This is a genomic window from Larkinella ripae, from assembly GCF_054780775.1.
The window spans coordinates 115,343-173,013 of record NZ_BAAGVR010000024.1; the positions used below are offsets into that span (position 1 = coordinate 115,343).

Below are 57,671 nucleotides of genomic sequence, written 5' to 3' on the forward strand. Positions count from 1 at the left end.
CTCGGCAGGCGGTTTTTGCATTTTTCCTCGATATATCGGCCTTATCGTTCCATCGAAGAGCAGAATACCTACCTGGCCCAGACCGCTGATTCGGCCATCAGTTCCTACGTGGCGGAATCGGTCGATCATCAGCACTACCGGCCTTACATCCACAATCCTTACGGCGGACTCGAAGTGACCGGGGCGGGCTGGGTCGATGTACCGGTTTTTTTAGCGGCCATTCGATCATTTTTTCAGCATCGAAACCAGTACGTCGAAGCTGATTTTGCGTACGAGCAGCTGGAAGTCAAGGCGGAAGGCATTCAGTGGCAGGGAAACACGTACCGGAAGTTGATTTGCTGCGAAGGTCCGCACGCCCGGCAGAATCCGTATTTTGACTGGTTGCCCTATAATCCCGTGAAAGGGCAGATTCTGGATGTCGAAATAGACAATTATCCCATCACTCAGATCGTTAATCAAGGGATCTTCATCCTGCCCGTTGCCGCAAATCTTTACCGGGTTGGGGCCACCTACACCTGGCACGACCTCGACTGGCAAACAACTGAAGATGGAAAAGCGTTTTTAGAACAGAAATTAAACGGCTTGCTGAAAGCGCCCTACCGGGTAATCGGCCAGCGGGTTGGGATTCGGCCAGCCACCAAAGACCGGCGGCCTTTGATCGGTTTGCACCCGGCTTATCCGGCGGTTGGGATTTTCAACGGATTGGGTACCAAGGGCGTATCGCTGGCTCCATTTTTCGCCGGCCAGTTTGCCGACTTTCTGAAAGGTCGGAAAGAATTAGACCCGGAGGTGAATATTGAGCGTACCTTTTCGTTATATTACAGTGGAAAAAAAGTGGATTGAGGTTCAACGGCCAGCATTCACCACAGCGACTGCCGTTAGACCGAAATCAGATCTATAAAGTTGCGTTTTTATGAGTAATCGATTTATACTGTACATTGCCGGAATGTTGCTGGTCCTGAACGGAGCGATGGCGCAGAACTATCCTTCGCAGGAGCAGTTTGGCCGAAACCGCATTCAATACCGCAAGTTCGATTGGAAGGTAATCAAGACCTCCAATTTTGAAATTTACTTTTACCAGGAAGGGAACCAGATTGCGAATCTGACGGCGCAATACGCTGAAACCGATTTTGACCGGATCACCGAAATTCTGGGCTACACCCCGTATAACCGCATCAAGGTTTTTATCTACAATTCTCCGCAGGAGCTGGCCCAAAGCAACATTGGCCTGAGTGCGCCCAGCGGAACGAATTACAAAGAACTTAGTCTGGCCAAGTCGCGGCTGGAACTGGCTTTCACGGGCGATCAGATTAGTTTCCGCAAACAATTGATCCGGGAAGTGTCGCTGCTGTTTGTGTACGATATGTTGTACGGCGGCAGTTTGAAAGACGCCCTGCAAAGTTCGCTTTTGCTGTCGCTGCCCGAATGGTATATGCCCGGCATTGCCTCCTACATTTCGGAAGGCTGGAGCATGGAAATGGACGATTATCTGCGCGATGTGGCCTTGACGCGTCCCGTGCGAAAACCGTCGATGCTGGTGGGCGAAGAAGCCCGGTACGTAGGTCATTCCATCTGGAATTACATTGCCGAACGCTACGGAAAAGACAATATTTCCAATATCCTGAACCTAACGCGGATCATTCGAAACGAGCAGAACAGCATTGCCAGTACGCTGGGGGTTCCGTATTCCCGGTTTTTGCGGGAATGGCGCGAATACTACGCGTCGATGGCAAAACCGGTGGTTGATGCCTACAAACCGGGTGACGATACGTTTCAGCTGACGGTTTCGACGCTGAAAGAACCGGCCCAGCTTACCAGCCTGAAGCTGAGTCCGGATCAAAGCCATTACGCCTACGGAACGGTTTGGCGGGGGAAATTTGAAGTAACCCTGGTCAACACGCAGACGCAGAAAAAGCAGGTAATCCAAAAAGGTGGCTATAAACAGGATGAGTCGCCGGTCAGGCAGGCTACTCCGCTGGTCACGTTTCAACGCGATAACCTGTTGGTGTTGACCGAAGAGCGGGGACAAATTTATTTATATATATATAGTGAGCTGGATAAAAAACCGAAGCTCAAGCAGCGGATAATCGTCCGCGGTGTTGGTCAGGTGGTCGATATGGACGCTTCCGATGACGGGGCAAGCGTGGTGTTCAGCGCCGATCGGCGGGGGCAGAACGATTTGTACCTGTTTAGTATTGGCCGGGGAACCGCTCAGCAGATTACGAACGATCTTTACGACGATCTGTATCCGCAGTTTGTGGGTCGGACGCGCCAGATCGTGTTTTCTTCCAATCGTCATATCGATTCACTGGGTACCGATAAAGGAACGTATAAAACCATTCGCAACCAGCTTAGCCTGTTTCTGCACGATGGAACACCGCGCGCCGAAGCCGTAACCCGGCTGACGGACTCGCTGAACACCGCCACGCGTCCGGTGGCCTCGAGCGAGAACACGGTTTATTTCCTCGACGACGCAACAGGCGTCCGGAACCTGGCCCGGCTGGACCTTGAAAACAAAACCAAGGAATTTGTGACCGGTTTAAGCCAGAACATTCGTCGCTACGATCTGAATCCTACGTCGGGGGCCATGGTGTACAGCCAGTTGAAAAACGGGGGTGAGGTCATTGGATTTCGGTCGAGGCTGAACCTGAGCCAGACGCTGCAATTACCACTCACCCGCCGGGCGACCATCCTGGAAGTGCCAAAAGCCGAAGTGGCCAGCAAACAGACGAGCCCGGCGGCCAATGCAGCAGCTCCGGGAAAAACCGCCGATTCGACCGCGGCTACTTCGGCTCTGCGGCTGGCACCCGGCGAAGTCGATACTGACAATTACCAGTTCGACAGCGACATTGCCAAATCCATTGAATACCGGCAACGGCGGAGTGCAAGCACATCGGCTTCCGTATCCATTCCGCGGACCCGCCGACGGGAAAACGTGACGATTCGCGGACCTTTCAAATACCAGGGCTTATTTGTTGCCAGCGATGCCAGCTCCGACTGGCGGATCGATCCCATCCGGGGATTTGGGTATTTCCAGTCCCTGACCATGAATGACCTGCTGGAGAACCACATCATTCGGGCCGGTTTGTTCATCACCACCAACCTGCGGAACAGCGACCTGTTTACCGAATACCACAAGCTGGTCAACCGAATCGATTACAGCGCCCGTTTCGACCGGAAAACCATTTTTTCCGATGGCGGACAATACCAGAAATACCGGTTTAATAAAGTAACCCTGTCGGCTTCTTATCCCGTTTCGGTCAATAGCCGGTTTACCGTTGCGCCGTTTTACGTGGTTACCCGGTACCTCGATTTATTGCAACCCGGCGGAAGTTCGTCCGATTACACCGGTGCGCGCGCGGAATACGTTTTCGACAACACCAGTCTGAACGGGATGAACATGATTGAAGGAACCCGCTTCAAGCTGAAGTATGAAAATTATGTCGGTCTGACCGAGCGGGTCGAAGGCGGGGTTCGCCGGGGCGCGGGTAGTTTCGACCGCATCACCCTTGATCTGCGCCATTATCAGCGGATCCACCGCGATTTTGTGCTGGCCGTCCGCTTATCGGGCAGTCATTCGGCGGGTCGGGCTCCCAAGAAAAGCACCCTGGGGGGCATGGAAAACTGGATCGGTATTTCGGAAGGCATCAAAGATCCCAAAGCAAACAATCCGCTGGCGATGCCGGTCGATCGTGATAACCGGGATGTCTTCTTTCTGGATCTGGCCGCTCCTCTGCGCGGTTTCAAGCTGGGCAAGCTGACCGGAACCAGCCATATGCTGGCCAATGCCGAATTCCGCCTGCCGGTAATCCGGTATTTACACCGGGGACCGGTTACGTCGAACTTCCTGCGCAACTTCCAGCTGGTGGCCTTCAGTGATATTGGCACGGCCTGGGCGGGCAAAGGACCTTTCAGCCGCCAGAACAGCCTGAACACGGAAGTGGTGGGCGGGGCCGGTGATCCTTTTCAGGCGACAGTTACCAATTTCAAAAATCCTTTCCTGATCGGTTACGGGGCCGGTGCCCGAACGATGCTCTTTGGCTATTATGTTAAATTCGATTATGCCTGGGGTATCGAGAACGATGTAGTCGGAAAACCAATTGCCTATCTGACCTTGGGGTACGATTTCTGATCCTCTCTGACGAACGCAAAAAACCGCCCCCGGCGGTTTTTTGCGTTTACAGCCGTATAGTTTCTGTTGCGGTATGGCGATGGCATAACTTTGGCTTTAAATTTGTATACACAATCAAGTCTGTGTCCTGTTGCGTGCCACTCGTGAAGACGAATAGTTTGGCAAGGTATCCATGATTTTTGGTGGGTTCCTGCCAAAACAAAGTGACTTTTATCGCCCTGGGAAGTCTGAAATAGAGGTATACTCCGTTTGCTGGCAATACGGTTAGAAACAGGTATAAAAAGTTATCAGATGGAAAGAACATCTACGTTGATTACAGCCAATTTTCGGGAAACAATTGTTCAGAATAACGGCAGTCTCAAAGGCCCGGCCCGTCGTCAGTTGATGCAGGCCGGTACGCCAGGTGTGTCTCCTCGTCAAGATGATCATCTTCATTCGAATCCTCACCACATCATGTATTCATCGAACGTTCAGGGGAGTGCTGCCTCGCAGGATTCAGGAACTCCGAAAGAGCCAATTTTTATTGGTTTGGCAGTTTTTAATTGTTTGTCAAAGCAATATAAAAAACCGTTCGTCTCACTAGTGGCTTCGATCAACCGGCGGCTATGGCAAACGCTGCTGGTGCTGGTGTGCAGTGTGGGAATGGTGGTAGCTCAAAATCCAAATCTATACATTCACAAAAAGATCAATACTTCCAATCCGGCCCTGAATGACCTGGTTTCGTATACCGTCGTGGTGGGGAACGATGGTAACGCTGCCGCAACCGGGGTGGTTGTAAAAAATGAATTGTCGGTTGGAGCGCAGTACAACGCCCATACGGTATTAAGAGGAATTAATTCCTTCACACCGGCAACTGGTAACTGGAATATCGGCTCGATTGCCGCGGGTGATTCGGTGGTGCTGGAGTTGAAAGCAAAAGTTGTAGCCAGGGGCGTGTGGTTCAGTACGGCCGAAGTAACCGCCAGCCAGGGCACAGATCCCAATTCGGTACCCAACAATCATGATCTCTCGGAGGACGACATGGCGCTGGCGTGTTTTTCGGTACCACTCGAATGGTATGACGGCGATGAATTTACGGTTACGATTCCACTCGCCTTGACCACTGTTCAGTGGACCCGAAACGGCCAGAACTCCTTTCCCGCCGAACAGGCCGTGGCTTCGGGTAGTACCCTGGTTATAAAATCGCCGGGTCTTTATTCATTTACGGGAATGCTCGGAAGCTGCCCAGTGGGTGGCTGTTGTGCAATTGAGGTAATTCCCGGACCGCCATGCCAGATTATTCCGCTGGCTACGGCAAATCCTACCTGCGAAGCCAGCCCATTGGTCTTAAATGCAACTGCTCAGGGCGGTGCTGCGCCATACCAATATGCATGGACCGGGCCCAACGGTTTCAATCAAACCGGCCAGAGCCCGACCATTCCGGTGGCAACAACGGCAAACGCCGGCGTTTATACGGTTAAAATAACGGACGCCAACGGTTGTACGGCACTGACCAGCGCCACGGCTGTGGTCGGTACCTTACCAACCGCGGTATGCAACTCCCCGGTCTGCGAGGGAGGCACCATTCTTTTGTCGGCAACCGGTGGGGCCGCGAGCTACCAATGGTTCGGGCCTAACGGATTTACAAGCACTTTGCAGAGCCCTACCATTCCAAACGCAACGTCTGCCAATGCGGGCAGTTACACCGTTGTGATTACGGGAACTTCAACTTGTTCCGGTACGGCCATAACCAGCCTGATTGTGCTGCCCAAGCCAAGCGTTCAGACTTTTGCCAGCGCCAGTGCCTGCATTGGTGGAAGTTTCAGTTTATCAGCTACCGCCAGTGGCGGCACCGCACCCTATCAATACGTCTGGACCGGTCCGAACGGTTTTTATGAAACGGGGCAGACGGTTATCGTCACTAACGCTCAGGTGAGTTATGCCGGAAGCTATACCCTTACCGTCTATGGTCAAAATGGTTGCGGGAACACGGTTGTTACAGAACCCGTCCTTATTCAGAACTGTCTCTGCAATCCGGTAGCCGGAGCTTTGCCACCAACCGTTTGTGCGGGCGGAACCGTGAGCCTGACTGCCAATAGCGGATTTACTAGCTATAGCTGGAAAGGCCCGAATAATTTTACATCAAACGCACAGAACCCGGTTATCAATAATGCTCAACAGTCGAATAGTGGCAGTTATACCTTGACTGTGACCGGGCAAGCCTGTACGGGAACCGCATTTGTGAACATAGTAGTCAACCCGCTGCCGGTGGCGGTGGTGAGTTCGGGCACGGCCTGTGTGGGGGGCGTGGCCCGGGTTCAGCTGACGGCCCAGGGGGGCAGCAGCTACAGCTGGCGGGGTCCCAATGGGTACGTAAGTAGTGTGCAGAGTCCGATCATCAGTCCGGCTACGGCCGCCAATAGTGGCAGTTACACTGTGGTGGTGAGTACCGCCAGTGGGTGCACGGCAGTGCAGCAGACCCCGGTGAGTGTGGGCAGTTGTGTGCCAGGCTGTAGCCTGACGGCCAGTGTGAGTGCTCCCTCGCCAATCTGTGCGGGGGGCAGTGCGGTGCTGACGGCCAGCGGGTCGGGGGCTGTGGGCAGTGTGAGTTATCAATGGAGTGGTCCCAATTTGTCTTCCAGCAGTGGCAGCAGTGTAACGGTTTCAAACCTAACGGCGACTAGCACATTCACCGTAGTCATCACCGACAGCGGTGCTCCGAACTGTAGTGTAACCAAGACGGTAACCGTTCAGGTCGTCTCAAAACCGGCTGTGACAGTTGTATCCTCAACAAATCCAACGTCGTGCACAGGAAGTACAGACGGCTCGATTACACTCGGGAACTTAACGGCTAATCAAAATTATGAAATTAGTTATCGCCGTAATAATGGTGCCCTGGTAACGAATACCCTGAATGCGAATAATAACGGACAACTATATTTAAATACACTACCCGCTGGCGCTTACAGCGTTACGGTAACAAATGGATCTTGTAGCAGCGATCCGGTGACGGCAACCCTGGTGAATCCCGGTAGTCCGGCGAAACCCCAAATAACGGTTTCGCCATCGGTAACCAGCTGTCTGGGGGAAACCGTAACGTTGACCGCGACCGGTTCGGCAGGTGCCACTTTCCAATGGACTGGTTCCGGTTTATCCGCATCGACCGGCTCGGTCGTAACCGCTACGCCCACGGTAGTGGGGAATCAGTTGTACAGGGTTACGCAAACCGTTAACGGCTGTACCAGTGCAGCGTCAGAAAGCGTGACAATAACGGGTGTTCAATGCACAACCTGTACGGTAGAACCGCCGGTTATTACTTGCCTAACAACTGATGTGTGCCCCGGCGATGCGGTGGTGTTACACGCTTCGAACTGTACCGGAACTGTTATCTGGTCTACCAACGAAACCGGTGAAAGCATTGTGGTTTCACCCACGGTTTCGACCACCTTTACGGCTCAGTGTAAAGTAGCTGGCTGTATCAGTGAGCGGTCAAAACCGGTTAGTATCAACGTATCTAATCCGCAACCGCCCGTCATTAGCGCCACCGCAGTTGAGGTGTGCGTCGGTGGTTCCGTGACCTTAACGGCTACCGGCTGTGAGGGTAAGATCATCTGGTCAACGGGCGCAACGGGTTCTGCGATTTCAGTTACACCGGAAGGAGCAACGACGTATTATGCCAATTGCCGGGTGCGGAATTGCATCAGCGGACCGTCGCAAAGCCTAACGATTCAGACGGGCCCCATGCCAAAACCGGTCATTACAAGCACGGCCGCCACCGTATGTCCGGGCGAAAACAGCGTACTTACAATTGGAAACTGCACCGGTATTCCGCAGTGGTCAACGGGTGAGTCGACGGCCAGCATCACGGTTTCGCCCGCTGCAACGACCTCTTATACCGTTGTCTGTAAACGCAATACGTGCATCAGCCCGGTTTCGGACGTTCACACGATTACCGTAGTAAAACCGCAGGCACCATTGGTTGATATCAGCGCAGATGCGGTTTGCCTCGGCAGTTCGGTGAACCTGACGGCCATGAACTGTTCCGGAACCGTTGTCTGGTCTCATGGTGCCACGGGCGCTGCGATCAGTGTTTCGCCAACCAGCAACACCACCTATCGTGCTTCCTGTAAAGTGGGTACCTGCACGAGCGAGGCATCAAAGCCGCTTTCGGTAACCGTAGTTAATCCGGTAGCGCCCATCATCAAATCCGACAAAACGTTGATATGTGCGGGTGATATGGTCACCCTGACCGCGGAAGGTTGTCAGGGCGGACAGGTCGTTTGGTCCGATCACTCAACCGGTAACAGCATTTCGGTCCGGCCCGGTTTAACGACCGGCTACACGGCCCAGTGCAAAGAGCACAATTGCACCAGTGGCGTTTCCAATGCGATTACCGTCAACGTCACCAACAGCAACGCACCGACCCCGACGATCACGGTTTCGTCGACCGAAATTTGTAGCGGCCAGTCCGTAACGCTGACAGCCGCCGGTTGCGGTGCCGGAACGGTGGTTTGGTCAACGAACGCGACCGGCAACACGCTGGTTGTAAATCCAACCCACACAACGGAGTATCATGCGGCCTGTAAAATGAGCGAACAGTGTAACGGAGCACCGGCCAAGGTGACCGTGCGCGTCAATACGCCCGAAAAACCCGCGATCCGGGTGTGCAAATGTACGGACGGACACATCTGCCTGGGCGATGAAATTCAACTCACGGTAACCGGTTGTTCGGGCGTCCCACTGTGGTCCAACGGGGCAACCTCAACCAGCATTCTGGTTTCACCGGCGGAAACAACCGTGTATACCGTCGCTTGCCAGAAACAACCCTGCACCAGTGCTCCTTCGGAAGCTTATACCGTGGTGGTAAGCACCCCAACGGCTCCGGTGGTTACGGCTTCGAAATCGGAGATCGAACCGGGTGAAACCGTTACGCTGTCGGCAACCGGTTGTGCGGGTGGACAAATTATCTGGTCAACCGGGGCAACCGGTAGCAGTATTAATGTGCATCCGACGACAACCACGAGCTATTACGCCCATTGTAAAATCAAGGGCTGCCTCAGCGATCCGACCCCGATCATCATCAAAATCAAAGGCGAGTGCGACGTGCCCGTGCCAACGGTTTCGGCGTCAACAACCGTGGTGTGCTACGGAGGTTCGGCTGTCCTGACGGCTTCAGGATGTACAACCGGAACCATCGTCTGGTCGAATGGAGAAACGGGGGCGAGCCTTTCCCTCAGCGCTCTCACCGCCAATCGTCCCTACACGGCAATCTGTAGAATCAGTGATGACTGTGAAAGTGCCCCATCAGCTCCCATCAGCATCTCGGTGACAACCCTCAATCCGCCGACTGTAGCGGCCGATAAACAGATTCTGTGTCCGGGTGAAACCGCTAAACTGATGGCAGTGGGCTGTCCGGGTGTCGTTACCTGGTCCACCGGCGCAACCGGAATCAGCATCGACGTACAGCCAACGGCCACCACCGATTATTGGGCCACCTGCTCGTTAGGAAATTGCATCAGTGAGAAATCGCCCCTGAATACGGTAAAGATCGGAACCCCGGTTTCGCCAACCATTACCGCCAGCGCCCCGACGGTCTGCTTCGGGCAGGCTGTAACGCTACGGGCGCAGGGATGCGATGGTGGCAATATCATCTGGTCCAACAATCAGGTTGGCGCCGAAATCATCATAACGCCGGCTTTGTCGGCAACGTATTCGGCAATTTGTTGTACTTCAGACGCTTGCAAAAGTGGTAAATCAAATGATGTGGTTGTCACGGTTTATTCAAAAGTGAAAAAACCGGTTGCGGTAAATCTGACCAACGATTGTCCGTTTGCAACGGCCGATCTGACCAAAGCGGTCAGCGGATCGGTTTCGCAGACGGGTAGTGTTTTCGAGTTCTACACGGGCGCTGCGCTAAAACCGGATCAAAAAGTGGCGAATGCCAAATCGGTCGGCGCCGGAACGTATTACGTCGTGGAAAAAACCGCCAGTGGTTGCTACAGCCTGGCGAGTCAGATTCTGGTCACCATCATTAACTGCAACGACGTCGTGCTGTGTACGACCAATCCGGCCACGGCTTCGGCGGGTCCGAATGCTACGATCTGTTCCGCCAAAGAATACAAGCTGAACGGAACCATTGGCGGAGCCGCAACCAGTTCGGTCTGGACCAGCAGTGGCACCGGAACCTTCGATAACGCGGCCTTGCTGGATGCCACCTATAAACCCTCGCTGGCCGACGTCAGTGCCGGATTTGTGATTCTGACGTTCACGACGAACGACCCCGACGGCAATGGTTCGTGCCAGGCGGCTCAATCGTCTATGAAACTGACGATTGAAGGACTCAAAATCCAGCCAACCATTGGGCAGGTCAATACGGTTTTGTGCCACGGCGATTCGGTCATCCTGAGTGCGTTGCCGGATGGGTACAAATACCGCTGGAATACGATGGCGACGACCCAAAGTATCCTCGTCAAGGCCGGTGGAACGTATTCGGTGCAGTTGATCGACAACAACGGGTGTTCGTCCGTCGCTTCCGAAGGAATGACGATAACGGTGAAAGACCCGGTCGAATCGCCAATCGCATCGATGATGGTCCGGAATACGTGTCCGAACTTCACCGTTGACCTGACCAAGGTGGTGGAGAACGAGCCCTTTACGGCAGGTGGTGTTTTTGAATACCACATTGGCGAAAAACCGTCTTCGGCCATTGTCATGCGGCCTGATTCGGTAGGACGGGGCGTGTTCTACGCCTTTGAGCGGACGAGTTCGGGATGTTACAGCCCGGCAACGATGATCGACGTGGCCATCTTCGATTGTCAGTCGGATACCTGCCGTTCGGATCTGTACGTCACTCATACCGTGGATAAACCGAATCCGAAAGTTGGAGAGATCGTTACCTTCAATGTCAAACTGGGGAACAGGGGGCATTGTACGGCCACGCACAGCGACATCCGGATTATTCTGCCGGCCGGCCTGGAGCTGGTATCGCCGGGTAATTTGATCGTGGATGCGCACGGTCACCTGGGGGCCTGGATCTCGGTGCTTCCCGCCAATGATGAAATTTCGTACCATTATACGGCGCGGGTGCTGACCAAGGGTGCCATTGCCAATCTGGTTGAGATTATTTATCTCGATCAGGTCGATCCGAACCTGGCCGACAACAAGGCCACCGTTACGGTTCAGGATACCACGCTGGCGCAATCGATGATGCTGGGTGTCGCCAAAGCCCTGAAGGGCGTTGAGCAGAAAGAGGAAACGCTGTTTGAGTTTACCTACGACATCGCGGTGACCAACTACAGTAATCAGGATGCCACCCAGGTGCAGGTTTCGGACGATGTGCAGTCGGTTTTCGACCCCCACGTCATTGAATCCGTTTCGGCTAAAGTAGACAATGGATCGATGCTGAAGCTGAATCCCGGTTATTCAGGCTGGGTTGGGAACACGCAGCTGCTTATTCCGGAAAGCGTCGTGAAAGCCGGAAAAACTGAACATATCCTGTTAAAAGTCAACGTTCGAACGCATCCGGATGGTAGCCTGACAAAAACGTTCTTTAACCAGGCGTATTTGCTGGCAAAACTAGAAGGACAAACCGTCGATGATGCTTCCAGCAATGGGAACAAGGCGGACCCGGATAACGACGGCAATCCGAATAATAACAGCGAACCGACTCCGGCTACATTCAACTCGGCACCCCCTTCGCAATTGGGCGTTGCGCTGGCAATAACGGATGTGAAACCGCAAACCGACAGCAGTTACAACGTAACCTATCAAGTGATCATCAAAAACTACGGTAGTTCGGATCTGACGAAAGTCCAGTTAGCGGATAGCCTTGTGGCGGGTTTTGATGCCCCGGTTTCGTACAGCGTCGTGGGGGCTCCGGTGGTGGGAACGGCCAGCACGTTGATCCCGAACACTCAATTTGATGGAAAGGGGCTGTCGTCGCTGTTGGACGGTACAAAGAGCAGCCTGGCCGCTGGCGTATCCGACACGGTTTTGGTCACGGTGAACATCAAGCCTAATAACGCCCAGGGACCTTTCTATACGCAGGTCATCGGAACCGGTTTCCACGCCGATTCGCTCGTTACCGATCTGTCAAACAATGGATTCAATCCAGCACCGCTGGGAGCTGCACCAACGGGTGTCCGTTTCGACCTGCCGCCTTCAGTGCTGGGCGTTGCCAAGTCGGTTACCCGGCTGGAAGATCTGGGAGCAGGGGTTTACAACATCACGTACTCCATCAAGGTAAGTAATCTCGGCTCGAACGATCTGAAGAAGGTTCAGGTGGTCGATAACCTGACGAACACGTTTGGCAGTGACGTGCTGATTGGCCCCGGCAAGCCAGTCCTGACGGCCGACGCCGGTCTGACGGTCGATACGACCTATACGGGCCAGGGCCAATTAACGAATCTCCTGGTTGATTCGCTGAGCAATCTGCCGAAAGGAGCTTCCCGAACGATTACCCTGAAAGTTTTCGTCGATGTGAGCCACAGCAAGGAGAGCGGTTATTACAACATCGCGGTGGCCAGCGCAACGACGCTGGATGGCGGCACGATGCTGACCGACACCTCGACGGCCGGTTCGAACGTCGATCCGGATAATGACCTCGATCCCCGGAACAATGGTACACCGACCGGCGTCATCCTGCCCGGCCTGCCGACTCCGTCGAACATTGGGGTTGCGATGGCGGTGAAAGATACGGCGCGTCAGGCCGACGGGACCTACCGGGTAACCTACCAGATTATCGTCAGGAATTACGGATCGCGCGAGTTCACCGAGGTGCAGCTGGTCGACAAGCTAGCAGATGTCTTTAACAGTACGTCGGGGGCGACCTACAGCCTGACGAGCCCACCAACGGTTTCGGCCGGAAGTGGCCTGATCGGCAATCCGGACTACACCGGTGATGCCGACGCCAACCTGCTGGCGTCGGGCAGTAAACTGGCCGCGGGCCGGAGCGATACGCTTTTACTGGCCCTGACTGTAAAAACCAATGGACAGACAAGCCCGTATCTCAATACCGTCTTTGCGCAAGCCGTGGCGGGTTCGGATACCCTCCGCGACGTATCAACCGACGGTTTTGAGCCCGACCTGAATGGGAACAATGATCCGACGGAAAGTGACGAAAGTGTGCCTACTCCGCTGATTTTGAACGCCAATGCGGACGAAGTGATCATTCCGGAAGGGTTCTCACCCAACGGTGATAACATCAACGATCGGTTCGTCATTCAGAATACCGGTGGGGCCACCGTAATGCTGGAAGTATTCAACCGCTGGGGCAGTACGGTTTACCGGAACCACGACTACAAAAACGACTGGGACGGTTCCACCAATACCGGTGTGCGGATCGGGTCGAATTCGAAAGGACTGCCGGAAGGCACTTATTTCTATATCGTTGAATTGAGCGATGGCCGCAAGTTCATACGATTCATGACGATTAATCGCTAAAAACAATGATACGCAGGTTTACCAGAAAATTCGGAAAAGTCGCGCTACTGCTGGCCTGTATGGCGGGCGGTAGTCAGGTTCAGGCGCAGCAGGACCACATGTTTTCGCAGTATATGTTCAACATGATGGCCATGAATCCGGCCTACGCCGGAAGCCGCGATGTGTTGAGTATGACGGCGTTGTACCGCAACCAGTGGGGCGGAATCGAAGGCGCACCGCAGACGACCACGTTCACCATCGACATGCCCCTCAATCGCGAACGAATTGGCCTTGGTCTGCAATTGTTCAACGACCGGATTGGCGAGTACAACACCACGGGGGCCTATGCCTCCTATGCCTTTCGGATCAAGGTAGGGGCCCGCTCGACGCTGGGACTGGGGATTCAGGCCGGAGCCAGTAGCTTCCAGGCCGATCTGACCAAAGTGCGGACGGGACAGGTTGGCGACCCGGCTTTTCTGCAAAATATATCCAAGATTCTGCCCAATTTCGGGACCGGGATTTATTTGAGCAATGACAAATCCTACATCGGCGTTTCGGTGCCGCAATTGATCAAAAACAAACTCACGGATTACGATTCCGGTTTGCAACAAGCCGCTCAACGCCGGCATGCTTACGCCATGGCGGGGTTTGTGATTCGGCTGAGCCCGGTCCTGAAACTGAAACCATCGACCCTGGTGAAATACATAGAAGGTGCTCCGCTGGGCATTGACGGTAACCTGAATCTGTGGATTGCCGACCGGGTTGCGGTGGGCGTATCGTACCGCCGAAACCAGTTCAACAGCTATGAAAGCGCCCTCACGAACGGAAAAATTTACGATCAGGATGCCATTGTCGGCATTGTCGAAGTGCAGCTGTCGGATCAGTTGCGGCTGGGCTATGCCTACGACCAGATGCTGAATAAATTGCAGACCTTCAAATTGCCTTCGCACGAAATCATGCTTCGGTACGAACTCGGTTTCGGTAAAAACAAGATTTTGACGCCCCGGTATTTTTAACGTCTGGTAAACGAAAATCCGCAGCAGCGAACGACAGGGCCGGAAATCCTGCCGGGCGTCTGAACAATTCTCCAAATTTCCACGTATGCGCGGTTTTTACCTGTTGTGTTGTTTTGTCGTCTGCTTAAGCGGGTCGGCGGTGGCGCAATCCTTGCTCAAACAGGCCGATCGCCAGTTCGATCTGCTGGCCTACAGCAACGCCATCGAGCTGTACGAACAGGCCCTGAATCGTACGGAATTGTCGGAAGAGGACCGGCTGGCAACCTTTTCAAAGCTGGGCTATAGTTACCGGCAGATTCGGGATATGCCCAACGCAGAACGGGTTTACCGGACTATGCTGGGGCAACTCAGGGAGCCGAAAGCGAACTATATTCCCTGTTATCTGTATTTCGCCCAGGCGCTGGCCAGCAACGGGAAATACCGGGAGTCGCAGGAAGTTTACGAATTGTACAGCAAATACCAGCAAGACGATCAGCGCGGAAAGCAATTCTCCAAACTCTATAATGACGTCAGTATTCTGTCGCGTAACGTCGGAAATTATAAGATCGAGTTTCTGGAAATCAATACAAACCGGGCGGAATTCAGTCCAATGTATTACAAGGAAGGGCTGGTTTTTGTGACGAACAAACGCCAGGGGAACGCTTTGAAGCGGGTTTTTAGTTGGGATGACTCCTCCTTTCTGGATTTGTACTACATGCCTGACGCTACTGTGATGGGCGAAACCGTTGCCAGTCTGGGCGGAGCCTCCGAAACCCGGAAAAAGAAAAAAGCAAAGCGCTTCCGGACCTTGGGCGAAGACGAATACACCGGACCCACGGCCAACGATACCAAAACGGTGGGCTTTAATGCCGGCGCCAATGGGCAGACCGGTGCGGTTTTGGAAGAAGGCGAGTCCTCGGAAAGCCGGCGGTTTTCCCGAACACTGAACACCAAATACCACGAAGGTCCGGTGGCATTTACGAAGGATGGCGCGAAAGTGTTTTTTACCCGTAATAATTACACCAACGGCAAATACCGCGAAAGCTCCGATGGCATCAACAAACTGAAACTCTATGTTGCCGAAGAACGGAAAGGGACCTGGGGCGAAGCGCAGGAACTGCCATTCAATAGTGATGAATTCTCAACCGGGCACCCGGCGCTGAACCCCAACGACAAACTATTGTACTTTGCCTCCGACCGCCCCGGCGGTTTTGGCGGTACGGATTTGTATGTTTCCCGGTTTGCCAACGGCCAGTGGTCCGAACCGGTCAATCTGGGCAAAGGTATCAATACGAAAGGAAACGAGCTGTTTCCCTTTGTCGATGATCGGGGCAACCTGTATTTTTCGTCGGATGGCCATCCGGGCCTGGGCGATCTGGATATTTTTTACGCCCAGTTAACGGACGGTACGGCGGTGAAGGCTGTGCAGAACATCGGAGAACCGCTCAACTCCTCAAAGGACGATTTCGGGATTGTGACCGATGGGGTACGCATGTTGGGGTACATCAGCAGCAACCGGCTGCGGGGGGGAGCCGACGACGATATTTACCGGTTCCGGCGGGAAGGATCTTTGTATGCCTGTCGCGAGTTGACAATCAACGTTGTTGATGCCCAAACGAAGCAGCCGCTGGGAAATGCCCAGCTCGACATTGATCAGAAAGACGGGGTGAATGGAAAACGGCAGGCGCAGACCGACGGCGAAGGCAACCTCCGGATTTGCCTGGACCCCGACACCGATTTTCGAATTGCGGCAGTCATGACGGGCTACCAGACCAACCGGCTGGGGTTTTCAACCAGAGGATTGTCGGATGATCAGCCGCTGCGGCTGGAAATACCGCTCAATCCGGCCCGATCGCTGACCGCCAAACCCTTGAAAACAACAATCAAAGGGCGGATTCTGACGCATACAGAAAGGCTGCCCATCGACGGCGTGGCGGTTATTTTGCGGAATTTGTGCGACAGTACGGTTTTGGAAATGGTAACCGGACCGGATGGAAGGTATGAGTTTTCGGTCGATCCCGGGTGTGAATACATCGTTGAAGCGCTGAAAGATTGCATGGGCACAACGGGCGCCCGCGTTTCGCCGACGACCAACGCCACGGCGGAATTGACCATGTTCCGCGAAGGGGACATTATCGAAATTGATAACATTTATTACGACCTCGCCAAGTGGAGCATCCGGCCCGATGCGGCCGTCGAAATGAATAAACTGGTCGCGTTGATGAAGAAATACCCGGCGATGCGGATTGAAATGCGGTCGCATACCGATAGCCGGGGGGGCGCTGTTTACAACAAAATGCTATCGACAAAACGGGCCAGGGCCGCCGTTGCCTACCTGAATAAGGGCGGTATTTCGGCCAGACGGATGAAAGCCGCCGGCTACGGGGAAAGCCAGCCGCTCAATAGCTGCAAGGATGGGGTACGATGCACCGAAGCCGAACACCAACGGAATCGCCGGACCGAAATTAAGATTCTTCAGGTTGAATAGCTTTAATTTGTACTTTCGTACATCCAATCCCCCGCGTGAATGATTCTACGGCTTGTCTGGAAAACGGCACTGAGTATTGGCTTACTGACGGCCGGCTGTTCGGCCGGTTGGGCTCAGCGTGAAGTTTTGTATTCACAGTATTTAACCAATCCCTTAACCATCAACCCGGCTTTCTCCGGCAGTCGGGAAAGTTTGACCATGACGGCTATTTTTCGCCGGAAATGGATTGGGCTCCAGGGGCCGGGTTTTAATCGGATCACGCAGGCCTTCGGGGCCGACGGACCCCTGACGGGCGGAAAAGTCGGAATCGGTCTGCAGGCGCTCAACGACCGGATGGGACTTTACTCGGCCACCGGTTTTCACGGCAGTGTGGCGTACCGGATTTCGTTGCCGTCAATGGCGAAATTATCGTTTGGCGCGTCGGGCGGTATCAACGTCCTGCCGATTTATGACGCGGCCAATGTCTCCACGATCAACAAAGCCGTGCCGAGTTTCGGGGCGGGTGTTTATTACGAAGCCGAGCGGTTCTGGGCGGGCGTTTCCATGCCCGAACTGGTCAGTCGGCCGCTGACGCTGGGATCGGGTCAGAGCCTGGCGCTTCGGTACCAGCGGCCGTTGTTCATCAACTTCGGAGGGCGTCTCGACGCGGGGGAAAGCATCGTCTTTCTGCCGTCTATCCTGCTCACCCAACAAACCGGGTATCCCCTCGGGATCGACCTCAACGCCAAAGTCTGGATCGAAGAAAAGCTGGGCCTGGGACTGTCGTACCGCGCGAACAACAGCACCCTGATCAGCACCCTGAATTATTTCGTTATTCTGGCCGCATATGAACTTTCACCTAGCATTCGGGTGGGGTATAACTACAACAGCCAGCAGGTCGAAAATCCATTTTTCGTCCAGAAAGGCGTTCACGAACTGGTGTTCCGCTACACGCCCAGTCCGGTAAAATTCCAGTATCACTAATTTTGGTGTGCGGTTTTCGGTATACGGTTTTCGGACTGGTTTTGGTGAGCGCACGATACCGAAAAAAAGCACTTCCGTACCGAATACTGAAAACCGTATACCGTATACCAAAAACCGTAAACCGTATCCCGCTCCCTTATGAAAGTTTCCGGTTTTAGCTTCATCCGTAATGCCATTCAGTACGATTACCCCATCGTTGAAGCGATTCAGTCCATTCTGCCGCTTTGTGATGAATTCGTCGTTGCCGTTGGCCGGTCTGATGATGCAACGCTGGAACTGATTCAGTCCATCCGGTCGGATAAAATCCGGCTCATCGAAACCGTCTGGGATGATTCGTTGCGGGAAGGCGGGCGAGTTCTTGCCGTAGAAACCGACAAGGCCCTGGCTGCGGTTTCGCCGGATTCGGACTGGGCGTTTTACATCCAGGGCGACGAGGTGCTGCACGAAATGTACTTGCCGGTTATTCGTGAAGCCATGCTGCAGGACAAGGACAATCCGGAAGTTGAGGGGCTGTTGCTCAACTATCTGCATTTCTACGGTTCGTACCGCTACGTGGGCGATTCGCGCCGGTGGTACCGCCGGGAGGTCCGCATTGTTCGCAACAACGGCAATGTGGTGGCCTATCGGGATGCGCAGGGGTTCCGCACCCGCGACCACCGCAAACTAACCGTCAGGCTCGTCGATGCAACCCTTTATCATTACGGCTGGGTAAAACCGCCGGACAAGCAGGCGGACAAACTGGGTAATTTTGGGCGGTATTGGCATACCGACGAGCACATGTCCCGTACCCGCGACGAACTGAAAGGGTTTGACTACCGCGGAGTCGATTCGCTGGCGTTGTTCGAAGGAACGCACCCGGCCGTTATGCTGCCCCGCATCGAGCGCATGAACTGGCAGTTCGACTTCGATATTCGGCAAAAGAAGTTATCGTTCAAAAACCGGTTTTGGAAGGGAATCGAGAACCTGACGGGCTGGCGGGTTGGAGAATACCGGAATTATAAACTGCGTTGAATACGCTAAGCGTGCTTTTTTTTGCGGGGTTTAGCCTTCTGGGTTTCCAGCTTCTCCTGATGGCGTTCTTCCGCTTCTTCCACCGAGTGTGAAGCCGTTATTTTTTCGTCTTTTTTCGACCGTTCAACCAGAATGGTGAAGTAGCGATGCAGCGCCCGAAGTTCTTCCTCCGATAAATCTTCGATATTCAGCAGGCGGTTGCTGGCCCCGTCGTGAGCGGCAATGAGCTCATTCAGTTTGAGTTGAATGGCCATCGAATCCTTGTTCTGCGACTTCTGGATCAGAAAAACCATCAGAAACGTAATGATGGTCGTGCCGGTATTGATGATCAACTGCCAGGTATCGGAATAGTGAAAAACCGGGCCGGTAATCAACCAGACGAGGATGGTAACCAAAGCCAGTAAAAAAGCTGTTGAAGTGCCGGTCGCTTTGGTGACAGCGGTTGAAAAATGTTCAAAAACGGCGGTGAACCCTTTCTTTTTCATGTTGAATGCTGCGATATCGTACCAGCTGCCTGCTGGCGCTGTTAAAACAACAGTTAAAATCAGGATTTAGCTAGTCGTTCTCATTAAGATCTTATTAAACCCTGTTTCGGTCAGACACTGATCCCGATCCGGCAGAGAACCAATTCCGCGGGGCCGGTGTATTAAGGTATGGCAAAATCTCCAGTCCCCGACTTTCCCGGGCGCGTAAACCGTGATGCGGAAAAAACGGAACTTTCGTGGAAAGACCGGTTTTCGGCGCTTCGGAATCTGCCTGCCTTTTTCAGGATGATCTGGCAGGCGTCACCCGGTTTATTTCTGGGGAATGCCGCCGTGCGACTGGTCCGGGCTGCAATGCCGGCCCTGACGCTCTACATTGGCAAACTGATCATTGATGAAGTCATTCGCCTGTCGAACCAGCCCGGAACCGACACCAACTGGCTCTGGACGCTGGTGGCGGCTGAATTCGGGCTCGCCATTCTGGCAACGGCTCTGGGGCGGCTCACCAGCCTGATCGACGGTTTGCTGGGGGATCTGGTTACGAACCGTACGTCCGTCAGGCTGATGGAACACGCAGCCACGCTTGATCTGGAGCAGTTCGAAGACGCCACGTTTTACGACAAACTCGAACGCGCCCGGCGCCAGACCACCGGTCGGTCGTTTCTGCTGTCCGGCGTTTTCGGCCAGGTGCAGGAGTTGATCTCGATTGCGTTTCTGGCCGCTGGTCTGGCGGTTTACAACCCCTGGCTGCTGCTGCTGTTGCTGCTGGCCGTCATTCCGGCGTTTATTGGCGATAATTACTTTAATCAGAAAAGCTATTCGCTGTCGCGAAGCTGGACGCCCGAACGGCGCGAACTCGATTATTTGCGGTTTGTGGGCGCGAGCGATGAAACCGCCAAAGAAGTGAAAATCTTCGGGCTGTCGAATTTTCTGATCGACCGGTTTCGGACCTTATCCTGGGAGTATTACCGGAAAAACCGGTCGCTGGCCATCCGGCGGGCGGGCTGGGGAACGGCGCTCACGATGATTGGAACCGTTGGCTATTACGGGGCGTATGTCTGGATTGTCGCCCGGGCGGTCGGCGGAACCATTTCCATCGGTGACCTGACGTTTCTGGCCGGTTCGTTCCGCCAACTGCGTTCGTCGATGGAAGGGATCCTGCTGCAATTCAGCAGCTTGACGCAGGAAGCGGTTTATTTGCAGGATCTATTCGATTTTTTTGAGATCAAACCGCTCATTCATTCCACGGCAAAACCACTGCCGTTTCCGGCAAAAATTCAGAGCGGTTTCGTGTTTGAGAATGTCGGGTTTAAATACACCAATTCCGAGCGCTGGGCGCTTCGCAACCTGAGTTTTTCGCTAAAACCGGGTGAAAAGCTGGCGCTGGTGGGCGAAAATGGCGCGGGAAAAACAACCCTGGTAAAACTGCTGGCCCGGCTTTACGACCCCGCCGAAGGCCGGATTCTGCTCGATGGGCGCGACCTCCGCGAGTACGACCTGCTCGAACTGCGCCGGAACATCAGCGTCATTTTCCAGGATTACGTCCGCTTTAAGATGTCGGCGGGCGTGAACATTGCCGTGGGCGACATCGACGAACGCACCAACCAGCCCCGGATTGAAAATTCGGCGGAACGCAGCCTGGCCGATACCGTGATTGCCAAATTACCGGGCGGGTACGAACAGCAGCTTGGCCGGAGTTTTGGCAAAGGCGTTGAACTGTCGGGCGGAGAATGGCAGAAAGTGGCGCTGGGCCGGGCGTACATGCGCGATGCGCAGGTGCTGATTCTGGACGAACCGACGGCGGCTCTGGATGCCCGCGCCGAGTACGAGGTTTTTCAGCGGTTTGCCCGACTGACCGAAGGCAAAGCCGCCGTCATCATCTCCCACCGGTTTTCGACCGTTCGCATGGCCGACCGGATTCTGGTCCTGGAAAACGGGCAATTGCTGGAAATCGGCAGCCACAACGAATTGCTCGAAAAAGCCGGCCGCTACGCCGAACTGTTTCAGTTGCAGGCGCGGGGGTATCAGTAAACATCACCCAGACAAATGAAGCCTTTATCTGGGTGATGATTTTCAGCTTTCCTTCGGCATTGGTCCCCGAAAAGCGTCTTTTTTCGTGATTTCGGGGAGTTTCACCGGGCGGTTTTCCTTCGCTGACTGGTAGATGGCCTCCATAATCCGCTGATCCTGCAAGCCTTCTTCGCCGGGCGTAAACGGTTGCTGGTTTTGCCGGATGCAGTCCGAAAAGTGATCCATTTCGGTCGCAAACTGATTCTTTTCCGTCAGCTTCGGTTGTTCCGTATGTTCAATCTTGCCTTCGGCGTACGACGTTTGCATCTGAATTCCTTTGTACGGAAATGCGGGCGACAGTTCCATCCAGCCCCGCTCGCCGTAAACCCGGTAGCGCCGGGCTTCGTGAACACCGTAATGCGTCGCGCAGTTGGCGTGCACACCACTGGGAAATTTCATCTGCCACGACATCAGTTCTTCCACTTCCCGAAACCGGGCGTCGCCGGGCGTACTGTATTGATAGGCAAAGACTTCGGTGGGCTCCTCGCCCAGCAAAAACCGGATGGTATTCAGGCAGTACAAACCAATATCGGGCAGTGCGCCCCCGCCAGCCAGGGCTTTGATGTGCCGCCAGTGCTGCGGATTGGCCGAATTCTGGTTGTTAACGGCTTCAATGAATTTTACCGTTCCGTATTTCTTGTCCTGTACCAGTTGCCGAATCATCCGGTTATTCGGCTCATACTGAATCCGATAGGCCACCATCAGTTTTCGGTCCGCCTTTTTACAGGCGTCGATCATGGCCTGACACTCGCCGACGGAATTCGCCATCGGTTTTTCGCACAGAATGTGTTTGCCCGCCTGCGCTCCGCGAATGGTGTATTCGGCGTGCATGGAGTTGGGCAACACGATATAAATCGCCTGCACCGCCTGGTTATCCTTCAGTTTGTCGTAATCCTGATAGCTGTAGCAGTTCTCGGATTTGATGCCGTATTGTTGGGCCGCTTTTCGCATCTTCTCCGGACTGCCGCTGACCAGCGCCATGACTTTCGATTTCCGGCATTGACCAAAAGCCGGTAAAATTTCGTCGAGCGATAAATGGCCCAGCCCGACAATGGCGTAACCAACGCGCTGGTCGTCCGGCAACGGAGCCGGGGTTTCGGTTTCCCGTTCGGTTTTGGCCTTCCATTCTTCCAGCTGGATGGGTTCTTCCGGTTTTTCGGGTACTTTGGCCGGGGGAGTTTCCCAGGGCGAGGAGGGCACGCGGGCGCCATCCGGTGCGGTATAAACGGTTGACTGGGAACGCGCAGGAGCCTGGCTGTTCCGGCAGGAAGCGGCCATGCCGCCCACTACGCCGGTGGCAAGACCCCGTCCGGCCCACTGTAAAAACTGCTGACGCGACACCTCGCCCGAAACCGGGTGATGCAGCCAGTCCATAAACTGATCCAGTTGTTTCATAACGTTGAGTTCAATGCTCTACGTTGGGCAACCGATCGTTTTAGCGGATTGTTTGTTATCGGCCGGAAAACCCAGATACAGGCCCGGAATGAAAAACAGAAAAGACGGTTTTGGAAACTCCGCCGAAAACCGGTCAGAAACTACATGACTGGCACTAGGCCAGAAAACCGAGGAACAGACCGGCGATGATCAGCAAATAGGGCGGTATTTTTGAAAACTCCAGCAGCAGAATGGTCATCACCACCACGACAACCGACAGCCAGTTTTCGGCCATCGGCTGAAAAAATGAAATTGCGGCTGAGGCTGTCAGGCCGGTGCTGGCGGCATTGATGCCTTCGAGCGACGCCCGAACGGCCCGGTAGCGTTTGAGCTGGTTCCAGAACCGGTAGACGAAGAAGATCAGAAACGTGCCGGGCAGAAAAATACCGGCGGTGGCCGCCAAACCACCAAGAAGCTGACCACTCAGCCCGTCGTTGCGCATCGACAACAGGCCGATGTAGGAAGCAAACGAGAAGTTCGGTCCCGGCGTTACCTGCACAATGGCCAGCCCCGACAAAAACTCCTGCCGACTGAGGTAGTGCTTGAACTCGACGAACTCGTTGTAAAGCATAGGCGTCAGCACCTGTCCTCCGCCGAACACCAGGCTGCCGTTGCGGTAAAAGTTCTCAAACAAACGCAGGGGGAGCCATTTGGTAACCGCCCCGAGGGCAGCCGCCACGATCAGGACGCCAATCCAGAGAAAGAAGTTGGCCCATTGAATGTTGAAGGGCGCTTTGTCCATCATCTCCTGCTTTTTGTAAAAAAAAGCCGTGGCAAAACCGCCCGCGACGAGCACGGCGGGGGTGATGTACGGGGACGGAAAGGAGTAGGCAACCAGCGCCGAAACCGTTGCCAGCGCAACGCCCATTTGATTGTGAACCACCTTGCGGGCAATCCGGTACCCGGCCACGATCAGGAAGCCAACGGCCATCGGCTGGATAAACCGGGTGAAATTCAGCGAAATGGCGTTTTGCTGGACGTAGTAAATGCCAATACCGGCCAGCGTCATGATCAGCACGCTCGGGAACGCCCAGACGATCACCGTCAGGTAAGCCAGGTTCGGGCCACCAACTTTAAAACCCAGGGCCGTAATGGTTTGGGTCGATGTCGGACCCGGCAGCACCTGGCAAAGGGCGTTCAGCTCCATCAGATCCGCTTCGCTCAGGTAGCGTCGTTTGGTCACAAACCGGTCGAGCATCATCGCCAGGTGAACCTGCGGCCCCCCGAACGACGTACAGGCCAGAATCAAGACATCTTTGAGGAAAATAAAATAGCGTATGCGCCTTACCGGAGCGATAGGAGGGAGCGTAGGAAGGTAAGAGGCCATACACGAAATTCTTAGTTCTGCTGCATCGTGATCAGACAGGTACTACCGTACAAACATCGTATCACGATGCAACAAAACGGAACCGGTTAATCGAATTATATCAATCCTTTTTCAAACCGAGTTCGCGCAGCCGTTCGTCCAGAAAAGCCCCGGCCGTCATGTCTTCGTAAATTTTCGGATGGTCGGTCGAAACGCAGCTTTTAAGACACGTCAGATTCATATCGCCCCGGGGGTGCATGAAAAACGGAATCGAATACCGGGGGCTGTTCATCTTTTCACGGGGCGGATTTACCACGCGGTGAATCGTCGATTTCAGTTTGTGGTTCGTCAGCCGGTCGAGCATGTCGCCCACATTGACAATCACCTGATCCGGCAGGGCCGTAATCGGAATCCATTTGCCATCGCGACGCAGCACTTCCAGCCCTTCGGCGCTGGCGCCCATCAGCAGTGTAATCAGGTTGATGTCGCCGTGGGCCGCGGCCCGAACCGCCCCTTCCGGCACCACGTCCGGATTCAGCGGGAAATAATGAATGGCCCGCAGAATGCTGTCGCCGTGCGCCACCTTGTCTTCAAAATAAGCCTCCGGCAGTTCCAGGTACAGCGCAATGGCCCGCAACAGCGTCCGGCCCGCATTTTCCAGGGTTCGGTAGGTGGTCAGGGTGTTTTCTTTAAACGCCGGAAACTCGTCGGGGAAGATATTTTCCGGCATGCCGTTGATGGGTTCCGGCTGGCCAATGTGGTAAAACTCCTTCAGGTCGGCGACTTTGAAGCCTTTGGCCGTTTCTTTGTTTTTGCCGACGTAACCCCGTTGACCGTGCAGTTCCGGAAATTCGTACTGCTGCTTGGTGGCGCTTTCGGCGGAGAAAAAATCTTTGACCGAGTGGTATAAATTGTCCGTCAGCTCATCGGTCAGGCCGTGGTTTTTAATGGCCACAAAACCGATGTTGGTAAACGCCGATCCTAAATCCCGGACAAAATTTGCCTTCCGTTCCGGATCGCTGGACTGGAAATCGGCCAGGTCCAGCGACGGAATTTGGTCATATAAAATCTCACTCATGGTGTTGATGCGCTTTCGTGTCTACGCTAAATTAGTAAAAAAGGCTTTCAGGTATACCGGTTTTTTCGGAAGGCTGCCAAACCGACTGGTGCAAACCCTCCGAAAACCGGTATACCTGAAAGCCTGATTCGCCTGTTTATGCCTTCATGGCACCATTGTATAACTCATTGACCTTGCCCCAATTAACTACGTTCCAGAAAGCCGTTACGTAATCGGGACGGCGGTTTTGGTACTTCAGGTAGTAGGCATGTTCCCATACGTCCAGCCCCAAAACCGGGGTGCCTTTTTTCTCCGCCAGCGCCATCAGCGTGTTGTCCTGATTCGGCGTCGAAACGATCTCGATGTCTTTGCCGCTCACGATCAGCCACGCCCAGCCCGAGCCAAACCGGCTCGCTGCTGCCTTGCCAAATTCTTCCTTGAACTTATCGAAGGAGCCGAATTTCTTGTTGATGGCATCGGCCAGGTTGCCGGTGGGTTGTTTGCCACCGCTGGCCCCCAGTATGTTCCAGAAGAAGGTGTGATTCCAGTGACCGCCACCGTTGTTGCGCACGGCGGCCGGGGTGCTGCCGTCAATTTTCTTCACGAGTTCGTCGATCGACAGCGACGCCATGGCCGAACCGGCCACCGCTTTGTTCAGGTTATCGACATACGCCTTGTGGTGTTTGCCGTGGTGAATTTCCATCGTTTGCTTGTCGATGTGCGGTTCCAGCGCGCCCGCGTCGAACGGCAGGGGGGGCAGCTTGAACGGACCTTCGGCCTGGGTGAGTCCGGCAACTGCTGACGACTGCAAGGACTTCAGGGTGAGGGCGGTGCCAAAAGCCAGTTTTAAAAAATCAGCGCGATTCATATCCAAATGGTTTGAGGTGAGATACTTGGTTTGTTGAAAAACACGCCCGAATCGGCAATGTTTTCGCTCGGCGCAAAGAAAGCGACTTTTTCGTAACAATTGACGCCCAAACCGGTTTCCGTTCGCACAAGAGCCGCCATCGGTTGACGGGCGAATCAACAAAGTTGGCTACTTTTGCGCACCAGTAAACAACGCCGGACATGAACCGTTTTTCCTCTCTGCTAATGGCAACCCTCGCGGTCGTCGTTAGCTGTTGTGTGCATCCCAAAGCCTATTCGCCCGAAACGGGTCGTATCCGGACGGTTTCTTTTTCGGCTTCACCCGCTCTACTGGAACGGGGCCGGTACTTAACCCATCACGTTGCCGTCTGTCTGGACTGCCACTCCAAACGGGATTACAGCCGGCTGGCGGGGCCGGTGGTGCCGGGAACCTGGGGCGCCGGGGGTGAAGAGTTTGGCAAAAATTACGGGCTGCCCGGAACATACTACGCCAGAAACATCACGCCATTTGCCCTGAAAAACTGGAGCGATACCGAGCTGTTGCTGGCGATGACGGCCGGCGTTTCCAAAAATGGAAAACCGTTGTTTCCGTTGATGCCGTACGCGAACTACGGAAAAATGGACGAAAACGATGCCACCGCCATCCTGGCCTATTTACGTACGCTGGAACCGGTCGAAAACGTGGTACCAGCCTCCAAACCCAGTACTCCGCTGAAACTGGCGATGAGAATGATGCCGCACAAAGCACGGTTTCAGCCCAGGCCAACGGAAAAAAATAGCGTCGATTACGGCCGGTATCTGGTCACGATGGCGGGCTGCGCCGATTGCCACACGAAACGGGCGATGGGCGGTCTGGCCAAAAAAGCCGCCTTTGCGGGTGGCACCGAAATCGTGCTGAAAACCGGTACGCTGCGCACGGCCAACATCACCCCCGACCCGGAAACCGGCATTGGGACGTGGACCAAAGCGGACTTCATTCAACGCTTCAAAACCTACGACCCGGCCACGTTTAAAGCCCCCGAAGTGGGGAGCGGTTTCAACACGGTGATGCCCTGGTCGATGTACGCCGGAATGTCGGAGCAGGATTTGGGCGCCATTTATGATTATTTAAAAACCGTGAAGCCCGTGCGGAATACGGTGGCGGTTTTCAGCGCGGGGAAATAATCCGAAGCGATGCCGTATGAATTTCGGGTTTTTCGGAAAAACCGGTCATAAGCGGTTCATAAAAAAACAGACAACCCGGTGGATTGTCTGTTCGGCTGCGGTTTTTTGCCGCATGACTATTCGTACGTAATCCGGCTGAGGATGCTGCGGCCCAGCGTCACCTCGTCGGCGTATTCCAGATCACCGCCGATGGGAACGCCCCGGGCGATGGTCGAAATTTTGACGGGAAACGCCTTTAGTTTTTTCTGAAGGTAAAAAGCCGTGGTGTCGCCCTCCATCGTGGGACTGAGGGCCAGAATGATTTCTTTGATGGCGTCACTGTCCGGGTTCCGGAGCCGTTCGACCAGCGAATCAATTTTCAGGTCGCTGGGGCCCACGCCTTCGATGGGCGAAATGATGCCCCCCAGGACGTGGTACATGCCCTTGTACTGCGCCGTGTTCTCGATGGCCAGTACGTCGCGCGTATCTTCGACGACGCAGATCAGCGAACGGTCGCGCTTGTGACTGGCGCAGATGCTGCACAAGTCGTTGTCCGACAGGTTGTGGCACTTCCGGCAGTGTTTCACCTTCGACCGCATGGCCACCAGCGTGTCGGCCAGACTCTGCGTTTGTTCTTCATCCCGTTTCAACAGGTGCAACACCAGCCGCAGGGCGGTTTTTTTGCCAATGCCCGGCAACTTCGCCACTTCATTGACCGCGTCTTCTATTAATTTGGAAGGGAACTCCATTCAGATAAGGATGAGTTAGGAAGGATGAGGTATGAATGGGCTGACGCAATAACCGCGCGGGCGGCCCCGTCATCCTTCATCATTTATTTTAAGACTTCCGCGGAAATGCCCCGGCGGCAGATTTCGTTGCGTTTCGGAACCAGCTCTTCCCACGAACCATTTTTAACCCGGCATTTGCCTTTGTAATGAATGATGATCGTGCATTGTTCGGCCTGCTCGGGGGTATGCTCACAAACATCGATGAGGGTTTCGATGACGTGATCGAACGAATTTACATCATCATTAAAAACTACCAGATTAAACAGGTCGGTTTCAATGACTTCCTCCAGGACTTCAACGTCGTTTTCTTCGAACGGTTGCATTACACGAAATTTCTTGTTTGATTGCAAATTTACGAAATTTTGGCCGCTTTTGCCACGTTTTATGAAAGTCGTGGACCAACAAAACCTCCCAGAAGAATAACCCATTGTTTACCTAAAAAGTTGCCCCAGGCGGTATGAATCCCAACATCGCGTTAACAATACTGGTAGCCTACTTTGCCATGCTCATTCTGGTTTCCTGGTATACCGCCAGGGGAGCCGATACGAATACGTTTTTTACGGCTAACCGACAGACGCCCTGGTATTTGGTTGCATTCGCCATGATTGGGACCTCCCTGTCGGGCGTTACGTTTATTTCGGTTCCCGGCGCCGTGGGCGGCAAGGCGTTTTCCTATTTTCAGGTCATTCTGGGCAATGTGGTGGGGTACTACGTCATCGCCACGGTTTTGATGCCCCTGTATTACCGGATGAACCTGATTTCGATTTACGGCTACCTCGAAAAACGCTTCGGGTTCTGGTCGTACAAAACCGGGGCCGGTTTTTTTCTGCTGGCCCGTACGGTGGGCTCGGCCATCCGGCTGTACATTGCGGCCGGGGTGCTCCAGATCGCCATTTTCAACAGCTTCAGCATTCCGTTCGAGGTTTCGGTGGCCATTACCATTCTGCTGATCTGGCTCTACACGTTCAAGGGCGGAGTGAAAACCATCATCGTCACCGATACGCTCCAGACAACGTTTCTGGTGACGGCCGTGGTGTTGACGATCATTCTGATTTCGCGGCAATTGGGCCTGGGCTTCGGTGAAATGGTGTCGACGGTGGCCCAGAGCGATTACTCCCAAATCTTTTTCTGGGATGCCAACGATCCGAAAAACTTCTTTAAACAGTTTATCTCCGGCGTGTTCATCGCCATTGTCATGACCGGTCTGGACCAGGATCTGATGCAGAAAAACCTGACCTGCAAGAACATCGGCGAAGCCCAGAAAAATATGCTCTGGTTTACGGTAACGTTCGCCATTGTCGTATTCCTGTTTCTGTCCCTGGGCGCGTTGCTCTACATCTACGCCAATTCGAAGGGGATTGCAACGCCCGCCAAAACCGACGATTTGTACCCCATGCTGGCCCTCGATCACTTTGGCATGGTGGTCGGCATCACGTTTTTGCTGGGCATTACGGCGGCTACCTACGCCAGTTCCGACTCCGCCCTGACGGCCCTGACCACTTCCTTCTGCATCGACTTCATGAACGTGGAAGGGCGGCCCGAAACCGAGCGGGCGACGATCAAGCACTGGGTGCACATCGGTTTTTCGGTCCTGTTTTTCGTCGTCATCATCATCTTCAACCAGCTCAACAGCCAGGATGTGGTCACGGCGGTTTTCGATCTGGCGGGGTACACCTACGGGCCGCTGCTGGGTTTGTATGCGTTCGGGCTGTTTACCCAACGTCCGGTGCGCGATGGCTGGGTTCCGCTGATTTGTCTGGCGTCGCCCTTCCTGACCCTCTACGTCAACAACCATTCGGCCGAGTGGTTCAACGGCTATAAATTTGGTTTTGAACGGCTGGTTCTCAACGGTTTATTTACCTTCCTGGGCCTGTGGGCGGTTTCGCGGAAGAAAGCTAGTGCCGACCCGGTAGCGGTGTAGGGGAATACCCCCGTCTCCTTTTCAAAACCTGACGGTTGTGGGCAGTGTCAGTTCCCACGAAAAGCCGTACCTTCGTGTATAAATGCGTTCGATGATGAAACCCATAGCCTTATTTACCATACTTGCCTTGGTCAGCTCCCTGGCGGCATTCGGTCAAAAAACCGTACCCGTGAAAAGCACCTGGACTGCCGCCGAGCCGGTTAGCATCGGTAGTGGATCACCCAACGAGGTTTACATTGACAATGCTAAAATTCACCTGGTTACTTCCAACAACGCCGACAAACTGTTTCTGACGTTTCAACTGGACAACGATCAGGATCAGTTCAAAGCGCTGCTGTTTGGCAGCACCATCTGGCTCGATCAGAAAAGCAAGAAGAAGTCCCGGCGCGGCATTCAGTTTCCGCTGCCCGAAGAACTCGATCCGGCAACCGGGCGACCGGTGTCGATGGGCCCAAAAACCGGACCCACCGATCGGGGCATGATGATGAAACACCTGCTTGATCGCAAAATTGACATGAAACTGATTCACCTGGTGGCCGAAGACGAAATGCTGGTGTCGGCGAGCAGTGACCCGTCCGGCATCACCGGAAAAATTGAAGACAAAGCCGGGCGGCTGGTGTATCAACTGGCCATTCCGCTGGCGCTGATCGACGGAAAACCGGGTTCGGACACTCCGCTGGCCATCGGTTTTGAAACCGGCGTGCCGGAGCGACCCAAGGCCAAGTCGTCGGATGCCGGCAGCATGAGCGGGATGGGCGGTATGGGAGGTATGTACGGCGGGGGTATGTATGGCCGCCGGGGGATGTACGGTGGAGGAGGGGGCGGTTTTAGCGGTCCGACGATTGCGCCAACCCGGTTTGCCGTGGCCGTGCAACTGGCTGCGCAGTAAATTTTTGGGTATTTACCCCGTCCGCAGAAAACCGCTTGCCTTGAAAATTTCAACAATAAGTAGCAAGATTTTGGGAAAATTGTATCTTTGAATAAATTTTGCCGAACATAAAGGTTGTGAAACGGTTTATCTCCTTCGGTTTATTCGTTATTCTGCTTTACCACATGCTGGGGCACCTGCTGGTGCTGCTCAGTGTGCAGTGGCAGGAACAACACGAACTGTCGGAACGATTGACGGTTTATTCGTCGGTAGATCACCTCGTTGAGTTTCAGATTCCGCTGCAGAAACACCCTAATGAAGCCATTCTGACGCAGCAAAAACAGGAAGGTTTCAAATACCGGGGCAGTTTTTACGAAATTGTCGACCTGGATGTTTCCGGCGACACGCTGCACATCACGGGTTACGTTAACACAACCAAATCGTTTTTTCAGCGGGATCTGCTTTCGCTGGTAAAAGAACAGTTTGCGACCAGTTCTTCCGAAACCGCTAAAAAAGCCAACAACCTTCTTAAACTGCTGCTGAAGGAATACTCGCCCATCAGCCGCGCCCGCACCTGGTTTTTCCTCTACGACTGGGCCGAAAAGTCCGTGCGGATTCCTTCGTTCACGGCGCATCTGTCGAGCCGGAGTCTCCCGGTTTTTTCTCCTCCCCCTGAGCTTTTTGCCTGATGCCGAATACGCCGGTTTGCACCCTTGCAGATCCGCGTATTTATGCCATTCCTTGCCATCCGGGCTGTTGATCCGCTCTGCGGAGCCGACCGTTGCGTCTGCCGTATTCGGCTGGCGTTCCAAAAACCGTATTGAACCGCTCTCAGCGGAAAAACGAACGGTTGAGGGTCGCCAGACGTGACCGATGACCGCCGGTTTGGGATTCCACCAGGCTAAGCTAGATTTCCAGTTACCCATCTCTGCCGGTGGCTAGGCGTTGCCACGGACGGTCGTTTTGCCGTCCGGAGTTGACGCGTCGCCGGTTTTAAAAGCTCATTATGCGGTCTTTCCGACACGTATCCACCTTTTCTATAATGAAAAAATTTACTGCCTCATTCCTGTTTTTATCGTTCTTGATTGCGGGAAAAACCTGGGCGCAAATGCCCCACGACGCCATTTACATGGGCAAAGGCTCGGTTTGTGTCGCGGCCATGTACGGCAAAAGCACCTGGGACGCGTACTGGGAAAACTCCCTCAAGCGCTCCAATTCCAACATCGGCACGCACACCACCCAGAACGTTTCCCTGATGCCGGCCATCGGAATTGCGAAGGGTCTGAATGTTATCCTGAATCTGCCCTACGTCTGGACCGAGACCAGTGCCGGAAACCTGCTGGGCCAAAAAGGCTTCCAGGATCTGTCGGGCTGGCTGAAATACCGGGTGCTATCGACGCACGGTTTTTCGCTGCACGCCGTTGCGGGCGCTTCGCTGCCGGTGGGCAATTATGTGCCGGATTTTCTGCCCATGTCGATCGGTTTGCAGTGCCGGACCGTTTCGGGGCGGCTGATTGCCAACTACAAACACCCGTCTACCGGTATTTACATCAACGCCCACGGAACGTACCTGTGGCGGAGTAACATCAAGATCGATCGGGACGCCTATCAGGCCGATGACCGCGTGTATAACACCCACGAAGTAAGCGTACCGAATGCCTACGACATGGGCCTGCGGCTGGGCATTCTGCGGAAAAAATTCCAGACCGAAATCTGGGCCGAAAAGTCTTCCTGCACCCAGGGCGATTACATCCGCCGGCACGACATGCCATTCCCGACCAACAACATGCAGTCTACAATGGTGGGTTGGTACGGTAAATTTCAGCCGAATAAAGTTGGGCTAAACGCCCGGGTGGGCTACGTGACCGAGGGGCGGAATGTGGGGCAAAGCACGAGCTTCATGGTCGGCGTGTTGTATCAATTCAAGGTGTGGAATAAACCGGCGTGAGTGGACCGGGCCAACATTCAAAGGCGGTTTCAAACTCACCTAAAAAAATAGTCCAATGAAAAAATACGTACAAAACATAAAGTCAATTGCTCTGGTAGTAAGCGCAGTCGCCGTATGGGCGGCCTGTACGAAAACGATTGATGAACCGGTGCGCGACAGTTATGCGCCGGTTTCGACCGACGAAAAAGCCGGGACCTGGAAAACCTATCTGCTAACGTCGGCCAACGACGTGGCCGTAGCGGAGCCGAAGGCGGTTTCTTCCCCCGAGTACATTGCCGAACTGGCCAGTTTGAAGCAAAAGTCGGCTGGCCTGACGAAAGAACAGCGGGAAGCGGTGGAATACTGGGGCAGCGGGGCCGTATACCGCTGGAACGAAATCGCCCGCGAGCTATCGGCCCGGTACAACATTCCGCCGGCCTACAACAAAGATGGCAAATACCCGGTGCCCGATGCGGCCAATCCGCTGGCCGATCCGAAATTTCCCTTTGCCAATCCGCCCTACGTCTCGCGGGCGCTGGCCTACCTGAGCGTGGCGCAGTATGATGCGCTGGTGACGGCCTGGAATTACAAATACAAGTACAAACGGGCCGCTCCTTCCAAAACGGATGCGACCATCGCAACGGCTTTGCCCGTTTCCGACATTCCGACCTATCCGTCGGAAGATGCCGTGGTGGCGGCTGCTTCGGTCACGATTCTGAAAGCCATGTTTCCGGGTGAGGTGCCGTTTCTGGAAGCTAAACTGAAACAACACCGCGAAAGCCGTCAGTGGGCCGGTATGAACGTGGAAAGTGAGCTGGTGGCCGGGGTGGAGCTGGGCAACGCCGTGGCCGCTAAGGTCATGAGCCGGGCCCGGACCGACGGGATGGCGGCTGCCAACAACCAGGCGCTGACGGCCGGAATGATTGAAAAAGCCAAAGCGCGCGGGCTGCGGGAAGCCTGGATCAGTCAGGAAACCCCGCTTCGGCCGCCGATGCTGCCCAATTACGGGGCGGTTTTGCCGTGGAATTTCAACCCGGCAACAGTTGTTACGCTGCGGGCCGTGCCACCCCCGGCGCTCGATAGTCCGGAGTTTAAAAAAGACCTGGACGAGTTGAAGAACATTCAGAAAAACCAGACCCGCGAGCAGGCCCGGGTGGCCAATTACTGGTCCGATGGTGCCGGAAGCTACACGCCCCCCGGTCACTGGCACCGCACGGCGGCCAACGTCAGCCACGACCTCAAACACAGCGAGGTTCGGATGGCGCGCACGCTGGCCCTGCTGGGAACCGCCCAAATGGATGCCGCCATTGTTTGCTGGGATACGAAGTACTACTACTATTATCCCCGTCCTCAGCAGTTTGGCGTGAAAACGTCGGTGGGTTTGCCGAATTTTCCTTCCTATACTTCCGGCCACTCGACGTTCTCGGGCGCTGCGGCAACTATTTTGGGCCATCTTTTTCCGGACCAGGCTGAAACGTTTACCAAACAGGCTCAGGAGGCTTCGGTGTCGCGGATTTACGGGTTGATCCACTACCGCTTTGATTGCGAAGTTGGCATGAAGGCTGGAAACGAAATCGGAAAATATGCCATTACCCGCGCGAAAGCCGATGGGTCGGGCTTATAACCAGACCGGTAATGAGGATCAAATACATTTCTGGTGCGTTTGCCGGTGTCACGTTGCTGGTAACCAGTGGCTTCGCGGGTGTGGCTCAATCCCCAAAACCGGCGGCCGATACGTTGCGGAGCCGGACGCTGGAGGAGGTAAACGTAACGGGCCACCGGGAAGGAACGACCCAAGCGCTGCCCGATGTGCAGGGAACCTACCTGCTGGGCGGGAAGCGGAGTGAAGTGATTCGACTGGGCGAGATCGACGCCAACATCGCCGAGAAAAACGCCCGGCAGGTGTTTGCGCGGCTTCCGGGATTGTTCGTCTACGACATGGACGGTACCGGCAATCAGATGAATGTTGCCACCCGCGGCCTCGACCCGCACCGGTCCTGGGAATACAACATCCGCCAGAACGGGATTCTGACCAATTCGGACATGTACGGCTATCCGGCGAGTCATTATTCGGCCCCAATGGAAAGCATCGATCGCATCGAACTTGTGCGCGGAACGGCTTCCCTGCAATACGGCGCGCAGTTCGGCGGAATGCTGAATTACGTCACCAAATCGGGCGACACCACCCGCCGGTTTGGGTTTGAAACCGTCAATTCAGTGGGTTCCTACGGGTTACGCAGCACCTACAATGCCCTGGGCGGGCGGGTCGGCAAACTAACCTACTACGGGTATTACTACCGGCGGCATTCGGATGGCTACCGGCAGAACGCCACGTCCGATTCGCAGGCGCAGTTTGTCAGCTTGCAGTATCAGGCCAGCAGCCGGTTGCGGCTGAGTGCCGAACTGGGCCGTTCGGAATACGTTTACCGCATTCCGGGGCCGCTGACGGAGGAAATGTTTGCCCAAAATCCGCGCCAGGCCACCCGCAGTCGGAATTATTTCAACCCCGACATCTGGGTGCCGTCGCTGCGCTTGGACTGGCAGCTTACCGACCGGACCCGCCTGATGGGGCTGGCGTCGGCGGTGCTGGGCGCCCGCAGCAGCGTGATGTTCGACGCCCTGGCGAACGTGCCGGACACCTTGATCCGGGCCACGGGACAAGCCCGAAACCGGCAGGTCGATATCGACAACTTCCACAGCTACACCAGCGAACTGCGGTTGCTGCACACGTATTCCATCGGGACTGTGAGGGCGACCGGCGTGGTGGGCGTGCAGGGGATGAACAACGACCTGAACCGGCGGCAGTTGGGAAGGGGGACGAGCGGTTCGGATTTCGATTTGACCCTGGTTGCGCCCTTTGGCCGCGATCTGCACATGTACACCAGCAACGTGGCGGTTTTTGCGGAAAGCCAGTTTCACCTGACCCCAAAACTGACGGTTTCGCCCGGCATTCGGGTGGAAAGTGGCCAGACCAAAGTGCGCGGAACGATTAGTTATTACGATCCGCTCCAGTTGCCCAACACCATTGACCACCGGTTTGCCCTGCTCGGCATCAACGCCCAATACCGGTTTAGTCCGGAACTGAAACTCTACGGCGGCTGGTCGCAGGCGTATCGGCCGGTGATTTTCAAGGACATCATACCAACTTCCGTGTACGAGCAGGTGGATAAAAACCTGAAAGATGCGACCGGTTTTAATGCGGAAATTGGTCTGGACGGCTACTGGCAGGGCCTGCACGTCAACGTCAGTGCGTTTTATCTGCCCTACCGAAACCGGCTCGGAAGCCTGGTGCTGACCACAGCCGCCGGCCAGAACACGGTTTTCCGCACCAACGTGGGCGACAGCGAGACGAAAGGCGTTGAAGCGTTGGTGGAAACGCAGGTCGTCAAAACCCATCACTTTAGGCTGACCGGTTTTACCTCGACGGCCTACGTTGACGCCCACTACACCAACGCCCGCGTTTCGACCGGCACGGACAACCAGACCATCAATGGCAACCAGGTGGAGTCGGCTCCGCGCTGGACCAGCCGCAATGGACTGACGGCCCGCTACCGGACGATTAGCCTGACGGCGCAGTTCAGTTACGTCAGCAAGACCTTTTCCGATGCGCTCAACACGCCCGTTGCGCTGCCAAACGGCGCGAAAGGCCCCGTTCCGGCTTACGGCATCTGGGATCTGAACGGCACCTGGCGAATTAACCGGCATTTCACCCTGCGGGGCAGTATCAATAACGTCCTGAACACCGCCTATTTTACCAAGCGCCCGACATTTTATCCGGGACCGGGCATCTGGCCGTCCGACGGCCGGACCGGGGTGTTGACCGTGGGAATCAAGTTATAAATCGACGACCGGACCGGTTTTGGTCCAGTTTTATTTCATGTTTAGACCGTATTGCGATGCCCCATATTCCGCTTCCTGACCATTTGCCGGGAATCACCGGCCTGCTCGAATAGCGGCTCGACACGGCCTTGCCCATCCGGAAACTGATGCATTAAAAAAACCAGTCTTTAACAGAAATACACTCTTTTCACTCCTACGGTGCGGTTCCCCGCTGGGACTAACGCATTCAATTCCAAATAGCGAATAGTGAATAACGAACAAAAATGCGCCCGTTCCGGCGGCCCAACGAAAACCGTATACCAAAAACTGTAAACCGTATCCCGAAAACCGTCAACCATGAACAGCATGCTTTCTTTCCTCGTCGGGATTCTTCTGCTGGCGGCTCTGGAAATCGCAAAGGTGTATTTCATTATGCCCATGCCGGGGAGTCAGGAAGCGGAGACCATCAGTTTTGCCTACTGGATTCACCAGAACGTCTGGTTTATTCGGGCCATCGGCTGGCTGCTGCTTTTGGCCCCAACCTTCCGGTTGCTGACCGATCCGAAACGCCGGTGGAACAAACTGACGGTGCTGGGCCTGCTGATCGGCTACGGCATGATTTATTACCAGTTCAACTTCCGGCTGCTGGCCGAGAAGATGTTCTACCAGCCGGAAAAAACCGTAATGCTGAATCTGAAAAGCAGTAAAGTGCCGACGGACAAGGTGGTGCTGGGGCTGGTGGTCAACGGTCAGGCGCGGGCGTATCCGATTCAGTTCATCGGGTACCATCACCAGGTTCGGGATACGGTCGGTGGCAAGCCTGTCATGATTACGTATTGCACGGTTTGCCGCACAGGGCGGGTGTTTGAGCCGCTCGTGGAGAACCGGCCGGAAGCGTTTCGGCTGGTGGGCATGGATCATTACAACGCCATGTTTGAAGACCGAACCACCGGAAGCTGGTGGCGGCAGGTCAGCGGAGAAGCCATCATCGGACCGCTGAAAGGGCACATCCTGCCGAGTCTGCCGGTCGAGCAGATGACCCTGCGCGCCTGGGCCGAGCAGCATCCCGAAACGCTGGTGCTCCAACCCGACACGACCTTCAAAAAACCGTATGAGAAGATGGCCACCTACGAACGGGGCAAAAATAAAGGTTCGCTCACCCGGCGCGACAGCCTGGCGTGGCAACCCAAATCGTGGGTGGTGGGCGTGGAGCACAACAAAACCGCCCGGGCCTACGACTGGAATCAGTTGCAGAAACAGAAAATTACCAACGATACCCTGGCCGGAACGCCCCTGATGCTGATGGTTGCGGCCGATAGCGCGTCATTCCACGTCTGGAACCGAACGGTCGATGGAAAAACGCTCTCCTTTGCGGCTGGGGCCCCGGATACCTTCCGGGACCGGGAAACCGGCTCGGTCTGGAGCCGGCAAGGCGTCTGCATCGAAGGCCCGCTGAAAGGCAAACGGCTTGCCGTGATTCCGGCTTCTCAGGAATACCTGCATTCCTGGGAGACATTTCACGCCGGTACATCGCGCTATTTGTAACGAATTTTTGAATAGGTTAACAGCTAGTTGCAAAGGATAGGGGCGATGCCGCTATCCTTTATTTTTTGCGGTTTTGAAACCGAAGGCTTCCTGAAAAACCGGGCCGCAACGCATCCAGCGGGTCTAAATTACGGCCAAACCCGACACGCATTTGAGAAATTAGGTTATGTTTGTTAAAAAAAATCGGCCAGAACCATACCGGTGGCGGACTGGGTTTCAAAACCGGGTAGATGGCAGATCGTAACGTACCGTACTGTCTTGACCCATTAATTTATTGATGAGCTCGAAATCCTCAAAGAAAAACGCCGTAAACCTCCCTTCGCTGCCTAAAACCCCAACCGGTATTGAGGGATTGGACCAAATAACCCAAGGCGGCCTGCCCAAAGGCCGTCCAACGCTGATCTGTGGGAGTGCGGGTTGCGGAAAGACCTTGTTTTCCATTGAATTTATTGTTCATGGGGCCATCTCCTTCGGGGAGCCGGGTGTTTTTGTTTCGTTTGAAGAAAAATCGGAAGAAATTACGCTGAACGTGGCATCGCTGGGCTATGATCTGAACCAGCTGCAAAAGGATAAGCTGATCCGGCTTGATCACGTTCATATCGAGCGGAGCGAAATCGAAGAAACCGGCGAATATGACCTGGAAGGGTTGTTTATCCGGCTTGGGTACGCCATCGACAGCATTGGTGCCAAACGCGTGGTGCTGGACACGATCGAAAACCTGTTTTCCGGTTTGAGCAACGAGAGCATCTTACGGGCCGAACTCCGGCGGCTTTTTGAATGGCTGAAAGAAAAGGGCGTCACGGCGATTATTACCGGCGAAAAGGGCGACGGCACCCTGACCCGAAACGGACTGGAAGAATACATTTCCGATTGCGTGATTCTGCTCGACCACCGGGTGGCCAATCAGATTTCGACCCGGCTGCTGCGCATTGTCAAATACCGGGGATCGGTGCACGGTACAAACGAATATCCTTTTTTAATTGATGAAACCGGTATTTCGGTGTTGCCGGTGACTTCGCTCACGCTGAATCACCAGGCTACGTCCGAACGCATTCCGTCGGGAATTCCGGCGCTGGACAGAATGCTGGAGGGAAAAGGATTTTTTCGGGGAAGCAGCATCCTGGTTTCGGGAACCGCCGGAACCGGAAAAACCAGCATTGCCGCCAGTTTTGTCGATGCCGCCTGCCGGCGGGGAGAGCAGTGCATGTATTTTGCGTTCGAAGAATCTCCGCAGCAGATTGCCCGCAACATGCGTTCGATTGGCCTTGATTTGCAGAAACACATCGATCAGGGGTTGTTGAAATTTCACGCGGCCCGCCCAACGCTCAACGGCCTGGAAATGCACCTGGTATCGATTCATCAGTTAATCGAAGAGTTTGAACCAAAGGTGGTGGTGGTGGATCCGATCACGAACCTGATCACGGTTGGCTCGGTCAGCGAAGTGAAGTCGATGCTGATTCGGCTCATCGATTTTCTCCAGGCAAAGGAAATTACGGTCCTGTTTACGGCCCTGGCCCTCTCCACCATTGTCAATGAGCAAACCGACGAGGGCGTTTCGTCGCTGGTGGATGCCTGGATGCTGGTGCGGGACATCGAACTGAACGGGGAGCGGAATCGGGGTTTGTACATCATGAAGTCGCGCGGCATGAAGCATTCCAACCAGGTGCGCGAGTTTGTGATGACCGACGAAGGCGTGGATCTGGTGGATGTGTATCTGGGTCCGGAAGGCGTCCTGACCGGATCGGCCCGGGAGGCCCAGCAGTTGCAGGAAAAAACCGGGGTGGCGCTGCGCCAGTACGCCGTCGATCGGAAAGACCGGGAAATTGAACGGAAACGACTCGTGCTCGAATCCAAGATTACCAGCTTGAAAGAAGAGTTCGAATCGGTGCAGGATGAATTGAATAAAACCTACGTGGAAGAAGACCTGCGGAAGGATGTACTGGAGCAAAACCGGGAACAACTAATCAAGAATCGCCACAACGAACAATAGCGACTTTCGGACGACCAATAAGGGCATGGAAACAAAAGAACAAATTTGGGAGTTAAGGCTATACGTTGCCGGAAAAACCGTCAAATCCGTAACCGCCCTGAACAACCTGAAACGGTATTGTGAGGAACATTTAAAGGGCAAATACGTGATTGAAGTTATTGATTTGCTGGTGCATCCACAACTGGCGGAAGGAGACCATATTCTGGCCATTCCGACGCTGGTTAAAAAAGTGCCGGAACCGATTCGTAAAATAATTGGCGATTTGTCGAACGAGGAAAAGGTTTTGGTGGGATTGAATATTCGTCCGGCAAAATAATAAAATGACCGAACACAGTATAACCGGAGACATAAGTGCGGAGGGCGATGATGAGCCCTATGAATTGCGTTTGTTTGTAACCGGAGCTTCGTTCAATTCTACCCGTGCCATCGAAAATCTGAAATGCATTTGCGAAAAGCATCTGCCGGGAAAATACGATCTGGAGATTATCGATGTGTACCAGCAAAAAATGCTCGCCGAACAGGAGGAGATTATTGCATTACCCTTATTGATTAAAAAATGGCCCCTGCCTCAGCGAAGGCTGATCGGCGATATGTCGGACACCGAAAAAGTGCTGAAAGGACTGGGCATCTCTGATACCATTGAATGAATCCGGCAAAAACCTACGATCAGCTTGTTCAGGAAAACGAAGCGTTGCAGAGCCAGTTGGAGGAAGCCACAGACACCATTCACGCGATCCGGACGGGTCAGGTGGACGCGCTGGTCGTTGAGGGCAGCAACGGGCACGAACTCTACAGCCTGAAAACGGCGGACCATACGTACCGGGTTTTTATTGAAACGATGAACGAAGGCGCCCTGACGCTAAACAACGAAGGGCTGATTCTGTACTGCAACTCGACGTTTGCGTCGCTGGTCGGCTTGCCCATCTCGAAAGTCATTGCCTTGTCGTTTGAGGTGTTTGTCCCGCCCGCTTGTCTGGAACTCTACCAAAGCCTGTTTAACCAGGGCTGGGCCGAAAACCGTAAACTTGAAATTTCCATTCTGGGCAGCCGGGGCCTGGTGCCCTGCCAGCTTTCGGTCACTCCGCTGGAACTGGACGGCGGCATCCATTCGCTGAGCGTCATTATCACGGATTTGTCCGCTCATAAAGAAACCCAGAAACTGCTGAAGTCGAACAACGAGCAACTGGCGGAAATGAACGGAGCCCTGGAAGCCAGCAATCACGACCTCCAGCAGTTTGCCTCGGTGGCCTCCCACGATTTGCAGGAACCGCTGCGCAAGATTCAGATGTTTTCGGAAATTCTGCGCGATCGGCACGCCGATGAACTGCCGAAGGATAGCCTGCGGTTTCTGGAAAAAATCGTTGATTCGTCCAACCGGATGCGCACCATGATCATCGACATTCTGAGTTATTCCCGGCTTTCGTCGCAGCCGACCGGCTTTGAATGGACGGACCTGAACGAGCTGGTGCGCGAGGTGCTGAAGGACTTTGAACTCCTGATCGAAGAAAAACAGGCCCGGATTCAGGTTGGACCCTTGCCCCGGCTGGAAGTGATTCCGGGGCAGATCCGGCAGGTGTTTCAGAACCTGATCAGCAATGCGCTGAAATTTTCAAAGCCCGATCAGCCCCCGGTCATCGAAATCGGTTGCGAAGAGACGCCCGCATCGGTCGACACCTTGTGTTTGATTCGGGTTTCCGACAACGGAATCGGCTTCGATCAGCAATACGCGGACCGGATTTTCTCCCTGTTTCAGCGGCTCAACACCAAAGATGTTTACGAAGGCTCGGGCATTGGCCTGGCCGTTACGAAACGCATAATTGATAAACATAATGGTCAGATTAATGCTTTTAGTCAGGAAGGCATAGGGGCTACATTCACTATTCAGCTGCCTTTGAGGCAAAACAGACCGCTTTGAGATGACTTCTGTCGTTGCTAAAAAGAAAATACTACTGGCAGAAGATGATGGCGATGACCGGGATTTTTTTGTTGACTTCCTGAGCCATCGAACCGATATTGACGTGCTGCCCTGCGTAACGACCGGCGTTGAGGTGATGGAATACCTGAACGCCAGTCCGACGCCCGCCGATTTGCCGGATGTGATCATTCTCGACCAGAACATGCCCAAGCTGACCGGGCTGGAAACGCTGGAACGCATCCGGTTGAATGACTTGCTGGCCAACGTCGTGGTGGTTGTTTATTCGACCTACGTTGGGCCGGAGCTGATCGATTCCTGTTTGCGGGCCGGAGCCGCCCTGGTGATTTCCAAACCGGTTTCGTACGAGGGCTACCACGCCATGATGGATGAGATCATAGCGGTATGCAAACGCATATCGATGGATTAACACGGTATTATTTGAGCTTATTTATGGCTACCCGCACCAAACCCAAATCAGCCGCTGCGGCTTATAAACTTGCGAATCTGCCCACCGACGGTCAACGCCGTGTGGTAATCGAACGGGTTTCGCCGGAACTCGATGCCGGACGGTTCCCGATCAAAGCCGTTCCCGGCGATCCCCTTGCGGTAGAAGCCGACATTTTTCTGGATGGGCACGACAAACTGGCCGCCCGGCTGCTGTTTCGTCACACCGATGATCCGGACTGGAGCGAAGTGCCGATGGTTTTCATCAACAATGACCGCTGGGGCGCTTCCTTTTCGATTGAAAAACCGGGTGTATACCGGTACACCGTCGAGGGCTGGGTCGATCACATTGCCTCCTGGCAACACGAGGTTCACCTGAAAGTAGCGGCTGGTCAGCGGATTACGAGCGAACTCAAAGCCGGGGCGGTTTATGTAGACGGCATGGCGCAACGGGCCGAAGGAGACGATCAGGCGACGCTGGTGTGGCTGGCCGGATTGCTGCGGGAGGGAGCCGAGGAGTATAACGAAATTCAATACGGCCAGGCCCTTGAGTTTGTGCATTCCGATTCGTTCACCGATCTGTTCAAACGCTATCCGGAACGGAATCACCCCGCGCGGTACGCCCGCGAACTGGTGGTGGACGTGGACCGGCCCAAAGCCGGTTTTAGCACCTGGTACTGCCTTTTCCCGCGTTCGGCCTCGCCGGAGCCGGGGCAGCACGGCACCTTTCGGGATGTTGAACGGCTGTTGCCGCGTCTGGAAAGCCTGGGCTTCGATGTGTTGTATCTGCCCCCGATTCACCCCATTGGCAATGCGTTTCGGAAGGGGAAAAACAACAACGTGGTGGCGCAGCCGGGCGAACCGGGCGTTCCCTACGGCATCGGTTCGGAACTGGGCGGACACACGGCGATTCACCCCGAACTCGGTACGCTCGATGACTTTAAACACCTGATTGCCATTGCCCGGAACCACGGCATGGAAGTGGCGATGGACCTGGCGATTCAGGTGTCACCCGACCATCCCTGGGCCAGCGATCATCCCGAGTGGTTCAAGAAGCGGCCCGACGGCACAATCCAGTACGCCGAAAATCCGCCCAAGAAATACCAGGACATCTACCCGGTTTATTTCGAAACCGACGACTGGCAGAGCCTGTGGCTCGAAATGAAGGAGACGATGCTGACCTGGGCGTCGTGGGGCGTCCGCATCATCCGGGTCGATAATCCGCACACCAAACCGTTCCAGTTCTGGGAATGGCTGATTTCGGAGGTGAAAAAGCAGTACCCGGACCTGATTTTTCTGTCGGAAGCCTTCACCAAACCAAAGGTGATGCAGCAACTGGCCAAGCGTGGTTTTGCGCAGTCGTACACCTATTTCACCTGGCGCAACAGCAAACACGAGTTGCAGGAGTACCTGACCGAGCTCACCCAGAGCGAAATGAAGTACTATTACCGCCCGAATTTCTGGCCGACAACGCACGACATTAACCCGCACGTTCTGCAATCGGGTCACGAACCGCAGTTTTTGATCCGGTTTTTGCTGGCGGCCACCTTGTCGTCCAACTACGGGATTTATGGTCCCTCGTACGAACTGATGGAGCACATCCCGTTTCCGGGGAAAGAGGAATACCTCGATTCGGAAAAATACGAAATCCGGCATTGGGACTGGGGCCGCACCAACCGGCTGACGTACCTTATCGGACTGGTCAACCGCATCCGGCGCGAAAATCCGGCCCTGCAAAGCACCAACAACCTGACGTTTTGCCGGATTGACGACGATGCCCTGATGGCGTACCTGAAAGTGACGGACTCCAACCGGCTGCTGATGGTGATCAACACCGACGCCTACAACCGGCGGGCCGCCATGGTGCAGGTTCCGACCTGGCAACTGGGCATTGGCGATGACCAGGAATATACCGTCCACGATTTGCTGACCGGTGCCTACTATACGTGGAAAGGCCAGTGGAACTACGTCGAGCTGGACCCGTATCTGTTGCCGATGCACCTGCTGAAAATCGAAAGCTGAAAAACCGGGTTTTACGGACGGGTCTGTGCACGTTGGGCCGTTGCCTAACTAAGCGGTGCATTATTGCGGTCGGTGAGTTTACTTAGTGGTGAGGCCCAAAAACCGCCATTATTTACGTTATGATTCAGCAAGCGATTCAATACCCGGCCCTGATAAAATACCTGAAAGGATTTAGCAATTATTCGTGGTTATACTATTGTGATGGTCGTAAGCTGTTGGTGGCCAAATCTTTGTGCTATTTCGAGGAGCGATTGCCGGGCTTTTTCCGGGTGCACAAAACCGCCCTGGTCAATCCACACTACATCATGGATTTTAAAGCTCCGCCGGGGCATAAAATGTCGGGTTCCATTCGGTTGAAAGATGGCGAAACCTTGCCCGTCAGCCGTCGGCGCTGGAATCAGATCATTGATCCGATGCTCGTGATGATGATGAAATCCTCCGCGGCTTTTCAACCCGAAACGGCTCCGGAACCGGGCGAAGCCGCGCCTGCATTCCCGACTCCGGTAAAAAAAGCGGTCGTGCCGAAAAGCTTGCCGACGCGGCAGCTTTGGGTGGTGATGGCCGACGAAACAAAGGGCAATCTGCTGCGGCAGTTGATTAGTGAAAAATGGCCGAAATGGCAGCTACAACTCTTCGAAACCGGCGCCGGACTGCAAAAAGCCCTGCCCGGTATGGCCGATGCGGAGATGCCCGGCATGATTATTCTCGACGGCAGTGAAACGAAAAGCGTTACAACGCTGCGGTCGATCAAGACCAGTTCTCGCTTCCGGTTTATTCCGACCCTGTTGCTGACGTCGGCGGGCAACCACGACCTGACGGAGCAGGGCTATGAATCGGGGGCCAATTCGGTCATTATGCACCCGGCCGATCTAACCCGGTTTATTCAGGTCCTGGAAAAAACGTTTCGGTATTGGTTGTCAATGGCCACGGCGCCTTATTTCCTGGCAAAAACAAATTCGTCGGTTCGATAAGACTTCAGGCCGGTCGGGCACCAGCCCGACCGGTTAATACACGGACTGTCGGTTGGGCAGCGTAACGGTTTCCCACCAGTAATCTTTCAGCGTCTGAAAATAACCGACCCACTCGTTGAAGTCCGTTGGCTTGACTACGTAGGAGGTGACGCCCCGGTCGTAGGACTCGGTAATGTCTTCGGGAAACTCGGAGCTGCTAAAAACCACAACCGGTATTTGTCCGATTTCCGAATTTTTACTCTTGATCATTTTCAGCACCTGCCACCCATTTTCCCGCTCGGGCAGGTACAAATCCAGCAAAATGAATTGGGGCAGACGCAGGCCGGTTTGGATGCATTCGTCCAGGTAATGGATGGCTTCCTGCTCGCTGGTAGCGGTTACCGTTTCTACGCCCGTAAAACTCTGTTGAATGGCATTCTTGATTAGAAGCAAATGGTCGGAGTTATCTTCTATGAGGAGAATTCGGGCGTTTTTTAGCCGATTCGGACTTGTTTTGGATTTGGAAAAGTTCATGAGACTTGGGTTTACATATTTCGTACACTATACAGTTAACCCGATAGATGCGAAAATGTCTAATAAAACACTCAGAAATGTAGGGTTACTGAACGAATATAACTCCGTTTGCCCGATTCATTTACAAGTTACCATTTATTTATCTAAAAGCTGTTTGCAAATCGATTGAATGGCCCTTGATCCAACGTATCTACTTGATAGTCAGGTGGTAGACTTGGTTTTTCTACAGCAGCGACTCACTTTTCTACGGCTGATTGATAGCCAGCCGCATCGGGCTTGATTAAAGGGCAATCGACCGGCTTACGCTCGCAAGTTTTAACAATAGCGAATGGAATCGTGTTACCCTCATAAGTTTTCACCGGGCGGTAGGGCGGTTTTCCGGTTGCCTGATTATATCAAAAGAAATCCGCTACCGGTTTGCGTATACGCTCCGGGAAAAACGAAACGGAAAACAAATTAACTGACTCAACAACAGAAAAATGAAAAAGATAGCGATCTCCCTGGCCGTGCTGGCCGCCGTAGTGACAACGACCTTATCGGCGCAGGCCCAGACAACAACCTCCGAAAATAATGCGGCCAATTCGGCCCAGAGCAAATCCGGGAATGTGAAAGCGGAAGACGCCGAATCCGGCAAATCCCGGGCGGGCGTCAGCCGGGTCGTTACGGGCTCGCGTCCGAAAGAAAACAGCACCTCGGACAAATTTGACAGCAGCAACCAGACCAGTCGGGAAAACCGGGCCAGCTCCGATGCCGACGGGAAGGTATCTGTGCAGAAGGGCCGGGTAAAAGCCGACCCGAAAACCAAGCAGAAACGTAGCAACGGCCGGACGTTCGGGAACACCAACCCCGACAACTAAAAACCGCCTGCTTTTCCGATGTACTCGGAGCAGCCCGGCCCTGGAGCCGGGCTGCATTTCCGACGAGCCCTGTTGAACCTGTTTCCGAAAACCGTATGAAGATCAAGAAAGTCATTGATTCAATCCGGCACGGAGTGGATCTCATAAAAGGCGAAGAATCGACTGACAAAACGTTTTGCAGCGCCCGGCAGCACCCCGACGAATCAACGGCCCGGGCGGCTTTTTCGGTGGCCCGGGAAAAACTTTTTGCGGTCCACCAATGGTCGGACATTTCGAGCATTACCGCCAATTTTTTCCTGCATGATCGGGCGGGTCATCCGAAGCCGACCGGCCGGCCGGAAGTAGGCGACTGCATCAGGGTGGAACTGCCCGGCCCGACTCCCGAAAACTGGGTACGGCTGATCCAGCTTGTTGATGAGGAAAACCGAGCCGCTTTTACGGCTCAACCCTGCGCGGATCCGCGCGCGGAAGGCGGTCAGACCGAGCATTTTTTTACTGATGACTCAACCAGTGAGTTCCGCGTGGAGCGGGAGGGCACAACGATTAAGGCCTGCCAGGTTGGCCAACACGAAAGCGTGAACAACCAGGAGCCGGAAGCGGGTGACCGGGCCGTGGTCAACACCCTCATTGCGGGCGCGGGCTGGCTTTTTTACCAGCGAATCCAGTGGAAAACCCTGACGGATTATCTGGTGGATAAGTAAGCGGTTTTCCGGTTATAAAAAGACTTATTTTCCCGAATCACTTTGTATCACTATGGGTAAAGCCGCTTTGCCTGTACCTGACTTGTTTACATGCTCGACTCAACTGCTTCAATCCTGACCAGCCGGCACTCCTGGCTTACGCTGACGCAGGACAACGATGCGATCCGGTTTTTGGAAACAACGGTTTTGCCGCCATACCTGAATTCCTGCCGCTGGTTTGCCGGAAAGGCCAGCCAGCAGAAGCAGTTCCGGATTCGGTTCATCCACGAGATATTGCTACGAGTGGAAGATCAGGCCGATGACAAAGCCTTTCTGTTGCTTATTGACGTGAGTTACGCGGACGGCGAGAAGGAGAGCTACCAGCTTCCCGTATCCTTTGTGGAAACCGATCGGTCTGACGCGCCGGAAATACCGTCCAAAGGCATTCTGACAACCGCCGAGTTGGACGAAAAACCGGGTTTGGTGGTCGATGCCATCTACGACGAGCGGTTTCGGCAAACGATATTCGCCAACCTGAGTAGCCAGCAAACGCTGAAACAAAAGGCGGGACAACTGACCTTCCACCGCGGGCGCGGGCTGGCGGCTGAGGACGTTAACCGTCCGGTCACGAGCCGAGTTTTGCCGGTTGACTCGAGTAACTCGGCGCTGGTGTTTGGGTTTCCGGGCGAAAAGGAAAAATACTTTCTGAAGCTCTACCGCAAGCTGTTTCAGGAAACGAATCCGGAAGTGGATCTGGTCAGTTTTCTGACGGAGAACAGCGAATTTTCCCACATTCCGGCTTACGCGGGCAGCCTCATCTGGCAACAGAAGACAACGCCGGATGTTACGCTTGGGATGATGCAGTTACTGGTTGAAAATCAGCAGGATAGCTGGAATCAGACCGGAGACTACCTCAACGATTTTCTGTATGCGGTTCCGAACCGCCTGTTCACAATTCGGGAAGACGTGTTTGATCGGGTGGAATTGCTGGGCCGCCGGACGGCCCAGATGCACCTGGCGCTTTACAGCCCCGAATCGAACGATCTGGCTTTTCTGCCCGAAGAGTTTACCGACGATTACCGGGCGTTTATTATCCGGCGCTTTGAAGAGTTGCTGGAAAAACGGTACGCCATGGTGATCGATAACTACACCAAACTGGATCCGCTGGCGCAGCGGCTGGCCTGGGTATTTATGGAGGCCAAGGAAATGATCGACGAGTTTGTGGAGGATTTTCGCAACCGCCCGATCGACTCGCTCCGCATCCGGATTCACGGCGACTACCATCTGGGGCAGGTGCTGGCCACGGGTGACGACTTCATTATCATCGATTTTGAAGGGGAGCCGGAAAGCAGCATTGCCGAACGGAAAATCAAACATTCGCCCCTGAAAGACGTGGCCGGAATGATCCGTTCGTACCACTACGCGGTTTCGGCCAAGCTTTTCGGGAGTGTCGAAACGGAAAACATTGCGCCCGACCACCTGCAGCGGGTATCCGAACGCTGGTTCAAATTGATTCGGGATACGTTTATGGATGCTTACCTGCAAACCATCGGGAGTCCGCACCCGCTGTATAAAAACAGCAATGAAGTTAACTTTTTGTTACTGATTTACCTGCTGGAGAAAGCGGTTTATGAACTGGGGTACGAAATCAGTTACCGACCGGCCTGGGTTAAAATTCCGCTGAAGGGGATTATGGATGTGATTCACGAAATTGAAAAAATACGAATTGCTGATCCGAACCGGAATTCGGAGATTCCACGGCTGCAAACGGGCTTGTTGCAGTCGAAAAAAGAGTAAGTTTGTGGAAATGCACCCGGTTATGGAAATAACAAGTTTGGACCAACTGGATTTGACCCGACAGTATACCTACGCCGATTACCTGACCTGGCGAGTGCAGGAGCGCCTGGAGCTGATCAGGGGGTATATTTGGAAAATGTCGCCTGCCCCCAGTCGTCGGCACCAGCAGATTGTCGGTAATTTTTACGGACTTATCTGGTCGCATCTAAAAGGAAAACCTTGTCAGGTGTTTATGGCTCCGTTTGATGTGCGCTTACCACGGACAAATAAAATTACCAATGAATCAATAATAACCGTTGTTCAGCCGGATGTCTGCGTCATTTGCGATCCGGCTAAGCTGGACGATGCCGGATGCCTGGGCGCTCCGGACCTGGTAATCGAGGTGTTGTCTAAAGGCAACACCAAAAAGGAAATGAAAGAAAAGTTTGATGCTTATCAGGAAGCCGGGGTTCGAGAGTACTGGATTGTTCAGCCTGAATATTCGAATGTTCTGGTGTATAGGCTGATGGAGGAGAACCAGTTTGTCGGACAACATCCGTATGACGAAAGCGACACCATTACACCCTTAATCTTTCCGGATTGGTGCATTGACCTCCACGAAGTTTTTGAAGAATAATTACCTGCTGGATCAATTTTACCCATCGGTAAAAAATTGTCTATATTTCACGTAAAACGATAGAGCTTTCCTATGGCAAAACGTACGACAAAAACCAACACCACTGTTTCGGATGAAAAACCGGAATCATCGCCCCTTGTGCAGCCGTCGGCCCCGGCCGAAGAGGCCCCGTACAGTCGGCTGACCGAATTTGACATCTACCTTTTCCGGGCCGGAAAACATACCCGCTTATACGAGAAACTAGGGTCGCACGTGGTGGAAGTGAACGGCGTCGTGGGTACGTACTTTGCTGTGTGGGCCCCGGCGGCCCGCTATGTGTCGGTGATCGGGAATTTTAACGGCTGGAACAAAGGCAGCCACCCGCTTAATGTTCGCTGGGATAGTTCGGGCATCTGGGAAGGCTTCATTCCGCACATCGGTCGGGGCGAAGTGTACAAATATGCCATTACGCACAGCGGTGGCCGGGAAGTCGAAAAAGGTGATCCGTTTGCCCTCCGGTGGGAAACACCCCCCAAAACCGCATCGGTGATCTGGGACACCTGGTATGAGTGGAAGGATGATTACTGGATGCGAAACCGGGGCAAATTCAACGCCCTGAACAAGCCGTTTTCGGTGTACGAAATCCACCTGAATTCGTGGCGACGCGATCCGTCGGAGCCAGCGCGGCAGCTGTCGTACAACGAGGTGGCCGATGTACTGGTGCCATATATCAAAGAACTGGGCTTCACGCACGTTGAATTCATGCCCGTAATGGAGCACCCGTACGATCCGTCCTGGGGCTACCAGATTACCGGGTATTTTGCCCCGACCAGCCGGTTTGGCACCCCGCAGGATTTTATGAATCTCGTTGAACGGCTGCACCAGGAAAACATTGGCGTGATCCTGGACTGGGTGCCGTCGCACTTTCCGGGCGATGCCCACGGGCTGTACGAATTCGACGGTTCGCACCTCTACGAACACCCCGACATGCGGAAGGGCTATCATCCGGACTGGAAAAGCTACATTTTCAACTACGGGCGCAACGAGGTTCGGGCGTTTCTGCTCAGCAACGCGCTTTTCTGGCTGGATCGCTTCCACGCCGACGGCCTGCGGGTCGATGCCGTGGCATCCATGCTTTATCTGGATTATTCCCGCAACCACGGCGAATGGGAGCCTAATATTTTTGGCGGCCGGGAAAATCTGGAAGCCATTTCGCTTTTCAAGGAACTAAACGAAGCGGTTTATAAAGAGTTTCCGGACGCCCAGACGATTGCCGAAGAATCAACGGCTTTTCCGGGTGTTACGCGGCCCACGTACACGGGCGGTTTAGGCTTTGGCATGAAATGGATGATGGGCTGGATGAACGACACGCTGCGGTATTTCCAGCGCGATGCCTATTACCGCCGGTGGCACCAGGATGAGCTGACGTTCAGCACGGTATACGCTTTTTCGGAGAATTTCATGCTGCCCTTCTCCCACGATGAAGTGGTCTACGGCAAAAAATCGCTGGTCAGTAAAATGCCGGGTGATGAGTGGCAGCGGTTTGCCAATCTGCGGCTACTGTACGCCTATATGTTTACCCATCCCGGCACCAAACTGCTGTTTATGGGCAGTGAATTCGGGCAAACATCGGAGTGGAAATTTGAGGGCAGCCTCGACTGGCACCTGCTCGAATACGCTCCGCATCAGGGCATGAGCGAGTGTGTGAAAGCGCTGAATGCCTTATACCGGAACGAGCCGGCCCTGTATGAACAAAGCTTTGTGGCCGAGGGCTTCGAGTGGATCGATACGACGGACCGCGAAAACAGCATTCTGGTCTATGCCCGGAAAGGCACCCGCACCAAAGAGCAGATTGTCGTGGTGCTGAACATGACGCCGATGCCACGCACCGACTACCGGGTTGGAGTGCCGGTTCCGGGTACCTGGGCCGAGATATTCAACAGCGACGAAAAATCGTTTTACGGCAGTGGTTTGCTGAATACTGAACCGCTGGTGTCGGAACCGGAACCCTGGCATGGTCGTCCAAATTCCATCCTGGTAACGATTCCGCCCCTGGGGGCCGTGGTGGTAAAATACCAGAATAACTAACGCAGATAAACGCCATTTTGAGAAGCAGAGCATACCGGTCGGTTAAAACCGGTGCGTTTTGTTCCTCAAAATGGCCGTATTATTTCCGCAACCCGGTGGGAGGTGAAAAGCCGTCTGTCCGAATTCGGTGGGCCGAAATTGATTCCCAAAGTACCTCTTCCGGTGCGCTATAGCTTTCAAAATCAGTGGACGCGAAAAAATGATAAGACCGCTCCCGAACAAAATAATGGCCTTTCCGTTTATCCGATTAACTTTGCATTACAAAGTAAGTCCACTTTATGAGAAAAATAGTAACACTGGTTTTTGCCCTCATTTCTGCTGCCGCTTTCTCCCAATCTTCCACCTCCAGTCGTCTCAGTAGTGGACTTGATCTTGGAGCCGCTTTTAAAAATGATTACCTGGCCCCCTCGCTGACGTATTTCGAGATGCTGAATCTGGACGCTAATCAGTTATTTTCGATTGGCTGGACGGTTCGCCTTGGGACTTTTTACGGCGATAATCTGAATTACATAACCGCTCCGGCCCGGCTGACCCGCGAGAAAACCGGTTTTGCCGCGCTTGCGGCTCCTTTGGTCGAAGCCAATCTGGATACCATGCGGTTTGATTGGGTGACCATGACCACCGCTAATTTGGGGGTACGGGCGCAGGTTCGGCTGGGACCGGTCGAAATCGGTGCCGGGGCCGACTTGCTGGGATTCGGTTTTGGAAAAACCCGCAGCGGTCGTTACCGATCATCGACGGGGCGTTATACCGGAACCAATGCCGCGGGTGTGGCCGATACGCTGAGCTTTCGGCTTGGCAACAACTCCACCCAGCCCGCCCAACCGCAACGCGTCAATGTCCGGTTGTTGGGAGACAATGACCTGGGTTCGTTGTCCACGGAGGTATACGCCCGGCTGCGGGTGATGCGCCGACTGGGCATTAAAGGTGGCTATCAGTGGATTACGACCGGAATGCGGGCCAGCAACGAGAACATTGACGACAAAAACCGGCGCTTCCGAAACCGGGCTTCCATGGCCTACGTCGCGTTGACATTTCCATTCTTCAAATAAGTAGTCCAAACCCGTACCGGCTTTTAGCAGCGGTATCTCCCGTGCGGGTTTGGAAACTGACTGGCTTAGGCTTCGACCGGTTTCAGGCCGAAATACGTTTTATAAACGGCTTTGGCCACTTCGTTATTCCGCGTCTGGAAACGGTCGAGGTATTGATGCAACCCGGTTTTGAACAACTCGGAGGTTTCGGTAAACTCAATTTCCGACCGCAGTTTGCTCAGTGTTTTCTCCGCTTCGTTTTTAAAACCGTTGGTGATCGGGTTTCCCGAAATTTCGTACAGCGAAAGCTCGGCCTGCCGGATGCAGTGCGCGACCGAGCGCGGAAAGAGCTTGTCGAGAATCAGGAATTCCACGATGGTCGACGAGCTGATCATCCGGTGCTGCTGCCGGTACATATTATAGGCGCTGACCGATTTCAGCACCGCGTTCCAGATCATCAAATCGAGGGTCGAGCCCACGGCGTTGGCATCCGGCAGGAGCGTAAAATACTTGACGTCCAAAAACCGGGAAGTCTTGTCGGCCCGTTCCAGAAACCGCCCCACCCGCCCGAAATGCCAGGCTTCGTTGCGCGTGATGGTGCAGTCGATAACGCCGTAGAAATGCTGACAGCCATTTTTGACATCGATCAGAAAATCCTGCAGGCGGTTTAGGTTCAATTGTTTTTTCGTCGTTGTATCCCGCACCCGCAGGTAGAGGTCATTGATATTTTCCCACATTTCCTTTGAAATGCTTTCCCGGATCGTTCGGGCGTTTTCGCGGGCGTTGTTCAGGCAACTGACAATGGAGTTCGTATTTCGCTTGTCGAACGTCATGAAATCGATGACGTTTTCGCGGGTCGGTTCCTGGTAGTAATTGTAAAACAGGTAGTTGTCGGCCGTGGCAATCAGGAGCGGTTCCCATTGTTCATCCACGTTGGGCGGTAAGTCCAGCGCCAGGTTAAAATTCACACTCATAAAACGGGAGTAATTATCCGCCCGCTCGATGTAGCGATTCATCCAATAGATTGAGTCTGCAACGCGACTTAACATAAAATCAAAATTAAATAGAGGTTGTACGGGTGTAAATATAGTTTTTTATCGGAGGAAACCGGCTTTATCGAAATTATTATTAATCGAATTATTCTGGTGGGCAATGCCTATTTTTGTAGTCCAACTAATCAAGGCGTACCCATGAAACTACTCCTATTAACCTGTACCCTGTTGCTAACCGCCCTCACATTCGCCACTGCCAATGCGGGGCAAAAACCGGGTACTCCTGCCGATCCGGGCCGTTTGTACGAGATGCGGATTTACTACCCGACTCCGGGCAATTACGAAGCCATTGTGGATCGGTTTCGGAAATACACCTGCCGCATTTTTGAAAAACACGGCATGACCAACGTAGGCTACTGGGTACCAACGGATGCCTCGCAGGAAAAAATAATTTACATCCTTTCGTATCCAAACCGGGAAGCCCGTGATGCCTCCTGGAAAGCCTTCGGCAGCGATCCGGAATGGAAAGACGTGGTGGCTAAAACCGAAGCAAATGGCAAAATTGTGGCCAAGGTCGATCAGATTTTTATGACCGAAGCCGAGATTTCGCCCGCGATCAAACCGTCTAAAAAACCGGGTCGTGTTTTTGAACTGCGGACCTATTCACCGGCGCCGGGCAAGCTGAATGACCTGGTGGCCCGGTTTAAAAACCACACGATTGATCTGTTCACGAAACACGACATGACCCACATTGGCTACTGGCTGACCACCCAGCCGGATGAAAGCGGCCAGTCGAAACTGGTGTACATTCTGGCGCACCCGGGCGAAGCCGAAGGCAAGAAACATTTCGATGAGTTTCGGACGGACCCAAAATGGGTGAAAGCAAAAGCAGATTCGGAGAAAAACGGTCCGCTGACCACGAAAGTGGAGTCAGTGTATATGAAACCCACCGATTATTCGCCGATTCAATAAGGGAAAGAAAAGGAGGAAGGGAGGAAGGAGAAAAGAAGGGGTTGATCCGCTACTTCTTTTCTCCTTCCTCCTTTTTGCTTTTATTGTTCATCATCCCGCTCCAGGTCCAGGCCTTCGGGCTGGCGACGGACGGAGGGCCGTAAGCCGTTGACCGGGCGCTGATTCGTGAATTTTTTCTCGGAGGGTAAGCGATCCTGATCGCCCGAAGAACGGGCTTTGCTGGCCAGATTCGAGACAGAGAAAAAACCGTTCCGGAACTGGTTGTATTCTTCTTCGCTCATGGCTTGCCGGGCCGCCAGACCTTTCTCGTAGCCATCATTGTACGACGCAATCCGGCTGTCGGTGCGGGCCAGTTTACGGTCTTCGATGAGTTGATCAATCTCGTTCGTCAGTTGTTGCTTGCGCTGGCGAAGTTCGTCGATCGACGGCAGAATTTCCAGCTCATGATCCATGATGTTCTTCTGAGTCAGGTGTTTGGCGACTTCCTGCTGGGCGACCTGGTGTTGCTTTTCCAGCTTTTTCCGCCGACGGCGCAGCCGCCACAGGCGCGGGTCGGCCTGAAGCCAGCGAAACCAGAATTTCTGCAAAACCGGCAAACCGATGCCGAGACAAACCGCCCCGGCCAGTGCAAACAACACACCACTCAGCACAAACGACAGCAAAGCCCACGGGCTGTTGACCAGTTGCAGGTTCAGCTCATCGGATTGTTGCAATTGTTGCTCGATGCGCTGCAACACCTTCTGATCGGCCACCGGATTCGGATTGGTGGGGTCGAGGGGCGTTGCGTTCAACTGAATGTTTTTGATGCTTTTGTTGATGGCTTCTTTCAGCTTGTCGGTGCGGTAGGCGTCGTACCGGAACCAGCCCAGAATCACCAGCGTAACAATTGACAGAATCGCCAGCCCCATCTTAAACCAGCCGTAACGTTTGGCGGCCTCGGGCGACGAATTGGAAACATACGGTTCTTCTACCAGCCGGTCGTATGCCGGTTTGAGCAGAATGGAAACCATTGCCAGACCCACCGCAAACATCCAGGCTTCCACATTATTGCGGATGTTCAGCGCGTAGGCCACAATTTCGTGCGAGATGATCAAATCGCCGGCCACGAACGAGATCCCGGCGGCCACAAAGATCAGTCCGGCAAACAACGAATATTCCGACGCCGTGTTTTGCCGCCGTTCTTTCAGTTGGTCGCGCTCGGTTTCAACCGTTTGGATTTCGGTTTCCAGCCGTTCGGTTTCCTTGCCGGCCAGCGTCGTTTGCATGACGTGATCCTGGAGCCGGTCGTAGGCCGACCGCCGTTGCGCCGTCGTATCGGCTACCTGTTTTTCAATTTGCCGGATTTCCTCGCGTTTGTGCTCGACGCGCTCATTGATCCATTCGTCGCTTACCTGACTCGACAGATACCCTTCGTACGTCTGGCGATCGGTGCCTTCGATGCCGCTGGTGTATCCATGGTTAAAATCCGGGTTGTTTCCTGGCTGTTGTTCATTCATACCCTGTTCGGTTTGTCTACGTAATTTCCCGCCAAAAACCGGGCGAGGTGGAATTGGCCGTTAAAGAAAGACATCAATCAACACATCCCAATGAACTGCGATTGACGAGCTCAAAATCTTTACCGATCCGACACGATTTTTATAACCGCTTTTACTTAAATGAATACTGATTAGTAGTAGATTAACCGCATTCTGCCAGGTTTGTGTTTTTTGTTTTGTTCCGGTTTTCTGCCGGAAATTCCGTGGGCTGATTGGTAGGAAGGTATACCGTTGAGTCGTTTTGTACTCCGTTTTAGGTATTCAATGCTGAGTAAAAAACCGGTCAAATCGCTATAATATTGTTTAACAACCGAAATTTCTGAATGGTTCAGGGAAATTTAACGAACGGCTGGACGTAACAGCCGAAAAATCAGCAGTGAAACCGCCAGCAATCCGGCAAAAATCAAACTCAATCCCGGGTTGTAATAAACAATGGCAATCAGGCAGACAGCGGATAAAACAAGCGCAATGGCCGGAACGTACGGATAAAAGGGCGCCACAAACGGCCGTTCCAGCTGCGGTTCTTTTTTGCGAAGCTGAAACAGGCTGATCATGCTGCTGATGTACATGATGACCGCACCCAGCGCTGAGAGAATGATGATGTCACCCGTCGTACCGGAAAACAGGGCGATGAAACCGATCAAGCCGCCCATGATAAGCGCCCAGTGGGGCGTCTGAAACCGGCGATTGACCTGCGCCAGAAAACCGGGCAGATACCCGCTGCGGGCCAGGGCGAAAATCTGGCGGGAATAGCCGAGGGTGTTGCAGTGAAACGACGCAATCAGGCCGAACAGCCCCAGACTGGCGAAGACTTTGGCCCACGGGCTGCTGCGGCCCAGCACCATCGCCAGCGTTTCGGGGAGCGGGTAATCGATTTCGCTCAACAGCCGCCAGTCGCCCACGCCCGCCGTGAGCAGCATGGTCCCGAGCGCCAGCACTACCAGGGTGCCGATGCTGAGCAGGTAGCCGCGCGGGATGGTTTTCCTGGGATTTTTTACTTCTTCGGCCAGCATGGCAACACCTTCAATGGCCAGATAAAACCAGATCGCAAAGG

General features: G+C 54.1%; 41 protein-coding genes (2 of these 41 running past the window's edge). 30 read left to right on the forward strand and 11 right to left on the reverse strand.

The window, feature by feature from the left end; translation table 11 throughout:
• The 7 genes from ACYVHX_RS19140 to ACYVHX_RS19170 all read left to right on the forward strand — a co-directional run.
• A protein-coding gene (locus ACYVHX_RS19140; protein ID WP_460673287.1) for an NAD(P)/FAD-dependent oxidoreductase crosses the window boundary here: on the forward strand, positions 1 to 843 show its 3' portion. Its footprint begins 234 nt before the window's first position; only the last 843 of its 1,077 coding nucleotides appear in the window; its start codon lies beyond the left edge, outside the window; the stop codon is at positions 841 to 843.
• A 70-nt stretch (positions 844 to 913) separates the two neighbouring features.
• Positions 914 to 4,132 carry a hypothetical protein gene (locus ACYVHX_RS19145; RefSeq protein WP_460673288.1) on the forward strand — a complete coding sequence of 1,073 codons (3,219 nt, stop codon included), beginning with the start codon at positions 914 to 916 and terminating at the stop codon, positions 4,130 to 4,132.
• Between the two features lie 546 nt (positions 4,133 to 4,678).
• Complete coding sequence (locus tag ACYVHX_RS19150; RefSeq protein WP_460673289.1) at positions 4,679 to 13,552, forward strand: T9SS type B sorting domain-containing protein; 8,874 nt, start codon at positions 4,679 to 4,681, stop codon at positions 13,550 to 13,552.
• 5 nt (positions 13,553 to 13,557) lie between these two features.
• Entirely contained in the window at positions 13,558 to 14,547 is a 990-nt protein-coding gene (locus tag ACYVHX_RS19155; RefSeq protein WP_460673290.1) for a PorP/SprF family type IX secretion system membrane protein, read from the forward strand.
• An 85-nt stretch (positions 14,548 to 14,632) separates the two neighbouring features.
• Positions 14,633 to 17,014, forward strand: a complete 2,382-nt coding sequence (locus tag ACYVHX_RS19160) for an OmpA family protein (protein WP_460673291.1) — start codon at positions 14,633 to 14,635, stop codon at positions 17,012 to 17,014.
• A 39-nt stretch (positions 17,015 to 17,053) separates the two neighbouring features.
• On the forward strand, positions 17,054 to 17,977 hold the full coding sequence (locus ACYVHX_RS19165; protein WP_460673292.1) for a PorP/SprF family type IX secretion system membrane protein: 924 nt from the start codon (positions 17,054 to 17,056) through the stop codon (positions 17,975 to 17,977).
• Between the two features lie 138 nt (positions 17,978 to 18,115).
• On the forward strand, positions 18,116 to 18,988 hold the full coding sequence (locus ACYVHX_RS19170; protein WP_460673293.1) for a glycosyltransferase family protein: 873 nt from the start codon (positions 18,116 to 18,118) through the stop codon (positions 18,986 to 18,988).
• Between the two features lie 5 nt (positions 18,989 to 18,993).
• Here the strand turns inward: ACYVHX_RS19170 and ACYVHX_RS19175 are convergent, their stop codons facing one another.
• Positions 18,994 to 19,473 carry a low affinity iron permease family protein gene (locus ACYVHX_RS19175; protein WP_460673294.1) on the reverse strand — a complete coding sequence of 160 codons (480 nt, stop codon included), beginning with the start codon at positions 19,471 to 19,473 and terminating at the stop codon, positions 18,994 to 18,996.
• Positions 19,474 to 19,641: 168 nt separating this feature from the next.
• Here ACYVHX_RS19175 and ACYVHX_RS19180 point away from each other — a divergent pair, with 168 nt between their 5' ends.
• The gene (locus tag ACYVHX_RS19180; RefSeq protein WP_460673295.1) at positions 19,642 to 21,501 is read left to right on the forward strand and encodes an ABC transporter ATP-binding protein; all 1,860 of its coding nucleotides are present in this window, start codon (positions 19,642 to 19,644) and stop codon (positions 21,499 to 21,501) included.
• A 42-nt stretch (positions 21,502 to 21,543) separates the two neighbouring features.
• On the opposite strand, the gene ACYVHX_RS19185 is transcribed toward ACYVHX_RS19180, so the two are convergent.
• From ACYVHX_RS19185 to ACYVHX_RS19200, 4 genes are all read right to left on the reverse strand, one after another.
• Positions 21,544 to 22,935, reverse strand: a complete 1,392-nt coding sequence (locus ACYVHX_RS19185) for a Gfo/Idh/MocA family protein (RefSeq protein WP_460673296.1) — start codon at positions 22,933 to 22,935, stop codon at positions 21,544 to 21,546.
• A gap of 154 nt (positions 22,936 to 23,089) precedes the next feature.
• Positions 23,090 to 24,301, reverse strand: a complete 1,212-nt coding sequence (chrA, locus tag ACYVHX_RS19190; protein WP_460673297.1) for a chromate efflux transporter — start codon at positions 24,299 to 24,301, stop codon at positions 23,090 to 23,092.
• A 100-nt stretch (positions 24,302 to 24,401) separates the two neighbouring features.
• On the reverse strand, positions 24,402 to 25,358 hold the full coding sequence (locus ACYVHX_RS19195) for an isopenicillin N synthase family dioxygenase (protein WP_460673298.1): 957 nt from the start codon (positions 25,356 to 25,358) through the stop codon (positions 24,402 to 24,404).
• Positions 25,359 to 25,494: 136 nt separating this feature from the next.
• A complete protein-coding gene (locus ACYVHX_RS19200; RefSeq protein ID WP_460673299.1) occupies positions 25,495 to 26,205 on the reverse strand; it encodes a superoxide dismutase in 711 nt (236 codons plus the stop codon).
• Between the two features lie 224 nt (positions 26,206 to 26,429).
• Here ACYVHX_RS19200 and ACYVHX_RS19205 point away from each other — a divergent pair, with 224 nt between their 5' ends.
• The gene (locus tag ACYVHX_RS19205) at positions 26,430 to 27,368 is read left to right on the forward strand and encodes a cytochrome C (RefSeq protein WP_460673300.1); all 939 of its coding nucleotides are present in this window, start codon (positions 26,430 to 26,432) and stop codon (positions 27,366 to 27,368) included.
• 116 nt (positions 27,369 to 27,484) lie between these two features.
• Here ACYVHX_RS19205 and recR read toward each other — a convergent pair whose 3' ends face one another.
• A complete protein-coding gene (gene recR, locus ACYVHX_RS19210; RefSeq protein WP_460673301.1) occupies positions 27,485 to 28,096 on the reverse strand; it encodes a recombination mediator RecR in 612 nt (203 codons plus the stop codon).
• Between the two features lie 83 nt (positions 28,097 to 28,179).
• Positions 28,180 to 28,458 (reverse strand): ATP-dependent Clp protease adaptor ClpS, encoded by a 279-nt coding sequence (locus ACYVHX_RS19215; RefSeq protein WP_460673302.1) that lies wholly within the window; start codon positions 28,456 to 28,458, stop codon positions 28,180 to 28,182.
• A gap of 134 nt (positions 28,459 to 28,592) precedes the next feature.
• On the opposite strand from ACYVHX_RS19215, the gene ACYVHX_RS19220 reads away from it, so the two are divergent.
• From ACYVHX_RS19220 to ACYVHX_RS19285, 14 genes are all read left to right on the forward strand, one after another.
• Positions 28,593 to 30,056 (forward strand): sodium:solute symporter, encoded by a 1,464-nt coding sequence (locus tag ACYVHX_RS19220; RefSeq protein WP_460673303.1) that lies wholly within the window; start codon positions 28,593 to 28,595, stop codon positions 30,054 to 30,056.
• Positions 30,057 to 30,183: 127 nt separating this feature from the next.
• On the forward strand, positions 30,184 to 30,945 hold the full coding sequence (locus ACYVHX_RS19225) for a hypothetical protein (RefSeq protein WP_460673304.1): 762 nt from the start codon (positions 30,184 to 30,186) through the stop codon (positions 30,943 to 30,945).
• A gap of 116 nt (positions 30,946 to 31,061) precedes the next feature.
• On the forward strand, positions 31,062 to 31,613 hold the full coding sequence (locus ACYVHX_RS19230; protein WP_460673305.1) for a hypothetical protein: 552 nt from the start codon (positions 31,062 to 31,064) through the stop codon (positions 31,611 to 31,613).
• 353 nt (positions 31,614 to 31,966) lie between these two features.
• Entirely contained in the window at positions 31,967 to 32,872 is a 906-nt protein-coding gene (locus ACYVHX_RS19235) for a hypothetical protein (protein WP_460673306.1), read from the forward strand.
• A gap of 55 nt (positions 32,873 to 32,927) precedes the next feature.
• Complete coding sequence (locus ACYVHX_RS19240; RefSeq protein WP_460673307.1) at positions 32,928 to 34,475, forward strand: vanadium-dependent haloperoxidase; 1,548 nt, start codon at positions 32,928 to 32,930, stop codon at positions 34,473 to 34,475.
• An 11-nt stretch (positions 34,476 to 34,486) separates the two neighbouring features.
• Positions 34,487 to 36,691 (forward strand): TonB-dependent receptor family protein, encoded by a 2,205-nt coding sequence (locus ACYVHX_RS19245; RefSeq protein WP_460673308.1) that lies wholly within the window; start codon positions 34,487 to 34,489, stop codon positions 36,689 to 36,691.
• Between the two features lie 345 nt (positions 36,692 to 37,036).
• Positions 37,037 to 38,215, forward strand: coding sequence for a DUF3179 domain-containing (seleno)protein (locus ACYVHX_RS19250; RefSeq protein ID WP_460673309.1), 1,179 nt, complete (start codon positions 37,037 to 37,039; stop codon positions 38,213 to 38,215).
• A gap of 277 nt (positions 38,216 to 38,492) precedes the next feature.
• Complete coding sequence (kaiC, locus tag ACYVHX_RS19255; RefSeq protein ID WP_460673310.1) at positions 38,493 to 40,205, forward strand: circadian clock protein KaiC; 1,713 nt, start codon at positions 38,493 to 38,495, stop codon at positions 40,203 to 40,205.
• A gap of 25 nt (positions 40,206 to 40,230) precedes the next feature.
• Positions 40,231 to 40,521 carry a circadian clock KaiB family protein gene (locus ACYVHX_RS19260; RefSeq protein WP_460673311.1) on the forward strand — a complete coding sequence of 97 codons (291 nt, stop codon included), beginning with the start codon at positions 40,231 to 40,233 and terminating at the stop codon, positions 40,519 to 40,521.
• 4 nt (positions 40,522 to 40,525) lie between these two features.
• A complete protein-coding gene (locus tag ACYVHX_RS19265) occupies positions 40,526 to 40,852 on the forward strand; it encodes a circadian clock KaiB family protein (protein WP_460673312.1) in 327 nt (108 codons plus the stop codon).
• Positions 40,849 to 42,120 (forward strand): sensor histidine kinase, encoded by a 1,272-nt coding sequence (locus ACYVHX_RS19270; RefSeq protein WP_460673313.1) that lies wholly within the window; start codon positions 40,849 to 40,851, stop codon positions 42,118 to 42,120. Before ACYVHX_RS19265 ends, ACYVHX_RS19270 begins: the two co-directional genes overlap by 4 nt.
• 1 nt (position 42,121) lies before the next feature.
• Positions 42,122 to 42,547: a response regulator gene (locus ACYVHX_RS19275; protein ID WP_460673314.1), complete on the forward strand. Its 426-nt coding sequence runs from the start codon at positions 42,122 to 42,124 to the stop codon at positions 42,545 to 42,547.
• A gap of 23 nt (positions 42,548 to 42,570) precedes the next feature.
• Positions 42,571 to 44,586, forward strand: coding sequence for an alpha-1,4-glucan--maltose-1-phosphate maltosyltransferase (locus ACYVHX_RS19280; RefSeq protein ID WP_460673315.1), 2,016 nt, complete (start codon positions 42,571 to 42,573; stop codon positions 44,584 to 44,586).
• Positions 44,587 to 44,705: 119 nt separating this feature from the next.
• Positions 44,706 to 45,557 carry a response regulator transcription factor gene (locus ACYVHX_RS19285; RefSeq protein WP_460673316.1) on the forward strand — a complete coding sequence of 284 codons (852 nt, stop codon included), beginning with the start codon at positions 44,706 to 44,708 and terminating at the stop codon, positions 45,555 to 45,557.
• 33 nt (positions 45,558 to 45,590) lie between these two features.
• Here the strand turns inward: ACYVHX_RS19285 and ACYVHX_RS19290 are convergent, their stop codons facing one another.
• Positions 45,591 to 46,070 carry a response regulator gene (locus ACYVHX_RS19290; protein WP_460673317.1) on the reverse strand — a complete coding sequence of 160 codons (480 nt, stop codon included), beginning with the start codon at positions 46,068 to 46,070 and terminating at the stop codon, positions 45,591 to 45,593.
• A gap of 479 nt (positions 46,071 to 46,549) precedes the next feature.
• Between ACYVHX_RS19290 and ACYVHX_RS19295 the strand changes: the two genes are divergently transcribed.
• The 6 genes from ACYVHX_RS19295 to ACYVHX_RS19320 all read left to right on the forward strand — a co-directional run bounded on the left by ACYVHX_RS19295 (position 46,550) and on the right by ACYVHX_RS19320 (position 53,139).
• Positions 46,550 to 46,927 (forward strand): hypothetical protein, encoded by a 378-nt coding sequence (locus tag ACYVHX_RS19295; RefSeq protein WP_460673318.1) that lies wholly within the window; start codon positions 46,550 to 46,552, stop codon positions 46,925 to 46,927.
• A 95-nt stretch (positions 46,928 to 47,022) separates the two neighbouring features.
• A complete protein-coding gene (locus ACYVHX_RS19300) occupies positions 47,023 to 47,628 on the forward strand; it encodes a hypothetical protein (RefSeq protein ID WP_460673319.1) in 606 nt (201 codons plus the stop codon).
• Between the two features lie 90 nt (positions 47,629 to 47,718).
• Positions 47,719 to 49,404 (forward strand): putative maltokinase, encoded by a 1,686-nt coding sequence (locus ACYVHX_RS19305; protein ID WP_460673320.1) that lies wholly within the window; start codon positions 47,719 to 47,721, stop codon positions 49,402 to 49,404.
• Between the two features lie 22 nt (positions 49,405 to 49,426).
• The gene (locus ACYVHX_RS19310; protein WP_460673321.1) at positions 49,427 to 50,020 is read left to right on the forward strand and encodes a Uma2 family endonuclease; all 594 of its coding nucleotides are present in this window, start codon (positions 49,427 to 49,429) and stop codon (positions 50,018 to 50,020) included.
• A 72-nt stretch (positions 50,021 to 50,092) separates the two neighbouring features.
• The gene (gene glgB / locus ACYVHX_RS19315) at positions 50,093 to 52,087 is read left to right on the forward strand and encodes a 1,4-alpha-glucan branching protein GlgB (protein WP_460673322.1); all 1,995 of its coding nucleotides are present in this window, start codon (positions 50,093 to 50,095) and stop codon (positions 52,085 to 52,087) included.
• A gap of 278 nt (positions 52,088 to 52,365) precedes the next feature.
• Positions 52,366 to 53,139: a hypothetical protein gene (locus ACYVHX_RS19320; protein ID WP_460673323.1), complete on the forward strand. Its 774-nt coding sequence runs from the start codon at positions 52,366 to 52,368 to the stop codon at positions 53,137 to 53,139.
• Between the two features lie 65 nt (positions 53,140 to 53,204).
• Here the strand turns inward: ACYVHX_RS19320 and ACYVHX_RS19325 are convergent, their stop codons facing one another.
• Complete coding sequence (locus tag ACYVHX_RS19325; RefSeq protein WP_460673324.1) at positions 53,205 to 54,167, reverse strand: alpha-E domain-containing protein; 963 nt, start codon at positions 54,165 to 54,167, stop codon at positions 53,205 to 53,207.
• A gap of 141 nt (positions 54,168 to 54,308) precedes the next feature.
• Here ACYVHX_RS19325 and ACYVHX_RS19330 point away from each other — a divergent pair, with 141 nt between their 5' ends.
• The gene (locus ACYVHX_RS19330; protein ID WP_460673325.1) at positions 54,309 to 55,082 is read left to right on the forward strand and encodes an NIPSNAP family protein; all 774 of its coding nucleotides are present in this window, start codon (positions 54,309 to 54,311) and stop codon (positions 55,080 to 55,082) included.
• An 80-nt stretch (positions 55,083 to 55,162) separates the two neighbouring features.
• On the opposite strand, the gene ACYVHX_RS19335 is transcribed toward ACYVHX_RS19330, so the two are convergent.
• Together ACYVHX_RS19335 and eat are read right to left on the reverse strand one after the other, a co-directional pair.
• Complete coding sequence (locus ACYVHX_RS19335; RefSeq protein ID WP_460673326.1) at positions 55,163 to 56,578, reverse strand: hypothetical protein; 1,416 nt, start codon at positions 56,576 to 56,578, stop codon at positions 55,163 to 55,165.
• Between the two features lie 377 nt (positions 56,579 to 56,955).
• Positions 56,956 to 57,671 carry the 3' portion of an ethanolamine permease gene (gene eat / locus ACYVHX_RS19340; RefSeq protein ID WP_460673327.1) on the reverse strand. The gene runs 622 nt beyond the window's last position, so 716 of the gene's 1,338 nt are visible here — the last part of the coding sequence; the start codon falls outside the window, past its right edge — the gene reads right to left on this strand; the stop codon is at positions 56,956 to 56,958.

Bases quoted from the DNA above. Each gene is read 5' to 3' on its own strand.
- ACYVHX_RS19290 (WP_460673317.1), bottom strand. From the start codon at position 46,070: ATGAACTTTTCCAAATCCAAAACAAGTCCGAATCGGCTAAAAAACGCC.
- ACYVHX_RS19220 (WP_460673303.1), top strand. From the start codon at position 28,593: ATGAATCCCAACATCGCGTTAACAATACTGGTAGCCTACTTTGCCATG.
- ACYVHX_RS19215 (WP_460673302.1), bottom strand. From the start codon at position 28,458: ATGCAACCGTTCGAAGAAAACGACGTTGAAGTCCTGGAGGAAGTCATT.
- glgB (WP_460673322.1), top strand. From the start codon at position 50,093: ATGGCAAAACGTACGACAAAAACCAACACCACTGTTTCGGATGAAAAA.
- ACYVHX_RS19155 (WP_460673290.1), top strand. From the start codon at position 13,558: ATGATACGCAGGTTTACCAGAAAATTCGGAAAAGTCGCGCTACTGCTG.
- ACYVHX_RS19275 (WP_460673314.1), top strand. From the start codon at position 42,122: ATGACTTCTGTCGTTGCTAAAAAGAAAATACTACTGGCAGAAGATGAT.
- ACYVHX_RS19165 (WP_460673292.1), top strand. From the start codon at position 17,054: ATGATTCTACGGCTTGTCTGGAAAACGGCACTGAGTATTGGCTTACTG.
- ACYVHX_RS19170 (WP_460673293.1), top strand. From the start codon at position 18,116: ATGAAAGTTTCCGGTTTTAGCTTCATCCGTAATGCCATTCAGTACGAT.
- ACYVHX_RS19325 (WP_460673324.1), bottom strand. From the start codon at position 54,167: ATGTTAAGTCGCGTTGCAGACTCAATCTATTGGATGAATCGCTACATC.
- ACYVHX_RS19205 (WP_460673300.1), top strand. From the start codon at position 26,430: ATGGCAACCCTCGCGGTCGTCGTTAGCTGTTGTGTGCATCCCAAAGCC.
- ACYVHX_RS19195 (WP_460673298.1), bottom strand. From the start codon at position 25,358: ATGAGTGAGATTTTATATGACCAAATTCCGTCGCTGGACCTGGCCGAT.
- ACYVHX_RS19335 (WP_460673326.1), bottom strand. From the start codon at position 56,578: ATGAATGAACAACAGCCAGGAAACAACCCGGATTTTAACCATGGATAC.
- ACYVHX_RS19235 (WP_460673306.1), top strand. From the start codon at position 31,967: ATGAAAAAATTTACTGCCTCATTCCTGTTTTTATCGTTCTTGATTGCG.
- ACYVHX_RS19285 (WP_460673316.1), top strand. From the start codon at position 44,706: ATGATTCAGCAAGCGATTCAATACCCGGCCCTGATAAAATACCTGAAA.
- ACYVHX_RS19250 (WP_460673309.1), top strand. From the start codon at position 37,037: ATGCTTTCTTTCCTCGTCGGGATTCTTCTGCTGGCGGCTCTGGAAATC.
- ACYVHX_RS19265 (WP_460673312.1), top strand. From the start codon at position 40,526: ATGACCGAACACAGTATAACCGGAGACATAAGTGCGGAGGGCGATGAT.
- ACYVHX_RS19175 (WP_460673294.1), bottom strand. From the start codon at position 19,473: ATGAAAAAGAAAGGGTTCACCGCCGTTTTTGAACATTTTTCAACCGCT.
- kaiC (WP_460673310.1), top strand. From the start codon at position 38,493: ATGAGCTCGAAATCCTCAAAGAAAAACGCCGTAAACCTCCCTTCGCTG.
- recR (WP_460673301.1), bottom strand. From the start codon at position 28,096: ATGGAGTTCCCTTCCAAATTAATAGAAGACGCGGTCAATGAAGTGGCG.
- ACYVHX_RS19240 (WP_460673307.1), top strand. From the start codon at position 32,928: ATGAAAAAATACGTACAAAACATAAAGTCAATTGCTCTGGTAGTAAGC.
- ACYVHX_RS19300 (WP_460673319.1), top strand. From the start codon at position 47,023: ATGAAGATCAAGAAAGTCATTGATTCAATCCGGCACGGAGTGGATCTC.
- ACYVHX_RS19180 (WP_460673295.1), top strand. From the start codon at position 19,642: ATGGCAAAATCTCCAGTCCCCGACTTTCCCGGGCGCGTAAACCGTGAT.
- ACYVHX_RS19320 (WP_460673323.1), top strand. From the start codon at position 52,366: ATGAGAAAAATAGTAACACTGGTTTTTGCCCTCATTTCTGCTGCCGCT.
- ACYVHX_RS19305 (WP_460673320.1), top strand. From the start codon at position 47,719: ATGCTCGACTCAACTGCTTCAATCCTGACCAGCCGGCACTCCTGGCTT.
- ACYVHX_RS19295 (WP_460673318.1), top strand. From the start codon at position 46,550: ATGAAAAAGATAGCGATCTCCCTGGCCGTGCTGGCCGCCGTAGTGACA.
- ACYVHX_RS19280 (WP_460673315.1), top strand. From the start codon at position 42,571: ATGGCTACCCGCACCAAACCCAAATCAGCCGCTGCGGCTTATAAACTT.
- ACYVHX_RS19270 (WP_460673313.1), top strand. From the start codon at position 40,849: ATGAATCCGGCAAAAACCTACGATCAGCTTGTTCAGGAAAACGAAGCG.
- ACYVHX_RS19160 (WP_460673291.1), top strand. From the start codon at position 14,633: ATGCGCGGTTTTTACCTGTTGTGTTGTTTTGTCGTCTGCTTAAGCGGG.
- ACYVHX_RS19330 (WP_460673325.1), top strand. From the start codon at position 54,309: ATGAAACTACTCCTATTAACCTGTACCCTGTTGCTAACCGCCCTCACA.
- ACYVHX_RS19245 (WP_460673308.1), top strand. From the start codon at position 34,487: ATGAGGATCAAATACATTTCTGGTGCGTTTGCCGGTGTCACGTTGCTG.
- ACYVHX_RS19310 (WP_460673321.1), top strand. From the start codon at position 49,427: ATGGAAATAACAAGTTTGGACCAACTGGATTTGACCCGACAGTATACC.
- ACYVHX_RS19260 (WP_460673311.1), top strand. From the start codon at position 40,231: ATGGAAACAAAAGAACAAATTTGGGAGTTAAGGCTATACGTTGCCGGA.
- ACYVHX_RS19200 (WP_460673299.1), bottom strand. From the start codon at position 26,205: ATGAATCGCGCTGATTTTTTAAAACTGGCTTTTGGCACCGCCCTCACC.
- chrA (WP_460673297.1), bottom strand. From the start codon at position 24,301: ATGGCCTCTTACCTTCCTACGCTCCCTCCTATCGCTCCGGTAAGGCGC.
- ACYVHX_RS19185 (WP_460673296.1), bottom strand. From the start codon at position 22,935: ATGAAACAACTGGATCAGTTTATGGACTGGCTGCATCACCCGGTTTCG.
- ACYVHX_RS19145 (WP_460673288.1), top strand. From the start codon at position 914: ATGAGTAATCGATTTATACTGTACATTGCCGGAATGTTGCTGGTCCTG.